This window comes from Azospirillum picis (assembly GCF_017876115.1).
Classification (GTDB): domain Bacteria; phylum Pseudomonadota; class Alphaproteobacteria; order Azospirillales; family Azospirillaceae; genus Azospirillum; species Azospirillum picis.
Genome location: NZ_JAGINO010000006.1, coordinates 57,672 through 113,720, shown reverse-complemented (window position 1 = coordinate 113,720; position 56,049 = coordinate 57,672). Strand labels below are relative to the sequence as shown.

Annotated in this window: 51 protein-coding genes, 1 tRNA gene and 1 other RNA gene (2 of these 53 running past the window's edge); 6 read left to right on the top strand and 47 right to left on the bottom strand. The window is 70.3% G+C overall.

Features of this window, described 5'->3' with window-relative positions; genetic code table 11:
• On the top strand, positions 1-287 hold the 3' portion of the coding sequence (locus J2850_RS10860) for a bacteriohemerythrin (protein ID WP_209981472.1). It extends 133 nt beyond the left edge of the window; the window shows 287 of its 420 coding nt (coding positions 134-420); its start codon lies beyond the left edge, outside the window; the stop codon is at positions 285-287.
• A 265-nt stretch (positions 288-552) separates the two neighbouring features.
• On the opposite strand, the gene lpxC is transcribed toward J2850_RS10860, so the two are convergent.
• The 25 genes from lpxC to J2850_RS10735 all read right to left on the bottom strand — a co-directional run bounded on the left by lpxC (position 553) and on the right by J2850_RS10735 (position 28,987).
• A complete protein-coding gene (lpxC, locus tag J2850_RS10855; protein ID WP_209981469.1) occupies positions 553-1,488 on the bottom strand; it encodes a UDP-3-O-acyl-N-acetylglucosamine deacetylase in 936 nt (311 codons plus the stop codon).
• A gap of 390 nt (positions 1,489-1,878) precedes the next feature.
• Complete coding sequence (gene ftsZ / locus J2850_RS10850; protein WP_209981467.1) at positions 1,879-3,738, bottom strand: cell division protein FtsZ; 1,860 nt, start codon at positions 3,736-3,738, stop codon at positions 1,879-1,881.
• A 123-nt stretch (positions 3,739-3,861) separates the two neighbouring features.
• Positions 3,862-5,136 carry a cell division protein FtsA gene (gene ftsA, locus J2850_RS10845; RefSeq protein ID WP_209981767.1) on the bottom strand — a complete coding sequence of 425 codons (1,275 nt, stop codon included), beginning with the start codon at positions 5,134-5,136 and terminating at the stop codon, positions 3,862-3,864.
• 97 nt (positions 5,137-5,233) lie between these two features.
• Entirely contained in the window at positions 5,234-6,196 is a 963-nt protein-coding gene (locus J2850_RS10840; protein WP_209981464.1) for a cell division protein FtsQ/DivIB, read from the bottom strand.
• Positions 6,181-7,128, bottom strand: a complete 948-nt coding sequence (locus tag J2850_RS10835) for a D-alanine--D-alanine ligase (protein ID WP_209981462.1) — start codon at positions 7,126-7,128, stop codon at positions 6,181-6,183. The genes J2850_RS10840 and J2850_RS10835 overlap by 16 nt, the downstream gene beginning before the upstream one ends.
• Positions 7,125-8,075 carry a UDP-N-acetylmuramate dehydrogenase gene (gene murB, locus J2850_RS10830; protein WP_209981460.1) on the bottom strand — a complete coding sequence of 317 codons (951 nt, stop codon included), beginning with the start codon at positions 8,073-8,075 and terminating at the stop codon, positions 7,125-7,127. The genes J2850_RS10835 and murB overlap by 4 nt, the downstream gene beginning before the upstream one ends.
• A 26-nt stretch (positions 8,076-8,101) precedes the next feature.
• Entirely contained in the window at positions 8,102-9,520 is a 1,419-nt protein-coding gene (gene murC, locus J2850_RS10825) for a UDP-N-acetylmuramate--L-alanine ligase (protein ID WP_209981458.1), read from the bottom strand.
• A gap of 7 nt (positions 9,521-9,527) precedes the next feature.
• On the bottom strand, positions 9,528-9,779 hold the full coding sequence (locus tag J2850_RS10820; RefSeq protein ID WP_209981457.1) for a hypothetical protein: 252 nt from the start codon (positions 9,777-9,779) through the stop codon (positions 9,528-9,530).
• Entirely contained in the window at positions 9,776-11,041 is a 1,266-nt protein-coding gene (murG, locus tag J2850_RS10815) for an undecaprenyldiphospho-muramoylpentapeptide beta-N-acetylglucosaminyltransferase (protein ID WP_209981455.1), read from the bottom strand. Before murG ends, J2850_RS10820 begins: the two co-directional genes overlap by 4 nt.
• Positions 11,038-12,159 carry an FtsW/RodA/SpoVE family cell cycle protein gene (locus tag J2850_RS10810; RefSeq protein ID WP_209981453.1) on the bottom strand — a complete coding sequence of 374 codons (1,122 nt, stop codon included), beginning with the start codon at positions 12,157-12,159 and terminating at the stop codon, positions 11,038-11,040. The genes murG and J2850_RS10810 overlap by 4 nt, the downstream gene beginning before the upstream one ends.
• A complete protein-coding gene (gene murD, locus J2850_RS10805) occupies positions 12,156-13,565 on the bottom strand; it encodes a UDP-N-acetylmuramoyl-L-alanine--D-glutamate ligase (RefSeq protein ID WP_209981450.1) in 1,410 nt (469 codons plus the stop codon). Before murD ends, J2850_RS10810 begins: the two co-directional genes overlap by 4 nt.
• Positions 13,566-13,576: 11 nt before the next feature.
• On the bottom strand, positions 13,577-14,662 hold the full coding sequence (mraY, locus tag J2850_RS10800) for a phospho-N-acetylmuramoyl-pentapeptide-transferase (RefSeq protein ID WP_209981448.1): 1,086 nt from the start codon (positions 14,660-14,662) through the stop codon (positions 13,577-13,579).
• 9 nt (positions 14,663-14,671) lie between these two features.
• Entirely contained in the window at positions 14,672-16,186 is a 1,515-nt protein-coding gene (locus tag J2850_RS10795; protein WP_246512979.1) for a UDP-N-acetylmuramoylalanyl-D-glutamyl-2,6-diaminopimelate--D-alanyl-D-alanine ligase, read from the bottom strand.
• Positions 16,183-17,628 (bottom strand): UDP-N-acetylmuramoyl-L-alanyl-D-glutamate--2,6-diaminopimelate ligase, encoded by a 1,446-nt coding sequence (locus tag J2850_RS10790; protein ID WP_246512978.1) that lies wholly within the window; start codon positions 17,626-17,628, stop codon positions 16,183-16,185. The genes J2850_RS10795 and J2850_RS10790 overlap by 4 nt, the downstream gene beginning before the upstream one ends.
• Positions 17,629-17,635: 7 nt before the next feature.
• On the bottom strand, positions 17,636-19,495 hold the full coding sequence (locus tag J2850_RS10785) for a peptidoglycan D,D-transpeptidase FtsI family protein (protein WP_209981443.1): 1,860 nt from the start codon (positions 19,493-19,495) through the stop codon (positions 17,636-17,638).
• Entirely contained in the window at positions 19,492-20,274 is a 783-nt protein-coding gene (gene ftsL, locus J2850_RS10780; protein ID WP_209981442.1) for a cell division protein FtsL, read from the bottom strand. The genes J2850_RS10785 and ftsL overlap by 4 nt, the downstream gene beginning before the upstream one ends.
• Entirely contained in the window at positions 20,271-21,248 is a 978-nt protein-coding gene (gene rsmH, locus J2850_RS10775; RefSeq protein ID WP_209981439.1) for a 16S rRNA (cytosine(1402)-N(4))-methyltransferase RsmH, read from the bottom strand. The genes ftsL and rsmH overlap by 4 nt, the downstream gene beginning before the upstream one ends.
• Positions 21,245-21,691 (bottom strand): division/cell wall cluster transcriptional repressor MraZ, encoded by a 447-nt coding sequence (locus tag J2850_RS10770; RefSeq protein WP_307354388.1) that lies wholly within the window; start codon positions 21,689-21,691, stop codon positions 21,245-21,247. Before J2850_RS10770 ends, rsmH begins: the two co-directional genes overlap by 4 nt.
• Positions 21,692-22,457: 766 nt before the next feature.
• Positions 22,458-22,858: RNase P RNA component class A (gene rnpB, locus J2850_RS10765), an RNA gene on the bottom strand.
• Positions 22,859-22,931: 73 nt separating this feature from the next.
• The gene (locus tag J2850_RS10760; RefSeq protein ID WP_209981436.1) at positions 22,932-23,624 is read right to left on the bottom strand and encodes an N-acetylmuramoyl-L-alanine amidase; all 693 of its coding nucleotides are present in this window, start codon (positions 23,622-23,624) and stop codon (positions 22,932-22,934) included.
• Between the two features lie 10 nt (positions 23,625-23,634).
• A complete protein-coding gene (locus J2850_RS10755) occupies positions 23,635-24,513 on the bottom strand; it encodes a DMT family transporter (RefSeq protein WP_209981434.1) in 879 nt (292 codons plus the stop codon).
• Positions 24,510-26,339: an ATP-binding cassette domain-containing protein gene (locus tag J2850_RS10750; RefSeq protein WP_209981431.1), complete on the bottom strand. Its 1,830-nt coding sequence runs from the start codon at positions 26,337-26,339 to the stop codon at positions 24,510-24,512. Before J2850_RS10750 ends, J2850_RS10755 begins: the two co-directional genes overlap by 4 nt.
• Before the next feature lie 104 nt (positions 26,340-26,443).
• A complete protein-coding gene (locus tag J2850_RS10745) occupies positions 26,444-27,607 on the bottom strand; it encodes a hypothetical protein (RefSeq protein WP_246512977.1) in 1,164 nt (387 codons plus the stop codon).
• A 182-nt stretch (positions 27,608-27,789) separates the two neighbouring features.
• Positions 27,790-28,572: a TerB family tellurite resistance protein gene (locus J2850_RS10740; RefSeq protein ID WP_209981428.1), complete on the bottom strand. Its 783-nt coding sequence runs from the start codon at positions 28,570-28,572 to the stop codon at positions 27,790-27,792.
• A 232-nt stretch (positions 28,573-28,804) separates the two neighbouring features.
• Positions 28,805-28,987: a hypothetical protein gene (locus tag J2850_RS10735; RefSeq protein ID WP_209981426.1), complete on the bottom strand. Its 183-nt coding sequence runs from the start codon at positions 28,985-28,987 to the stop codon at positions 28,805-28,807.
• Here J2850_RS10735 and J2850_RS10730 point away from each other — a divergent pair.
• Together J2850_RS10730 and J2850_RS10725 are read left to right on the top strand one after the other, a co-directional pair.
• Entirely contained in the window at positions 28,986-29,558 is a 573-nt protein-coding gene (locus J2850_RS10730) for a GNAT family N-acetyltransferase (RefSeq protein WP_209981424.1), read from the top strand. The two genes, J2850_RS10735 and J2850_RS10730, sit on opposite strands and share 2 nt — an antisense overlap.
• A 165-nt stretch (positions 29,559-29,723) precedes the next feature.
• Positions 29,724-33,413, top strand: a complete 3,690-nt coding sequence (locus J2850_RS10725) for a hydantoinase B/oxoprolinase family protein (protein ID WP_211113861.1) — start codon at positions 29,724-29,726, stop codon at positions 33,411-33,413.
• Between the two features lie 137 nt (positions 33,414-33,550).
• Here J2850_RS10725 and J2850_RS10720 read toward each other — a convergent pair whose 3' ends face one another.
• A complete protein-coding gene (locus tag J2850_RS10720) occupies positions 33,551-35,491 on the bottom strand; it encodes a sigma-54-dependent Fis family transcriptional regulator (protein WP_209981420.1) in 1,941 nt (646 codons plus the stop codon).
• A gap of 271 nt (positions 35,492-35,762) precedes the next feature.
• Here J2850_RS10720 and J2850_RS10715 point away from each other — a divergent pair, with 271 nt between their 5' ends.
• Entirely contained in the window at positions 35,763-36,677 is a 915-nt protein-coding gene (locus tag J2850_RS10715; RefSeq protein WP_209981418.1) for a GGDEF domain-containing protein, read from the top strand.
• A 120-nt stretch (positions 36,678-36,797) separates the two neighbouring features.
• Here the strand turns inward: J2850_RS10715 and J2850_RS10710 are convergent.
• The 7 genes from J2850_RS10710 to cysE form a co-directional block, all read right to left on the bottom strand.
• Positions 36,798-36,872, bottom strand: a tRNA-Met gene (locus tag J2850_RS10710).
• A 134-nt stretch (positions 36,873-37,006) separates the two neighbouring features.
• A complete protein-coding gene (gene mnmA, locus J2850_RS10705) occupies positions 37,007-38,137 on the bottom strand; it encodes a tRNA 2-thiouridine(34) synthase MnmA (protein WP_209981415.1) in 1,131 nt (376 codons plus the stop codon).
• Positions 38,138-38,262: 125 nt separating this feature from the next.
• On the bottom strand, positions 38,263-38,595 hold the full coding sequence (locus tag J2850_RS10700) for a ferredoxin family 2Fe-2S iron-sulfur cluster binding protein (protein ID WP_209981414.1): 333 nt from the start codon (positions 38,593-38,595) through the stop codon (positions 38,263-38,265).
• Between the two features lie 60 nt (positions 38,596-38,655).
• Positions 38,656-39,348, bottom strand: coding sequence for a molecular chaperone DnaJ (locus J2850_RS10695; protein WP_209981412.1), 693 nt, complete (start codon positions 39,346-39,348; stop codon positions 38,656-38,658).
• 298 nt (positions 39,349-39,646) lie between these two features.
• Positions 39,647-40,783 carry a cysteine desulfurase family protein gene (locus J2850_RS10690; RefSeq protein ID WP_209981410.1) on the bottom strand — a complete coding sequence of 379 codons (1,137 nt, stop codon included), beginning with the start codon at positions 40,781-40,783 and terminating at the stop codon, positions 39,647-39,649.
• A 25-nt stretch (positions 40,784-40,808) separates the two neighbouring features.
• Positions 40,809-41,294 (bottom strand): Rrf2 family transcriptional regulator, encoded by a 486-nt coding sequence (locus J2850_RS10685; RefSeq protein WP_209981408.1) that lies wholly within the window; start codon positions 41,292-41,294, stop codon positions 40,809-40,811.
• The gene (gene cysE / locus J2850_RS10680) at positions 41,291-42,064 is read right to left on the bottom strand and encodes a serine O-acetyltransferase (RefSeq protein ID WP_209981406.1); all 774 of its coding nucleotides are present in this window, start codon (positions 42,062-42,064) and stop codon (positions 41,291-41,293) included. Before cysE ends, J2850_RS10685 begins: the two co-directional genes overlap by 4 nt.
• A gap of 326 nt (positions 42,065-42,390) precedes the next feature.
• Here cysE and J2850_RS10675 point away from each other — a divergent pair, with 326 nt between their 5' ends.
• Positions 42,391-43,053, top strand: coding sequence for an alpha/beta hydrolase (locus tag J2850_RS10675; RefSeq protein ID WP_209981404.1), 663 nt, complete (start codon positions 42,391-42,393; stop codon positions 43,051-43,053).
• A gap of 70 nt (positions 43,054-43,123) precedes the next feature.
• Here the strand turns inward: J2850_RS10675 and J2850_RS10670 are convergent, their stop codons facing one another.
• From J2850_RS10670 to J2850_RS10640, 7 genes are all read right to left on the bottom strand, one after another.
• Positions 43,124-43,522 (bottom strand): DUF2155 domain-containing protein, encoded by a 399-nt coding sequence (locus J2850_RS10670; protein ID WP_209981402.1) that lies wholly within the window; start codon positions 43,520-43,522, stop codon positions 43,124-43,126.
• Positions 43,523-43,721: 199 nt separating this feature from the next.
• On the bottom strand, positions 43,722-43,976 hold the full coding sequence (locus J2850_RS10665; protein WP_209981401.1) for a hypothetical protein: 255 nt from the start codon (positions 43,974-43,976) through the stop codon (positions 43,722-43,724).
• 110 nt (positions 43,977-44,086) lie between these two features.
• Positions 44,087-44,611 (bottom strand): outer membrane lipid asymmetry maintenance protein MlaD, encoded by a 525-nt coding sequence (gene mlaD, locus J2850_RS10660; RefSeq protein ID WP_209981399.1) that lies wholly within the window; start codon positions 44,609-44,611, stop codon positions 44,087-44,089.
• 94 nt (positions 44,612-44,705) lie between these two features.
• Complete coding sequence (locus J2850_RS10655) at positions 44,706-45,098, bottom strand: NADH:ubiquinone oxidoreductase subunit NDUFA12 (RefSeq protein ID WP_209981397.1); 393 nt, start codon at positions 45,096-45,098, stop codon at positions 44,706-44,708.
• A gap of 152 nt (positions 45,099-45,250) precedes the next feature.
• Entirely contained in the window at positions 45,251-45,652 is a 402-nt protein-coding gene (locus tag J2850_RS10650; RefSeq protein WP_209981395.1) for a hypothetical protein, read from the bottom strand.
• 10 nt (positions 45,653-45,662) lie between these two features.
• Positions 45,663-46,916, bottom strand: coding sequence for an MFS transporter (locus J2850_RS10645; protein ID WP_209981393.1), 1,254 nt, complete (start codon positions 46,914-46,916; stop codon positions 45,663-45,665).
• Between the two features lie 121 nt (positions 46,917-47,037).
• Positions 47,038-47,952, bottom strand: a complete 915-nt coding sequence (locus J2850_RS10640) for a LysR family transcriptional regulator (RefSeq protein WP_209981392.1) — start codon at positions 47,950-47,952, stop codon at positions 47,038-47,040.
• Between the two features lie 112 nt (positions 47,953-48,064).
• On the opposite strand from J2850_RS10640, the gene J2850_RS10635 reads away from it, so the two are divergent.
• The gene (locus J2850_RS10635; protein ID WP_209981391.1) at positions 48,065-48,559 is read left to right on the top strand and encodes an NUDIX hydrolase; all 495 of its coding nucleotides are present in this window, start codon (positions 48,065-48,067) and stop codon (positions 48,557-48,559) included.
• On the opposite strand, the gene J2850_RS10630 is transcribed toward J2850_RS10635, so the two are convergent.
• From J2850_RS10630 to J2850_RS10600, 7 genes are all read right to left on the bottom strand, one after another.
• Positions 48,486-49,367 (bottom strand): EAL domain-containing protein, encoded by an 882-nt coding sequence (locus J2850_RS10630; protein ID WP_209981389.1) that lies wholly within the window; start codon positions 49,365-49,367, stop codon positions 48,486-48,488. The genes J2850_RS10635 and J2850_RS10630 overlap by 74 nt on opposite strands.
• Positions 49,368-49,690: 323 nt before the next feature.
• Positions 49,691-51,361, bottom strand: coding sequence for a Na/Pi cotransporter family protein (locus J2850_RS10625; protein WP_209981387.1), 1,671 nt, complete (start codon positions 51,359-51,361; stop codon positions 49,691-49,693).
• Between the two features lie 228 nt (positions 51,362-51,589).
• Positions 51,590-52,690: a redox-regulated ATPase YchF gene (ychF, locus tag J2850_RS10620; protein ID WP_209981385.1), complete on the bottom strand. Its 1,101-nt coding sequence runs from the start codon at positions 52,688-52,690 to the stop codon at positions 51,590-51,592.
• 130 nt (positions 52,691-52,820) lie between these two features.
• Entirely contained in the window at positions 52,821-53,375 is a 555-nt protein-coding gene (locus J2850_RS10615) for a cysteine hydrolase family protein (protein ID WP_209981384.1), read from the bottom strand.
• 7 nt (positions 53,376-53,382) lie between these two features.
• Complete coding sequence (pth, locus tag J2850_RS10610) at positions 53,383-53,955, bottom strand: aminoacyl-tRNA hydrolase (protein ID WP_209981382.1); 573 nt, start codon at positions 53,953-53,955, stop codon at positions 53,383-53,385.
• 102 nt (positions 53,956-54,057) lie between these two features.
• Positions 54,058-54,654, bottom strand: coding sequence for a 50S ribosomal protein L25/general stress protein Ctc (locus J2850_RS10605; RefSeq protein WP_209981380.1), 597 nt, complete (start codon positions 54,652-54,654; stop codon positions 54,058-54,060).
• Positions 54,655-54,796: 142 nt separating this feature from the next.
• Positions 54,797-56,049, bottom strand: the final stretch of a protein-coding gene (locus tag J2850_RS10600) for a transglycosylase domain-containing protein (RefSeq protein WP_246512976.1). It continues 1,777 nt past the right edge of the window; the window shows 1,253 of its 3,030 coding nt (coding positions 1,778-3,030); its start codon lies off the right edge, out of view; the stop codon is at positions 54,797-54,799.

Sequence of the window (56,049 nt, the reverse complement as noted above, 5' to 3'; positions counted from 1 at the left end):
TCATCCTGGACGAACTGATCGCCTACACCCGCGATCATTTCGCCAAGGAGGAGGCACAGATGCAGCGGCTGAACTATCCCACCTTCGCCGCGCACAAACAGCTTCACGACAGCCTGACCCGCCAGGTCGAGGATTATCGCCGCACGGTCCGCGCCAACCGGCAGCGCATTTCGGGCGAGGAGGTCTTCCTGTTCTGCTCCGACTGGCTCGGCAAGCACATCCTCAAGGAGGACATCCGGTTCGGCGAATATGCCGACGGCGAAGCCGAACTCGCGACCACCGGGTAGGGCAGGCTCCCCTCCCGGCAAAAAGTGGATCCGCCCATTGAAAAAAATTATCTAAAATACCGATATAATTCAGAAATACCTCACTTGCACATCGAGATATCGCTGAACGGCCATCACGCCCTGCCCGAAGAGGGGAGGGCGTTTTTTTGTCGCCGGACTTGCGGATAGGGGCAGGGGAGGGTGGCGGTGGACGTGGCGCAAAGAAAATGCCCTCCCCGGGGAGGGGAGGGCAGGGGCAACATCGTTCCGGCAAGGAGGATGCGGATCAGGCCACCGCAAGCTGCTCCAGGCCGCGACGGGCGATCGGCAGGGCCACCGCCGTCTCGTAGCGCCAGGCGCTGCGGTCGGCGAACAGCGCCCGCAGCAACTGGTTGTTCAGCGCATGGCCGGAGCGGACGCCGTGGAAATGACCGACGATCGGGGCACCGGCCAGATACAGGTCGCCGACGGCGTCCAGGATCTTGTGGCGCACGAACTCGTCGGAGAAGCGCAGGCCGTCCGCGTTCATCACCCGGTCGCCGGCGATCACCACCGCGTTGTCCAGCGAGCCGCCGCGGGCCAGACCCATCTTGCGCAGGCCCTCCACCTCGTGGAGGAAGCCGAAGGTCCGGGCGCGGCTGATCTCGTCCTTGAAGCTGTCGGTGTCGATCTCCAGGGCGCGCGACTGGCGGGAAATCGCAGCGCTTTCGAAGTCGATCTCGAAGCTGAAGGTCGTCGCGTCGTCGGGCGTGAAGGATGCGCTCTTCACGCCGTCGCCGATCGCCACGCGTTTCAGGACGCGGATGATCCGGCGCGGCGCGCGCTGCACGGCGATGCCGGCCTGCTCGATCGCCGCGACGAACGGGGCGGCGCTGCCATCCATGATGGGAACTTCGATCCCGTCCAGCGACACCACGGCATTGTCGATGCCGCAGCCGGCCAGGGCCGACATCAGGTGCTCGATCGTGCCCACGGTGGTGCCGTGATCGTTTCCGATCACCGTGCACAGCCGCGTGTCGACGACCGCATCCCAGTGGGCCGGAATGACGGCTGCGGCACCGCGCATGTCGGTACGGATGAAGGTGATCCCGGAGTTCGCAGCGGCCGGCGAAATCGTCAGCGTGACGATGACGCCCGAATGCAGCCCGACGCCGGCAATGGTCGCCGGCTTCTTCAGGGTCTGCTGGAACAGTCCGTCCGCATTGCTACGATTGTTGGCCACGATGTCTTGTCCATCTTGGTCTGAAACGGGCTGGTGTCCGGCAATGCCGCGCCAATGATCTTCGTGCGATCATCGCGCCTGCGGCCTTCGCCTTTGACCATGCTGTTAGGTAACACCGGCGGCGCGAAATCGGCAAATCACTCATTGTTACCGTTTGTTGCAGGGCAAAAGAGGCAGTAATCGCAAATAATCGGGTCGGTAAACCATTGATCCGGCCTGTATCGCCGAAGCCAAAAAAAGCCCCGGAAACGCACGGGGCGTTCCGGGGTCCGAGAAGGTTCGGTCAGGTTGTGGAGCCGTCGGCGTCGCGGTTAGGAGGCTGCGGCGCCGGCGGTTATCTCCGGCTTTCGCCGGGATCCGATTGCCGCCGGCCGGGGCCGGCGGTCGGAATCAGTTCGCCTGGCGGCGGAGGAAGGCCGGAATGTCCAACTCCTCCTGCTCACCGGGCTTGCTCTCCGCGCGCGGGGCCGGGGCCATCGCCTGCGGGGCGGCCGGGTAGCCCACCGGTGCCGGCTGCTGCTGCGGCTGGGCGGCCTGCGGCGCCGGCTGGTAGGCGGCCGGCGCCTGCATCGGCGCCTGGGGGGCCGTCGGGTAGGCCGGGTAGCCCTGGGGCGCCGGCTGCTGCGGGTAGGTCGCCTGCTGCTGCGGTGCCGGATAGGCCTGCGGGGCCGGCGGGTGCGCCGGCTCCGACTTGCGGCCGAGGCCGGTCACCAGGCCGAACAGGAAGTTGCCCTTGCGGGCCGGTGCCGGCTCCGGAGCCGGCACCGGGGCCGGACCGACGGACAGGCCGGCCGGATGGGCCTGGTGGGGCTGCTGGACGGGATGCTGGTGCTGCGGCATCGGGGCGGCCTGCGGCTGCGGTGCCGGCTGAACGGCGACCGGCTGCATCGGAGCCTGCTGCTGCGGGTGCGCCTGCGGATGGACCGGCTGCGGCGCCGAGAGCGGCGCGGCGCCGACGGTGACCGGCTGGCGCGGGCCGGCGTCGGCCGGACGCGGCGCGAAGAAGTGGCCGCCCTGGTTCTCGCCATGCAGCGGGCCGGCGGACGGCTTCGGCGCCTCGCCCTGGGCCGCCGGCTGGGCCGGGTCGTGCTGGATCGCCGCGGCGCCGGCGGTCACCGGCTGCGGATGACGCAGGCCGGCGGCGGCGCTCGGGATGGCGGGGGTGGCGGGAGAGCCGGCGGCGGGGGCGCCGGTCAGGTTGCCGGGGGTGGCCGGCTTCTTGGCGCGGTCGGCCGGGTTCAGCGACAGGCTGACCGGGTGCAGGGTGCGCGGGTTGCTCATCGCCGCGGCGTCGATGCCGGTGGCGACGACCGACACGCGCATCACGCCGTCCAGCGAGCTGTCGAAGGTCGAGCCGAAGATGATGTTCGCGTCGGGATCGACCTCGTCGCGGACGCGGTTCGCCGCCTCGTCGACCTCGAACAGCGTCATGTCGTAGCCGCCGGTGATGTTGATCAGGACGCCGCGGGCACCCTTCATCGACACGTCGTCCAGCAGCGGGTTGGAGATGGCGGCCTCGGCGGCCTCGATGGCGCGGCGCTCGCCGCTGGCCTCGCCGGTGCCCATCATCGCCTTGCCCATCTCGGTCATGACGGACCGGATGTCGGCGAAGTCCAGGTTGATCAGGCCGGGCATCACCATCAGGTCGGTGACGCCGCGCACGCCCGAATGCAGAACGTCGTCGGCCATCTTGAAGGCGTCCGCGAAGGTCGTCTTCTCGTTGGCGATGCGGAACAGGTTCTGGTTCGGGATGATGATCAGGGTGTCGACATACTGCTGCAGCTCGGCGATGCCGCCCTCCGCCAGCCGCATGCGGTGGCCGCCCTCGAAGTGGAAGGGCTTGGTCACGACGCCGACGGTCAGGATGCCGCGCTCGCGGGCCGCGCGCGCGATGACCGGGGCGGCGCCGGTGCCGGTGCCGCCGCCCATGCCGGCGGTGATGAACACCATGTTGGAGCCTTCGAGATACTGGACGATCTCGTCGATCTGCTCCTCGGCCGAGGCGCGGCCGACATCCGGCTTGGAGCCGGCGCCGAGCCCGCGGGTGGTGCCGGTGCCGAGCTGGATGCGCTTCTCGCACAGGCTGCCCTTCAGCGCCTGGGCGTCGGTGTTGCCCACGACGAAGTCGACGCCTTCAAGGTTCGACTTGATCATGTTGTTGACGGCGTTGCCGCCGGCGCCGCCGACGCCGAAGACGGTGATGCGCGGCTTCAGCTCGGGCTCGATCTGGGGAATGGTCACGTTGATCATGGTGTTTTCAGGCCTCCACAACCTGTTTTCGTTGGGTTTGATGTTCGATCGACTGCGGCCGGCGCCCGGTTGTGTCCGGTGGCTGTCCGGCCGGAAATCGGGTGGATGCGGCGGGGGGAATCATCAGAGATTCTCCCGCAGCCACAGGCCGACGCGACCCAGGAGCCCGGTGGACGCGACCGCCTCTTGGCCGGTCACCATCAGTTCCGTCGGGTTGCGCACGGCGTGTAGGAGAAGGCCCGCCACCGTCGCGAAGGCCGGTCCGCCATGGGCCTCGTTGAGGCCGGCGATCCGGGTCGGGCGGGCGATGCGGACCTGCTTGTCCAGGATTTGCGCGGCGAGGTCGCGCGTGTTGGGCAACTGGCTGGCGCCGCCGGTCAGCACGACGCGGCGGCCGACCAGCCGGGCATGGCCGGACTGCTCGATGGCGGCGCGCACCTCCTCGAACAGCTCCTCCATCCGCGCCTGGATGATGCTGACCAGGAAGGAGCGCGGGTGGCTGGCACTGCCGCTACCGCTGCGCTCGTCCTCGCCGATCTGCGGCACCTCGATCATCTCGCGCTCGTCGGCCGGGTTCGACCGGGCGCTGCCGTAGAGCACCTTCAGCCGTTCGGCGTGGGCCAGCGGTGTCGCCAGCCCGTGGGCGATGTCGTTGGTGACGTGCCGTCCGCCCAGCGGGACGAAGCCGGTCCACACCAGGTTGCCCTCGGCGAAGATGGAGATGGTGGTGCCGCCGCCGCCGATGTCGACGCAGGCAGCCCCCATTTCCATCTCGTCCTCGACCAGGCAGGCCAGACCGGAGGCGAACGGGCTGACCACGATCGATTCAATGTTCAGGTGGCAGCGGGCGATGCAGGCGTGCAGCGTGCGGATGGCGCCGGCGGCGGCGGTGACCACATGGAGCTGGGCGCCCAGCGCATGGCCGCTCATGCCCTTGGGGTCGCGGATACCGCGGCTTCCGTCCAGCGTGAAGCCCAGCGGAATGGTGTGGATCAGCGCCTGGTCCGGGCCGGCCTGGAGGGTGCGGGCATGGGCCATCGCCCGGCGGACGTCGCCGTCGGTGACCTCCTGGCCGGAGACCGGGACGGTGGCGGTGAAGGCGTGCGACCGCGGCTGGCCCATCGACAGGTTGACCACCAGGTCGTGCACCGTCTCGCCGGCCATCTGTTCCGCCGCGTGGACGGCGGCGCCGACCGAGGTCTCGGCCGCCTCCATGTCGATGATGGTGCCGGCGCGGATTCCCGTGGCGATCTGGTGGCCGACGCCGATCACGCGGAGGGAGCCGGGCTCCTCCATGCGCGCGATGACGCAGCACACCTTCGTCGAGCCGACGTCCAGCGCCGTGACGATTCCGCCACGGGCCGGCCGCTTCGGCTTCTTCGCGCCGTTCAATCCCATCCCGAACATGCCCCCCAAACCTGCACCCGGTCCTTTCCGCCGCTGTCGTCTGCCGGTGACCGGGGCTTCCCCTCAAGCCCCCGTCACGGATGGTGCCTTATGACTTCTTCCCGGACTTCTTCTTGGCGTCGTCGTCCCAGCCGGGAAGCTGGGCGGTCGCGGACGTCTGGATCGCCGCGCGGTCCGGCTGGCGCAGGTCGATGGCGACGATGTCGCGGTCGAGCACGCGGTTGGCCGTGTGCATCTGCTCGAGCTGGCGCAGCGCGTTGCGCATCTCGCCGGTGCCTTCGGGAAGCCTGACGGTCACGCCGTTGCTGAGCTGCAGGTTCCAGCGGCGGTCGCTGATCCAGCTCGCCGAGGACAGCATCGGCGCGATGGTCGGGGCGTTGTCGAGCGCCGACAGCAGGGTGTGGACCTGCTGGGGCGCGTTGGCGCCGACCACCTGCGGCAGCGTGTCGATCCGCTGGTTGCCGCGGCGGGCGAGTTCCATGGCGTCGGCCAGCGGCCGGCCGGCGCGGTCGATCACGGTGAACTGGCGGTCGTGCTGCCAGATCGCCATCGGCTGGCGCTCCGACAGGCGGATGTAGAGGAAGCCGGGGAGGCGCCGCTCGATCGAGGCGGAGGACACCCAGGGCAGCTCTTCCAGCCGCTGCTTGGCGTCGGCAAGGTCGATGGACAGGATGGGCTCGCCGCGCCGCACGCCGAGCGCGTCGAGCACGGCGTCGCGCTCGGTCTCGCTGCGGCCGACCACCAGGATTTCCTGGAGACGGAAGCCCAGCGAGCCGGTCGCCCGGATCAGCCCGTCCTCGGCGGCCTGCAGGTTGTCGGCGAGGTTGCCGTGCTTCCAGGCCGACCCGGCCGTCGCGGCCAGACCCAGGACCGGGACCAGCATCAGCGCCGACTTGACGGCCGAGCGGGTCCAGCGCGGCCAGGCACGGCGCCGCTTGCCCTTCTCCGCCGACGCGGTCATCGCGCGCGGCGGGGTCGGCATCTCGTCGTCCCGCAGCCGCGGACGGGCGGCGGCGCGGAACTCCGGATTGGCCATCAGGCGAGCTGACATGCGGCATTCTCCACGAGCCAGCCGACCAGCGCGCCGTAGGAGATCCCCACATGCGCGGCCTGTTCGGGCACCAGCGACAGGGGCGTCATACCCGGCTGGTTGTTGATCTCCAGGAAATACAGACCGTCGGTTCCCGGCCGGCTGTCGTCCCAACGAAAGTCGCTGCGCGAGACTCCCCGGCAGCCGAGCGTGCGATGCGCCAGCACCGCCAGCCGCTTCGCCTCTTCCGCCACCGCCTCGGGAACCGCGGCGGGGATGGTGTGGACGGCATGGCCGGCGCTGTATTTGGCGGTGTAGTCGTAGACTTGCGCCTGGAAGGCGATCTCGGTCACCGCCAGCGCGCGGTCACCCATGACGCCCACGGTCAGCTCGCGGCCGGGGATGAACTCCTCGACCAGTGCACGCTCCCCGAAGGTCCAGGCATCGCCAACGGGGCTGTTCTGCCCCTCGCGGACCAGGGTTACGCCAACGGTCGATCCTTCGTCCACAGGCTTGACGATATAGGGCGCCGGCATGGGGTGTGCCCCTCCGGTGATCTCCCCACGGGTCAGCACCACCCCCTTCGGCGAGGGGATGCCGACGGTGCCGAGGACCCGCTTGGTCATCGCCTTGTCCATGGCGATGGCCGACGCCTGCACGCCGGAATGGGTGTAGGGCAGGCCGAGGAATTCCAGGATGCCCTGGATCGTGCCGTCCTCGCCGCCGCGGCCGTGAAGGGCGTTGAACACCACGTCGGGGCGCGGGCTGGTCAGCGCCTGCATCAGCCCGCCCAGGTCGCGCTGCACGTCGATGGCGGTGACGCGGTAGCCTTCCTCCTCCAGCGCCCTGGCGGCGCCGGCCCCGCTGACCAGCGACACCTCGCGCTCGGCCGACCAGCCGCCCATCAGGACGGCGACATGCTTCTTGTGGGGGTGCAGCAGGGCTTCGGTCATTGGGCGGTGCTTCCTTCGGCGGCGGGGATGCCGATGCGCTTGATCTCCCACTCCAGCGTCACGCCGCTGGTCTCGAAGACGCGGCGGCGGACCTCCTCGCCCAGCCCCTCGATGTCGGCGGCGGTGGCGGAGCCGGTGTTGATCAGGAAGTTGCAGTGCTTCTCCGACACCTGGGCGCCGCCGACGGCGAGGCCGCGGCAGCCGGCACGGTCGATCAGCTCCCACGCCTTGCACCCGCCGGAAAGGTCGGGGGGCGGGTTCTTGAAGGTCGAGCCGCCGGTGCGCGAGCGGACCGGCTGGCTGTCGGCGCGCTTGGAGGAGATGTCGGCCATCCGCCGCGCGATCTCCAGCGGGCTGCCGGGCTCGCCGCGCAGCACGGCGCCGGTGAAGATGCAGCCGTCCGGGGCGGCGCTGTGGCGGTAGGTGAAGCCCATGCCGGCGTGGCTGAACTCCAGCCGCCGGCCGTCGCGGCCGACCGCGCTGGCCGAGACCAGCACATCGGCGAGTTCGCGGCCATAGGCGCCGCCGTTCATGCGCAGGGCGCCGCCGATGGTGCCGGGGATGCCCGACAGGAACTCCAGTCCCTCGATGCCGGCGTCGCGGGCGACCGTGGCGACGTTGAGGTCGAGGGCGGCGGCCCCGGCCGCCAGTGTGGTCCCGTCCGCCGCGATGTCGGCGAAGCCGCGGCCGAGGCGGATGGTGACGCCGGGAACGCCGCCGTCCCGCACCAGCAGGTTGGAGGCGACGCCGATCACCGTCACCGGCACGTCGTCCGGCAACGCCGCCAGGAAGCCGGCGAGGTCGTCGGCGTCGGCCGGGCGGAACATCACCTCCGCCGGGCCGCCGACGCGGAACCAAGTCACCGGCGCCAGCGGCGCATCGGCGCTCAGCCGGCCGCGCACGGCCGGCATCCGCTCGATCAGGTGGCCGTGGGGCATGCCGGTCATCGGAGTTACTGTCATCGGGGCCGCCGTCAACGCGCCGCGCCGTAGAGGGCGGACAGCTCGCCCGGCAGGGCGTTCGCCCACTGGGTGATGTTGCCCGCACCCAGGCAGACGACGAAGTCGCCGGGCCGTGCCATCTCGCGAACGACCTGCGCCAGTTCGCGCTGGTCGTGCAGGGCCACGACATGGCGATGGCCGTGCATGCGCAGGCCCTCCACCAGGCTGTCGCGGCTGACGCCCTCGATCGGCGCTTCCCCGGCGGCATAGACGTCGGCGACGATCACGGCGTCGGCGTCGTTGAAGCAGGTGCAGAACTCCTCGAACAGGTTGGCGAGGCGCGAGTAGCGGTGCGGCTGGACCACCGCGATGGTGCGGCCGGTGCCGGCGGTCCGCGCCGCCTTCAGCACCGCGGCGATCTCCACCGGGTGATGGCCGTAGTCGTCGATGACGGTGATGCCGTTGGCGACGCCGGTGCGGGTGAAGCGGCGCTTCACGCCCTGGAACTTGGCCATGCTGTCGCGCATCACCACGTCGGGCAGCCCCATCTCGTTGCCCACCGCGAAGCAGGCCAGCGAGTTCTGGACGTTGTGCGGGCCGTACATCGGCAGGCGGACGCCGGCGATGGCGCGGCTCTCTCCGGTGTGGCGGTCGTAGATCAGGACGTCGTACTTGGCGCCCTCGGTCCCCAGCTCCACGTTCACCGCGCGGATGTCGGCCTGCGGCGAGAAGCCGTAGGTGACGATGCGGCGGTCGGACACGCGGGGGATCATCGCCTGCACCTCGGGGTGGTCGATGCACAGCGCGGCGAAGCCGTAGAAGGGGATGTTCTGGACGAAGCTGTCGAAGGCGGCCCGCGCGTTGTCGAAGGTGCCGTAGAAGTCGAGATGCTCGGGATCCATGTTGGTGACGACCGCGATGCAGGCCGGCAGCTTCACGAAGGTGCCGTCGCTCTCGTCGGCCTCGACCACCATCCAGTCGCCGGTGCCGAGCCGCGTGTTGGAGCCGTAGGCGTTGATGATGCCGCCGTTGATCACGGTCGGGTCGAGGTTGGCATGCTCCAGCATGTGCCCGACCATCGAGGTGGTCGTGGTCTTGCCGTGGGTGCCGCCGATGGCGATGGCCCATTTCAGGCGCATCAGCTCGCCCAGCATCTCGGCGCGGCGGACCACCGGCACCAGGGCGGCGCGGGCGGCCACCACCTCCGGGTTGTCGCGCTTGACGGCCGAGGAGATGACGACCACGGCGGCGCCGGCGATGTTCTCGGCCCGGTGGCCGACGAACACCTTGATGCCCAGCTCGCGCAGGCGCAGCACGTTGGCGTTCTCGGCGAGGTCGGAGCCCTGGACGGTATAGCCCAGGTTCCGCAGAACCTCGGCGATGCCGCTCATGCCGATGCCGCCGATGCCGACGAAGTGGATGGTGCCGATCGAGAGGGGGAGGGCGCGCATGTCAGGCTTACTTTCCGCGGCGAAGCATCAGGCGAAGGGTGGCGTCGACCGCCCGGTCGGACAGGTCGGGGGGAAGGGGTTGGGAACCATGGACGATCGACAGCCGGTCGCGCAGGAAGCCGCCTTCGGCCACGAAGCGCGGGATCAGCGGACAGCCGGGACGGTTGTACCAGCCTCCCTCGGTCCGCGTCATGTCCGCCGGCCAGTCCTGGAGCCGGCGAGGTGTCGGACGGGTCAGGTTCCGGATGCCTTTGATCATTCCGCGGCCCCCTTGGCAATCAGCCCGGCCTTGGGTCGGGCATGGTGGGATTGGGATTGGTCGGCTCGGTTGGGGGCGGCCCGATCGGACTCGGTCCCGGCGGCGGGGATGCCGGTCGCATTGGCGGCGCCGTTGCCGGCGGCGCCGAGCATCGCCAGGACGGCGTCCGCCAGCGCGGCGGCGGCGGCATCGGTGCCCCAGCCGCGGGCGGCGGCGGCGGCGGCGGCCAGGGCGCCGGGATCGGCCAGCAGCGACGACAGCCGGCCGGCCAGCGCCTCGGGCGTCAGCGCCGGCTGCGGGATCAGCCAGGCGGCCCCGGCGTCGGCGAGATGGCGGGCGTTGGCGGTCTGGTGGTCGTCGGTGGCGTGGGGGTAGGGCACCAGGATCGCCGGGCGGCCGACGCAGGTCAGCTCGGCGATGGTGGAGGCGCCGGCGCGGGTGACGGCGAGGTGGCAGGCGGCCAGCCGCTCCGGCACGTCGCGGAAGAAGGTCTGCAGCTCCAGCCGGGCGAGGCCCAGCGGCTCCAGTGCCTCGCGGGCGGCTTCCAGATCCTCCGGCCGGCATTGCTGCGCCAGATGGATGCGGGCCCGCAGTGCTTCGGGGAGCCGGGCGAGGGCGGCGGGAACCACCTCTGAGAAGACGCGCGCGCCCTGGCTGCCGCCCATCACCAGCAGGCGGAGCGGCCCGGCGGCTTCCGGCGCGGCGTAGGGGGCCGGGCGGTGGGCGGCGATCGCCGGGCGGACCGGGTTGCCGGTGCGCACGATCTTGGCCCGCTGCCCCTGGTCCAGCTTCTCGATGCCGGGAAAGGCGACGGCGAGCCGGCGGGCGCCGTTGATCAGCATGCGGTTGGCCCGGCCGAGCACGGCGTTCTGCTCGTGCAGCAGCGCCGGCACGCGCGACTGGACCGCGGCATAGACGGTGGGAACCGACGGATAGCCGCCGAAGCCGACCACCGCGGCCGGGTCGAGCTGCCGCATCAGCGCCCGCGCCTCCAGCAGGCCGAGGCCCATCTGCAGGGCGGCCTTCAGCTTGCCGGCCAGGCCGGAGCCCGGGGAGGCGGCGCGGATGCGATGGACCGGCACCTCGGGCAGCGCGTCGCCGAAGGCGTGGCCGCGCCGGTCGGTGACCAGCGTCACGGCGCGGCCGCGGGCCAGCAGCTCGCGGGCCAGCGCCTCGGCCGGGAACATGTGCCCGCCGGTGCCGCCGGCGGCCAGCACGATCACCTTGTGCGTGGTGGGGTCCAAGTCGGTCGGCCTCCTCATTCCAGGGGACCGAAGCGTTTGCGTGTCAGAGCCAGTACCATGCCCATGCCGAAGCCGAGAGCCAGCAGCGAGGAGCCGCCGTAGGAAATGAACGGCAGGGTCATGCCCTTCGTCGGCATCAGATGCAAGGAAGATCCCATGTTGATCGCCGCCTGGAGCCCGAACTGGATCAGAAGGCCGGCGGCGGCCAGCAGGACGAAGTAGTTGTTGTCGTTGAAAACGCGCGCGAATCCGCGCAGGACGACGAAGGCGAACAGGATCACCAACCCCAGGCAGAAGATCAGCCCCAGCTCCTCGCCCGCGACCGCGAAGATGAAGTCGGCGTGGCTGTCCGGCAGGTAGAACTTCACCGTACCCTGGCCGGGGCCGGTGCCGAACATCCCGCCGTTGGCGAAGGCTTCCAGCGACCGGTTGACCTGGTAGTTGTCGCCGGCGCGGGGGTCGAGGAAGCGGTCGATGCGGCTGGTGACGTGCGGCAGGGTGTAATAGGCCCCGACCAGCCCGACCACGCCCAGCCCGCCCAGCCCCATCACCAGCACGAGGTTCAGGCCGGCCAGGAAGAACTGGGTGAACCACACCGCCGACACGACGAAGGTCATGCCGAGGTCGGGCTGCAGGATCAGGCCGACCATGGTGAGGCCGTAGAGGGCGATCGACACCAGGGCGCCGGGAAAGCCCGGATTGGTGCGAGACAGCGAGAACAGCCAGGCGGCGACCACCGCGAAGGCGGGCTTCACGAACTCCGACGGCTGGATCGACAGGCCGGGCACATGGATCCAGCGCCGGGCGCCCTTGATCTCGACGCCGACCACCAGGGTCGCGTAGACCAGCAGCACCGAGATCAGGAAGACACCCAGCGCCACCCGCCGAACGCCGCGCGGGCTGAGCAGCGAGACGCCGATCATGATGGCGACCGCCGGGATCAGCATCATGACGTGGCGTTCGACGAAGTAGAAGGTGTCCTGGATGCCGATGCGCTCGGCAACCGGCGGGCTCGCGGCGGTGATCAGCACGGTGCCGAGGAACATCAGCAGCGCCACCGCGCCGAGCTGCCAGCGGTCGACCGTCCACCACCAGCGGCCGAAGATCGATTGGTCGGTGCGGTCGAAGGTGATCATCCGGCGCTCCCATTGGTCGCGTCATGCGCACCGATGATGCCCGCGACATAGGCCGCGAACGCGTCACCGCGCTTCTCGAAATTGGCGAACTGGTCCCAGGAGGCGCAGGCCGGCGACAGCAGGACGCAGACGCCCTCCAGCCCTTCCGCCAGCGCAAGGCCGGCGGCCTTCGCGGTGGCGACGTCCAGCGTCCCGCACCTTGTATAGGCAACGCCGCGGGCATCGAGCCATGCGGCGAATTGCTCTTCCGCCTCGCCGATCAGGAAGGCGTGGCGGATCCGCCCCATATAGCCCTCCAGCCCGTCGAGGCCGGTGTCCTTGGCCTGTCCCCCGAGGATCCAGTAGATCGGGTCGAAGGTCGCCAGCGCCTTCTCGGTCGCGTCGGCGTTGGTCGCCTTGCTGTCGTTGACGAAGCGCACGCCCTTCAGCGTGCCGACAAGCTGCTGGCGATGGGCGAGGCCGGGGAAGCTCTCCATCGCCGCGACGATCGCCGGCGTCGGGACGCCGGCGGCCTTGCAGGCGGCGAAGGCGGCGGCGGCGTTCTGCCAGTTGTGGGCGCCCAGCAGGCTGGGGAAGCGCGACAGCTCGGCCACCCGCTCGGCGGCGCCCTCGGTATCGTCGACCAGCCAGCCGTCGGCGGCGTAGACGCCGCCCGCCACCGGGCCGCGGGCCGAGATCGGCCAGCTCCGTTGGTCGGCGGCGGCGGCCAGGTCGGCGAAGATCCTGCGGCAGGGCTCGTCGTCGACGCCGATCACCGCGGTGCGCGGCCAGGTCTGGCGGTGGAAGACCAGCCGCTTGGCGGCGATGTAGCCCTCCATCCCACCATGGCGGGCGAGATGGTCGGGGGTGATGTTCAGCAGAACCGCCACGTCGAAGGTGATGGAGTGGGTCAGCTCGAGCTGATAGCTCGACATCTCCAGGATGCAGGTGCCGTCGCTGCCGATCGGGTCGAAGGTCAGGACGGGCGTGCCCAGGTTGCCTCCCACCGCGATCCGGCGGCCGGCGGATGCCATGATGTGGCCGACCAGCGTCGTGGTGGTCGACTTGCCGTTGGTGCCGGTGATGCCGATGAAGGCGCACTCGCGCTCCGCCCGGCCCAGCAGCTCGACGTCGCAGACCAGCTCGATGCCGAGCGCGCGGGCGCGCTCGGCCACCGGGTGCGGCCGGGGGTGGGTGTGGGGGATGCCCGGCGACCAGACGATGGTGGTCAGGTCCGACAGGTCGGCGGTGGCGAGATCGACCACGGCGAAGCCCTCGGCCTCCGCCGTGGCGCGCGAGGCGGGATTGTCGTCCCACACCCGCACCTCGGCGCCGCTGTCCCGCAGCGCCCTGGCGGTGGCGAGCCCGGACTTGCCCAGCCCCATCACCGCCACCGGCAGCTCCTGCATGTAGAACAGGTCGATCATCGCCGGTCCCCTCAGCGCAGCTTCAGCGTGGACAGGCCGGCGAGCGCCAGGATCGAGGCGATGATCCAGAAGCGGATCACCACCGTCGGTTCGGCCCAGCCCTTCTTCTCGAAATGATGGTGCAGCGGCGCCATGCGGAAGACGCGCTTGCCGGTCAGCTTGAAGGAGGCGACCTGCACGATGACCGACACCGTCTCCAGCACGAACAGGCCGCCGATGATGGCGAGCACGATCTCGTGCTTGGTCACCACGCTGACGGCGCCCAGCGCGCCGCCCAGCGACAGCGACCCGGTGTCGCCCATGAACACCATGGCCGGCGGCGCGTTGTACCAGAGGAAGCCGATGCCGGCGCCGACCAGCGCCCCGCAGAAAACGGTCAGCTCGCCAGCGCCGGGAACATGATGGATCTGCAGGTAGTTCGCGAAGATGGCATTGCCGGACAGGTACGAGATCAGGGCGAAGCAGCCGGCCGCGATCATCGTCGGCACGATGGCCAGCCCGTCCAGCCCGTCGGTCAGGTTCACCGAGTTGGAGGCGCCGACCATGATGAAGGCGCCGAACGGCACGAAGAACCAGGAGATCTGGACCAGGAAGTCCTTGACGAAGGGCACGGCGACGCCGCCCGACAGCGGCGGGGCCGACACCCACATGATCAGCGCAGAGGCGACCAGCCCGATGGTGATCTCCCAGCCCAGGCGGAAGCGGCCGGACAGGCCCTTGGTGTTGCGCTTGGTCAGCTTCAGGTAGTCGTCGCCGAAACCGATCAGCCCGTAGCCGATGGTCACCAGCAGGACGATCCAGATGTAGGCGTTGGTGATGTCCGCCCACAGCAGCGTGCTGACCGTCATGGCGATCAGGATCATCAGGCCGCCCATGGTGGGCGTGCCCTTCTTCTTGAAGTGGGACTCGGGGCCGTCGGCGCGGATCGGCTGGCCTTCGCCCTGCTTGCGCTTCAGCCAGGCGATCAGGCGCGGAAAGAACACGAAGCTGATGACCAGCGACGTCAGCACGGCGCCGCCGGTCCGGAAGGTCAGGTAGCGGAACAGGTTGAACGGCGTGAAGACGTCGGCCAGACCGAAGAGGAGGTTGTAGAGCATGGGGGTCCGTCAGCCTCGCGGCGCGGTCGCGGACTGCGCGGCCGCCTGCGGCTGGTTGTTGGTTCGGGAGGCAGCTTTGTCTTCGCTTTCGCGGCCGCTGTCGAGTGCGGCGAGCGCATCGGCGATCAGACCTGTCCGACTGCCCAGCGACCCCTTGACCATGATAACGTCGCCGCCCTTCACGGCCGCGGCCACGATGGGCGCCAGGTCCACGCTGGTCTCGGTCCAGGCGCCGCGCATCGCGTCCGGCAGGCGGTCGAACAGCGCGCGCATGTGCGGGCCGCAGGCGAAGACGGCGTCGACCTGCGCGGCGCGCAGCGGCTCGGCCAGGGCGGCATGCAGCGCGTCGGCGCGGTCGCCCAGCTCGCGCATGTCGCCGAGCACGGCGATGCGCCGGCCGCCGGCGCCGGGGTCGATCTTGCCCAGCACCTCCAGCGTCGCCGTCATCGCCGCCGGGCTGGCGTTGTAGCTCTCGTCGATCAGGGTGAAGGCGCCCTGGGGCAGGTTGATGCGCTTGCGGGTGCCGCGGCCCTTGACCGGCTGCAGGCTGGACAGGGCGCGGGCTGCGGTGGCGACGTCGGCGCCCAGCGCCTTCACCGCCAGCAGCACCGCCAGGCTGTTCATCACCCAGTGCCGTCCGGGCAGCGACAGGCAGTATTGCAGGCGCTCGCCGCGGATGGCCGCGGTCACCGCGCTGCAGGTGGCGTGCAGCGAGCAGTCGAGCAGGCGGGCGTCGGCCCCGGCATGGGCACCGAAGCTCCAGAGGCGGGTCAGGCCGTGGCGGCGCGCGGCGGCGGCCAGCCGGGCGAACTGCCCGTTGTCGTGGTTCAGCACGGCGATGCCGTCGGGGCCGAGACCCTCGAAGATCTCGGCCTTGGCGTCGGCGATCGCCTCGACGCCGGAGAAGAACTCCAGGTGGGCCGCCTCGACCGTGGTGATGACGGCGACGTCCGGCCTGACCTGCCGCGACAGGGGGCCGAGCTCGCCGGCATGGTTCATCCCCAGCTCGAACACGCCGTAGGCGCTGGACGCCGGCAGGCGGGCGAGCGACAGCGGCACGCCCCAGTGGTTGTTCAGGCTGCCCTCGGTGGCGTAGGTCGGACCCTGCGCCGACAGCACGTGGCGCAGCGTCTCCTTGGTGCCGGTCTTGCCGACCGACCCGGTCACGCCGACGAAGCGCGCGCCGCAGCGCGCCCGCGCGGCGGCGCCCAGCGCCGCCATGGCGTCCAGCGTGTCGGGGGTGACCTGCAGCAGCGGGGCATCGGCCGGCAGCCCGTCCGGAACATGGTCGACCATCGCCGCGGCCGCCCCGGCCGCCAGCGCGGTGCCGACGAAGGCATGCCCGTCGAAGTTCGGGCCGCGGATGGCGACGAACAGGTCGCCCGGCGACACCTTGCGGCTGTCGATGGTCACGCCGGCGGCGCTCCAGCCGGCCGCGCCGGTCAGCCGCCCACCGGTGGCGGCGGCGGCGTCCGCCGCGGTCCACAGGACCGGCATGCCGGGGGCGGTACTGACCTCGCTCATGCTCCAACCTCCGCTACGGCCTTCCGGGCTTCGTCCGCGTCGTCGAACGGACGCACCTCGGTGCCGATCGTCTGTCCCTGTTCGTGGCCCTTGCCGGCGATGACCAGCAGGTCGCCGGGCTGAAGCTGCCGCACCGCAGTGCGGATCGCCTCGGCCCGGTCGCCGATCTCCTCCAGCCTGCCGGCCAGGTTTCCGGTGGCACCGGCCAGCACCTGGCCCCGCACGAAGGCGGGATCCTCGGTGCGCGGGTTGTCGTCGGTGACGATGGCGCGGTCGGCCAGCCTGGCCGCCAGCGCCCCCATCAGCGGCCGCTTGCTGCGGTCGCGGTCGCCGCCGCAGCCGAACACCGTCACCAGATGGCGAGAGGCGTGCGACCGCAGCGCCAGCAGCACCGTTTCCAGCGCGTCCGGCGTGTGGGCGAAATCGACGTAGACCGTCGCCCCGTTGGGGTGGGTCGCGACGTGCTGGAGCCGGCCCGGCACCCCCTCCAGCGAGGGAAGGGTGGCCAGCGCCCGCTCGACGTCGCCGCCGGAGCCGATGACCAGGCCCAGCGCGCAGAGCACGTTCCAGGCCTGGAAGCGGCCCGCCAGCGGCAGGTCCACCGTCACGTCGCGGCCGAGAACGGACAGGGCGAGGCGTTGGCCATGGGCCAGCGGCTCCACCCCGGTCACCCGCAGCTCGGTGCCGGCGAGACCATAGGACAGGATGCGGTGGCGGTGGTGGTCACAAATGGTGGCAAAATGCCGGAAGTCGGCACTGTCGGCGTTCAGGACGGCGGTGGAGCCCGGCGGCAGGACGCGGTCGAACAGCATCGCCTTGGCGTCGCGGTACGCCTCCATCGTGCCGTGGTAATCCAGGTGGTCGAGCGTCAGGTTGGTGAAGCCGGCGGCCCGGACCGCGACGCCGTCCAGCCGGAACTGCTCCAGCCCATGGCTCGACGCCTCCATCGCCAGATGCTCGATCCCGGCGTCCTTGGCGGCGGCGAGGTCGCGATGCAGCGACACCGGGTCGGGCGTCGTCATCCCGCCATAGCCCTTGAGGCCGGGGCCGAGCAGCCCGAGCGTGCCCAGGCTGGCGGCCGGCAGGCCCATGCGCGTCCAGATCTGCGCGGCGAACTGCACGGTGGAGGTCTTGCCGTTGGTGCCGGTCACCGCCACCACCGTCCCGGGCTGGCGCCCGCCGTGGAAGGCGGCGGCCATGCGCGCGAAGGCGAGGCGGGGCTGCGGATCGGCCAGCAGGACGGCGGGGGAGCCGGCGGGCAGTTCGGTGCCCTCGGGCGCCAGCACGGCGGCGGCGCCCCTGGCCAGCGCATCGGCGATGAAGGCGCGGCCGTCGGCCTTCGCGCCCGGCAGGGCGGCAAAGAGGAAACCGGGCGTGACCGCCCGGCTGTCGGCGGTCAGCCCGGTGATGTCGGGGTCGGCGACGGCGGAACCGGCGCCCAATCCGGCGTCAGCGCGGCTTGGTCTGAGTTGGGAAAGACGCAACGGTGCTTCCCTTCGACGGGGGTGGAGCAGTGACGGGGGGCAGCGACTGCTGCCAGTTGGTCGAGCCGGCGGCGTTCAGGTAGGTGGCGCTCAGGATCTCCGGCGCGTTCTCGTCGACCGTCGGGACGTTCAGCAACGGGCCGATCTGCTTGACGATGCGGCCCACCGCCGGGGCGGCGACCCAGCCGCCGGTGGCATAGCCGTAGGTCTTGGCCGTGCCCTTGGGTTCGTCGATCAGCACATAGACGATGTAGCGCGGGTCCTGCATCGGGAAGGCCCCGAGGAAGGACGACATGCGCGAGTTCTTCTGGTAGTGCCGCCCCTTCTGCTTGTCGGCGGTGCCGGTCTTGCCGCCGACGACGTAACCCTTCACTTCCGCCGACTTGCCGGTGCCCTCGGTGACCACGAAGCGGAACATGCGCCGCATCATGTCGGAGGTCTGGCGCGACACCACCTGCTCGGTCGGGATCTCCTCGCCGGGCTTGCGCTTCAGCAGGGTGGGCGTGTGGAGGAACCCGCCATTGACGATGGCGGCGGCGGCCGTCACGGTGTGCATCGGGCTGACCGAGATGCCGTGGCCGAAGGAGATCGTGTAGCTGTTGATCTCGCGCCATGGGTTGGGCACCAGCGGCCAGCCGTCCTCCGGCAACTCCAGTCCAGTGCGCTTGGTGAAGCCCATCTTGGTCATGAACGCCTTCTGCGCCGCCACGCCGACCTGCTGCACCATGCGCACGGAGCCGAGGTTGGAGGAGTGCTGGAACACCTCCGCCACCGTCAGCGCGCGATGCATGTTGTGAAGGTCATTGATGGTGAAGCGGCCGACCTTGATCGGATGGGCGGCGTCGAAGCTGTCCGACACCCGGATCTTGCCGCTGTCGAAGGCCAACGCGGAGTTGAAGATCTTGAAGGTCGAACCCATCTCGTAGACGCCCAGCGACGCGCGGTTGAAGAGCGTGTCGGGGTCCAGCCCGGTCGGGTCCTGAGGGTCGAAGTCGGGCAGCGACACCATGGACAGCACTTCGCCGTTGCGCACGTCGAAGATAATGCCGGCGGCGCCGATGGCGCTGAACTCCTGCACCGTCGCCGCCAGTTCCTTGCGCAGGACGTGCTGCAGCCGCAGGTCGATGGAGAGCTGCACCGGCTCGGCCGGATCCTCGGTCAGGCGCTTGTTGAAGCCCTGCTCCATGCCGGCGAGGCCATTGTTGTCGATGCCGGTGAAGCCGACCACGTGCGAGGTCAGGTTGCCGGCCGGGTAGAAGCGGCGTTCCTCCTGCTCGAAGGCGACGCCGGGGATGCCCAGGCGGTGGACCGACGCCTGCTGCTTCGGGGTCAGGCTGCGCTTCAGCCAGACGAAGCGTCGCTCGCTGGTCAGTTTGGCGAGAACGTCCTTGTAGTCGAGCTCGGGCAGGGCGCCGACCAGCTTCTCCGCGGCCTCTTCCGGGCGCGACACCAGTTTGGGATCGGCATAGAGCGACTGGGTGACCAGCGAGGTCGCCAGCAGGTTGCCGTTGCGATCAAGGATGTCGCCGCGGTTGGTGGTGGTGTTGTCCAGCTCCAGCGCCACATGCTGGCGCGGTTCGCCGCCGCCGGCGAACATCGTCGCGAAGGCCAGTTTGACGCCGATCGCCGCGAACACGGTGGTGACCACCGCGGCCGTCACCATCAGGCGATAGCGGCTCTGGTCGAGCGCGACGCTGAGCGACGTCCGCGGCTTTGCCGTGGCCGCCGCGGCCTGCGCCGCGCCGCCGGGCTGGCCGGGGACCGTCTGGCCGCCATAGCCGCCCGCACCACCGCCTGCGGCGCCCTGCTGGTCATGGAATGTCATCGGTTGGCCCCCAGCCGCGCGACGAGGAGGCCGAGGCTGTCGGTCGGCGCCGGCTGGTGGGGTTGCTGGGCGTTGCCGGCCTTGGCGGGAGCCGGGGCCGGAGCCGCCACCGGGGTGGGACGCGACGCGAGCTCGGTCGGCCGGTTGGGGGAGGTCGGGGCGTTCGCCGGCAGTTTGCCGGCGGCGCGGTCCGGCGCCGCCTTATCCGCCGTGGCCTTCTCCGACGGCGCGCGGGCGGCGCCTGGAACCAGGGCGGACGGCTTGATGCGGGCGGCCACCGGCAGGGAGGCCGGAACGACCACCGGTGCGCGTTCCATCGCCTTGTCCATCGGCAGGGCCTTCGGCATCGGCGCGTTGACCGGCACGATGCCGGACGCCGGGATCGGAGCGGCCGGGGCGGGCATGCGGGCGGCGGCGAGCTGGGGGCCGGCGCCGGGGGCACGGACCATCGGCGGCAGCGGGACGGGACCGGGCAGGGCGGGCGGCGGCACCGCGTCGCTCGGGCGCATCGGGATCATCTCAAGCGCAAGGTTGAACTGGCGGGCCTCGGTCGGCTGCAGGTCCAGGTAGGCGTGCGCCATCTGCTCCAGCTTGGAGGGATCGTTCAGATAGCTCCACTCCGCCTTCAGGATCTGGATCGTCTCCTGCTCCTGAATGATCTTGCGGTTCAGCCCGGCGAGCTTCTCCTCAAGATCCTGGACGTCGTAGCTGGTCTGGAACAGCACGCCACCGGCGGCCGCGATCAGGCCGCCCCAGAACAGCCAGGTCTTGCCTTTCATGCTGCCTCCTTGCCGGACGCCGGGAAGGCGGGCGCCTCGGTACGTTCTGCCGCGCGCAGCCGGGCTGACCGGGCGCGGGGATTGTTACGGGATTCGGCCTCGCTCGGGTCCACGGGCTTCCGGGAGAGCAGGCGGAAGGATGACGGACGCTCCGCGACCGCGGTCACGGGCGTATGACGGGACGGGGAGGGCGGCGGCGAGGACCGTTCCTTGAGGAACGCCTTCACTTCCCGATCCTCCAGCGAATGGAAGGAGACGACGGCGAGGCGCCCGCCGGGCGCCAGCAGCGACTCGGCGGCGGACAGGCCGCGCCGCAACTCGCCCAGCTCGTCGTTCACATGGATGCGGAGTGCCTGGAAGGTGCGGGTGGCCGGGTCGATGCCGTCCCCCTTCCCCTTCGGCACCACCGACCGGACGATATCGGCCAGCCTGGAGGTACGCTCGATCGGCGCATCGCGGCGGGCGGCGACGATGGCGCGCGCCACGCGGCGGGCCATCCGCTCCTCGCCCAGGTGGAAGATGATGTCGGCCAGCTCCGCCTCGTCGGCGTGGTTCACCACATCGGCGGCGGTCGGGCCGCTCCGCCCCATCCGCATGTCGAGCGGGCCGTCGAAGCGGAAGGAGAAACCGCGCTCGGGCTCGTCGATCTGGGGGGAGGAGACGCCGACGTCGAGCGCCACGCCATCCACCGCCTGCACGCCATGGTCGGCCAGCAGGCGGTCCATGTCGCCGAAGCGGCCTTCGATGACCTCCAGCCGGCCGGGATAGGCCTGGGACAGGGCCTGGCCGCGTTCGATCGCCGCGGGATCGCGGTCGATCCCGATCACCCGGCAGTCGGCCGAGTCGAGGAGCGCGCGGCTGTAGCCGCCGGCCCCGAAGGTGCCGTCGACGTAGAGGCCGCCGTCGCGCGGTGCGAGCGCCGCGACCACCTCCGCCAGCAGGACGGGGATGTGGATGGGGGCGGCCGGGGTCATGCGCCCTCACCGTTGCGGGCGGCGGCGCCGCGGGACGCCTTGGCGACGATCTGGCTGAGCGAGATGTCCTTGCGCACCACCTGCTCGCGCAGTGCTGCCTCGTGGGCCTTCAGTGCGTCGGGCTCCCAGATCTGGAAGGTCTTGCGGCGGCCGATGAAGGCGGCCTCCTCGCCGATGCCGGCGAACTCCGCCAGCTCCTTGGGCAGGACGATGCGGCCTTCGGCGTCGGAGGAGACGGGGATCAGCTTTCCGAAGATGAAGGTCTCGATCATGTCGCGCTCGTCGGCGTCAAGGTCGGGGGACTCGAGGCTTTCGGAGAGGACGTCGAGGTAGTCCTGGTCGGCGCCTTCCAGCGCCTGGTGGTTCAGCGAGGGCCAGAGATAGACGGTGCCGGGAGCCGACGTCTTGGCAAGCGACTGCCGGAACTGTGCCGGGATGGACACACGCCCTTTCCTGTCAACCTTGTTGACGTATGTGGACAGGAAAACGGCCATAGGCCCGGCGATCCCCCCTGCTATTCCCCGTGCGCGGTCGGGTGCTCCGCGCTAGCCCCGCTTGGCCCATTCAGCCCTTGCCCAGGTATTAACCAAAATGGGTAAGAGCCCCCCTTAAATGGGCATTCTTGGGATAGCATGGGACGGCATGGGCGTCAACGGCCCCCCGAGTATTCAGACTGGGGTGTCAAGACTTTTGGGTCATGCTGTGGCATCTGCGCAAGTTGGGATACGAAAAATCCGAATCTTCGCAGTAATCCAACCGAACCGGCCGATGTGGATAAAGTTATCCACATAAGTTCTTTGAACGTTCCAGATTTTTAAGAAAATCCGGTCCGCGCATAGTGTGTCGGCCATTCGAATCGACCCCTACGGAGGGCATAATCCATCGGGTGGGAAATGCCGGTCCGGCATGGGATAGCATGGGAATTCGCCCCACAGTTATCCACCGGCTGTGGATTAGTCTGGGGAAAATGTGGAGCGAAGCGCGGGCATCCCGGGGATGGCCATAGGAGCCGCGGGTTTCAGGGCCTTGCAGGCCGCCGGCTTGGCTGTGGATGAGTGGGGAAATCCCCAGGCCGCTGCCCCGCACGGCCAAGGCCGGCCCACGGCAGCCCGCCGCGCGCACCCGTTCGCGTCCGGCATGGGGCCGCGTGGGACGGCATCGTCCGGACCGGTCCCGATCCTGGGACGGGATGGGCAAAAAAGAGTGGAAAGCGCCAGATGGCCTGTAAGCCGGGTTCTGTGTCCCGCCCCGGAGGGCAGGCGATGGCCATTCGTCTGGGACGCCGGTTGCCCGGACGCCTCGCGCGACCAACCCGAGCGGCGGCGCGGAAACGCGCTTGGCCCCGTCCGCCCCGTCACCGGGACGGCGGCCGGGCCGCTCCTATTCGGTCTTGCTCCCGGTGGGGTTTACCATGCCGTTCCCGTTGCCGGGACCGCGGTGCGCTCTTACCGCACCCTTTCACCCTTACCTGCGTCGAAACGCCGGCGGTCTGCTCTCTGTGGCACTGTCCCTAGGGTCGCCCCCGCCGGCCGTTAGCCGGCACCGTGTTTCCGTGGAGCCCGGACTTTCCTCCCCCGGCCGAAACCGAAGGCGGCCATCCGGCCATCTGGCGGGGATGTTCATATAGGGAAGCGCCGGTGGGGGCAAATCCCAAATCGGGGTCCGGTTGCGATCCTGTGCCGTTCATCGTCCGGTCATGCGCAGCAGGGCGCGCAGGCGGCGCACGGTCTCCGCCTCGGACTTGCCGGTCAGCCCCGACGGATGGAAATGCCGCTGGAAGGCCGGGAGCGCCAGCGGTTCGGCCGGGTCGTAGCCATAGCGGCCCAGCAGCGCCGCCACCTCCGCATCGCTGAACGGCCCCTCGTCCGCCTGGGACGGCGTGGGCCAGAGGCCGATCCCCTGCGCCGCCAGCCCGGGCCAGTCGAACAGCTCGCCCGGATCCTCCTTGCGGGCCGGGGCGACGTCGCTGTGGCCGAGCACGTCGGCCGCGGCGATGCCGTGGCGGAGGATGACATCCCGGCAAAGCTCCGCCACCGCCGCCATCTGCACGGCCGGGAAGGGACGGTACCCGAACTCGTGTCCGGGATTGACGATCTCGATGCCGACCGACCGGCTGTTGACGTCGTCCGACCCGCGCCAGCTCGACCGCCCGGCATGCCAGGCGCGGCGCTCCTCCGGCACATGGGCGTAGATCGTCCCGTCCTCGTCCACCGTGTAGTGGGCGCTGACCTGCGCCGCCGGGTCGCACAGCCGCGCAAGCGCCTCGGCGGCGCCCGGCATGCCGGTATAGTGAAGGACCAGCAGCTCGACGCGGGTGCCCGCGGCCCGCGGGCCGTGGTTGGGCGAGGGAAGGTCGATCCGTCGGAAGCCGCTCATCCTGCCGCCGTCATGTCGGGTTGGTCACCGTCTCGCTGACGGTGCGCGGCCGCCGCTTGACGATCACCGCGACGCCGCCGACGGTCAGCAGCCCGCCGATGGCGAGCGCCAGCGTCAGCGGGTCGTCCATCAGCAGGACGCCGCTGGCGACGCCGAACACCGGCACCGTCAGCAGGTACGGCATGGTCTGGTTGACGTCGTAGCGGCCGAGCAGGGGGTACCACATCCCGTAGGCGACGATGGTGACGCCGACGGCCATGTAGGCGATCGAGGCCCAGCCGACCCAGGTCGAATTGGCCAGCGCCGCCATCTGCCCCTGCTCCAGCAGCAGCGACAGCAGGAGGAGCTGCGGCATGGCGAACAGCGCCATCCAGCCATTGACGACGAAGCCGTTCACCGCCCCGATCAGCTTCATCTGCACACTCGCCACCGCGAAGGCGAAGCTTGCCGCCAGGATCAGCGACAGCGAGGGCAAGGCGTTGCCCAGCCGCGGCTCGCCGGCGATGACCGCCACGCCGACGAAGGCGGCGGCCATGCCGATGCCGCGGCGCCATCCCAGCTTGTCCTTGAACACCAGCGCCGCCAGCAGCGACGAGAAGGGCACCTGCGCCTGGGCCGCCAGCGAGGCGGTGGCGGCATCGATGCCCTGCAGCCCGGTGAACATCATCGGGAAATGCACGCTGCCCAGGGTGACCGACAGCAGGGCGATCTTCGCCAGCTTATCCCGCGGCACGCGGAAGAAGGGGACGATCAGCGCCGCCACCAAGGCAAAGCGGATGAACATCAGGAACAGCGGGGGAAACTCGATCAGCGCCCATTTGGCGATCACGAAGTTCAGCCCCCACAGCGCCATCACCAGCAGCGCCTGGAGCGTGTGGGCGAGCGTCATGCCCGGCCGCCCTCCAGCTCCTCGCGCAGCGCCTCCAGTTCCAGCCAGCGCTCCTCCGCTGCCGCCAGCTCGGCCTGCCGGGCATGGAGCTGCTCGCTGGTCTTCTGGAACCTGGCGGCGTCACGGGTGAACAGGTCGGGATCGGCCAGCGCCGTCTCCAGCTTGGCGATCTCGGTGCCCAGCCTGTCCATGCGGGCCGGCAGCTCGTCCAGCTCGCGCTGGTCCTTGTAGCTCAGCTTGCCCCGCGGCTTCGCAGCCGCGGCCGGGGCGGCGGCCGGCTTCGGCTTGGCGGGGGCCGGGGCCGCCGGGGCCCGTGCCGGCCGCTGGACCAGATAGTCGGAATAGCCGCCGGCATATTCGGTGGCGGTGCCGTCGCCCTCCAGGGCGATGGTCGCGGTCACCAGCCGGTCGAGGAAATCGCGGTCGTGGCTGACCAGCAGCAGCGTGCCCTGGTAGTCGCCCAGCACGTCCTCCAGCAGGTCCAGCGTGTCCATGTCGAGGTCGTTGGTCGGCTCGTCGAGGATCATCAGGTTGCTGGGCTTGGCGAACAGGCGGGCCAGCAGCAGCCGGTTGCGCTCGCCGCCCGACAGCGCCTTCACCGGGCTGTCGAGCTGGCGGGTGTCGAACAGGAAGTCCTTCATGTAGCCGGCGACGTGCCGCGACTGGCCGTTCACCACCACCGCGTCGCCGCCGAACGGGCACAGCACCCTGCGGATGGTGTCCTCCGGGTTCAGCCCTTCGCGCCGCTGGTCGAAATAGGCGGCGTCGAGGTTGGTGCCGAGCTTCACCGTCCCCTCGTCGGGCTGCAACTGGCCGGTCAGCATCTTCAGCAATGTCGACTTGCCGGCGCCGTTCGGCCCGATCAGTCCCACCCGGTCGCCACGCAGGATGCGGGTGGAGAAGTTCCGCACGATGGTCTTGCGACCGTCCGGCGTGTCGAAGCCCTTGGAGATGCCGGTCGCCTCGATCACCAGCCGGCCGCCGCGCTCGGCCTCGGCGATGGCGAGCTTGGCCTGCTGGCCGCCCTTGATCTGCTCGGCGCGTTCGCCGCGCAGGTCGAGCAGGTTGCGCACGCGCCCCATGTTGCGGGTGCGCCGGGCCGAGATGCCCTCGCGCAGCCACTTCATCTCGCTTTCGATCTTGCGGTCCAGCTTGTGGGCCGCCGCCTCCTCGGTCTCGAACACCTCGGCCTGCCACGCCTCGAACTCGGCGAAGGGGCGGTCGGTGGAGCGGATGGCACCGCGGTCGAGCCACAGCGTCCGCCTGGCCAGCCGGTTCAGGAAGGCGCGGTCATGGCTGATCAGCAGCAGGCCGCCGCGGTAGGACAGCAGTTCCTCCTCCAGCCACTCGATGGTGGGGAGGTCGAGGTGGTTGGTCGGCTCGTCCAGCAGCATCACGTCGGGGTTGCCGACCAGCGTGCGGGCCAGCGCCGCCCGGCGCGACTCGCCGCCCGACAGCGTGTTGGGGTCGAGGCTGCCGTCGACCTGCAACTTGTCCAGCACGGCGTCCACCCGGTGCGATTCGTCGATCTCGTCGGCCGGCAGGCCCTGGACGACATAGTCGTGGACGGTGGCGCAGCCGGTGAAGTCGGGCTCCTGCGGCAGGTAGGCGATGCGGGCGCCGGGCTGGACGAAGACCGTGCCGCCGTCGGGCTGGATCATCCCGGCCAGCACCTTCATCAGCGTCGACTTGCCCGAGCCGTTGCGTCCGACAAGGCAGGCGCGTTCGCCGCGCACGATCGACAGGTCGAGGCCGTCGAACAGCGGGCGGCCGCCGAAGGTGACGGAGACGCCCTGGAGCGCCGTGATGGGTGCGGGAGGAGCCATGGACCGTTCGTGTGCCGGAAATACAGGGAAGGGGAAGCGTTATAGCCCGCCGCCCCCCTTCGCCGCGACCCGGAAAAACGGCTGGGCGGGTTGCGCCCGGCGGGTCAGCCCCCCTGCGGCGCCTCTATCGCGGCGGGGACGGGGGGCGGGGACGCGGGCTGGACGGCGGCGCCCGTCGGCGTCGGCACCTGCTGTTCCTGCATCTTGAAGCCGAAATAGGTGCCGTTGCTGATGCCGGTCAGGGCCAGCAGGTTGGGCGACAGTTCCGGCATGCCCAGCGTGCGGGTGACCTCGTAGAGGAAGGTGACGCCCAGCACGCCGGTCCAGGCCAGCAATTGCAGCCGGTGGACGTTGTAGCCGGCGGCATCGCTCAGCAGGTCGGGAAGCACCCCCTGCGAGGGCGGATAGATCGCCTCCAGCGCCGCCGCCATCGCCGCCCGGTCGGGTGGGGTCGCGGCCGCGGCGGCGGCATAGGCGGCGGCGTGCTGCAGGCGGCGGGCGTCGTCGTCGTCCGGCCGTCTGTCCTGGAAGGCCGCCAGCACCGAGGTGCCGCCGACGATTCCCATCAGCGCCATGGTACCGATGGTGATGGTGTCCATCGACCCGGTGATGGTCAGGATGGCGACATAGGAGGCGGTGACGATCCCGCTCCACCACAGGAGCTGGAAGCGCGCGAGGCTGTAGGGCGGCGCGTAGCCGGCCGGCATCGGGACGCCCGCGACGGGGGTGATGTCGTCGGACCGGCCGAACTGGCGGAAGAAGGCGAAGACGAACAGCGACGCCACCAGCAGGAACCACACCGCGGCCAGCCCGAGGTCGCGGTCGCTGGCGCCCCGGATGGTCACGAATTGCGGTACGGTGGCGATGCCGCCGGTTGCCGGTCCGAAGGCGACCGGCAGGGTCTTCGCCCCGGCCGGGCTGAAGAAGCCGTCGAAGGCGGCTTGCCAGGCTGCGCGCCTCCGGGCGGCGTCGTCGCCGTTGCCGGCGATCGAGGTCGAGGCCGTTCCCAGGATTTCCCCCTTGCCGTCGCAGGCGAAGCTCGCCGCCGTTCCGGGGATCGTGCGGCCGTTGACGACGAGGGCCAGCCCCTGGGCGTTCAGCGCCGCCGCCCGCGTGGCGCAGTCGGCTCCGGCCGGGGGCGCGCCGAGGGACATCGTCAGGGGCGTGCCCAGCACGACCACGTCATTGGCCATCCCGCCCGCAGCACCGGCGGCCGCGCTGCCGGCCATTCCCGTCTGGGCGCCGGCGCCGGAGAGTGTCGCCGCCATCACCCCGGTTCCCAGAAACGCTCCGGATAGCGCCCGGATGATCCATCGCCGCATCGTCGTTCCATCTCCCGGCCGCTTTGGGCATCGGCCCGCTCCGTCAGGACAGGATACGTCATTTTGCGGGTGAGATTATAAAGAAAATCAACCTGGAGAGGGAGGGGGCGCCGCGCCTGCGCGCCATGTCAGGAAAAAGCGGGAAAGCCTTCGCGTTCGCGACGGATCTGATCGTGGGCGGCATTCACCAGTGCCAGCTTGTGGGTCGCCAGTTCGATGAATTCCTGCGGCATGCCCTGGGCGACCAGCCGGTCCGGATGGTGTTCGCGCACCAGCGCGCGGTGGGCGGCCTTGATCGTCGCGTCGTCGGCGTCGTGCGGCACCCCCAGCACCTCGTACGGATCCTTGCCGTCCGGCTCGCCGGCCAGATGATGGCCGGCGAGGATGCGGCGGAAGGCGGCCTCGTCGAAGCCGAAGATGCGGGAGACGCTGCGCAGGTAGGCGACTTCGGTCTCGTGCAGTTCGTCGTCGGCCTCGGCGATCATCAGCAGGCTGTCGAGCAGTTCCTCCAGCACGGCATGCCGGTCCTCGAACAGGTTAGCGATCTGCCGGGCATATTCCTCGAATCCGCGGGTGTCTCGGCGGGCGAGGTCGAAGACGCGGCCGACATTCTCCAGCTCTTCCGGCGGGACGCGGAACAGGCGCTTGAAGGTATCGACCTCCACCCGCTTCACCACCCCGTCGGCCCGCGCCATCTTGGCGGCGAGTGCGATGACGCCGATGGTGAAGGCGATCGTCTGCTTCGCGTCCTCGGCCTCGGTGTCGGTCATCGTCCTGGCCGCCCCGTCCGATGGTCCGGCAGGCGACCAGCGGTCGACGGCGTAGCCGGCGAGACCGCCGAGCAGGGCGCCGAGCGGTCCTCCGCTGAAGAGGCCGGCCGCGCTGCCCAATATCCTGCCCCAGATGCTCATCGCCCGCTTCCATCCCCGACTAGGCAGGCTTCTCCGGAACGGGCCATGGGCCCGGCCGGGAGAAGCCTGCGGACTCTCTGGCTTCAGCAGGGTTTCCGCGCCCGCCCGTCCGTGGGCGGGGTTCGGAAACCCTGTTCAGGTGCCAATGATCGCCGGCAGCATAACGGCCGGCCGAAGGCCGGCCAACTGTGGCCTCGACGCAACAGACCAGCATTGTTCGCATTGCAAATTTCTAATAAGCGCTTGCGAAAATCGCGACCTGCGCCATGTTGCAATGCAACAAAAGCGGTGCGGCCGTCACGCGCCCTTGGCCGCCGGGCCGATCCTCGGGATCGCCGGGACGGTCTTTGAAGTCTGGGGAAAGACGTTCTGTGCGAATGCGTTTTCGGAATTCGGGAACCATGAGCAGAGCCATGCCTGTCATCCGCAAGATCATGCCCACCGAGCTGCGGCTCTACCGCGAGCATCTTCTGCGCCTCGACCGTGTCGACCGCTACGCCCGCTTCACCGGCACCCTGTCGGATGATGCGGTGAAGCGCCATTGCGCCGCCATCGACTGGGGGCGCACGGTCCTGCTCGGCGTCTTCGCGGACGGCACGCTGCGGGGGGCCGTCGAGCTGTGCGGCGACCGCATCCTGTGGCCCAACCAGGCCGAGATCGGCGTCAGCATCGAGAAGGCGATGCAGGGGCAGGGGGTCGGCAGCACGCTGGTCCGCCGCATCCTGACCGTCGCCCGCAACCGCGGCATCCGTCAGGTGCACATGATGTGCCTTGCCGACAACGTCCGCATGCGGGCGCTGGCCCGGCGATTCGGCGGTCGGCTGGCCCTGGATGGCGGGGAAATCACCGCGCAGTTCGAGCTCCCTCCGCCCAACCAGTTCTCCATCGCCCTGGAGACGCTGGAGGACGGCAACGGCGCGTTCAACAGCATCCTCTCCGGCGTGTCCGGGCTGGCCATGGCACGGCACCAGCCGCTGGCGGCCTGAGGATCCCCGTGCCCTTTCCGCCGCAGCGCCCGCCTCTTCCGGCCCACCGCCACGCAGGCTGTTGAATTTCGTCGCCGGATCGCGAAACTCCGCCCCACGCGCGGCGCGGTTGCCGCGCGGGGACTTCGGCGGCCGTATCGGTGGCCGCGACGGGCGGGTGCGACGATGGCTGAGAACGGAAAAGCGGTGGCTGGCGGAACCTCGGGCGAGGGCGGCGGCGAGTCGGGCGCGGGACGGCCGGCACGCTGGCAGTTCTGGATCGACCGGGGCGGCACCTTCACCGACATCGTCGGCCGCCGCCCGGACGGGGCGGTGGTCACCCACAAGCTGCTTTCCGACAACCCGGAACGCTACGCCGACGCCGCCGTCCAGGGCATCCGCGACCTGCTGGGGCTGAGCCCCGGCCAGCCGATCCCGGCCGACACGGTGGAGGTGGTGAAGATGGGCACCACCGTCGCCACCAACGCGCTGCTCGAACGTAAGGGCGAGCCGACCGTCCTGCTGGTGACCGAGGGGCTTGGCGACCAGCTCCGCATCGGCCATCAGGCGCGGCCGAAGATCTTCGCCCGCCGCATCCAGCTTCCCCACCAGCTCTATTCCCATGTGGTCGAGGTGCCCGAGCGGGTGATGGCCGACGGTCACATCGTGAAGGCGGTCGACCTGCACGCCGTCCGCCGCGGGCTTGAGGACGCCTACCGCCGCGGCTACCGTGCCGCCGCCGTCGTGCTGATGCACGGCTACCGCTATCCCGAGCACGAGCGCCAGGTCGCCTCGCTCGCCCGCGCCGTCGGCTTCACCCAGGTCTCGGTCAGCCATCTGGTCAGCCCGCTGATGAAGCTGGTCGGCCGCGGCGACACCACGGTCGCCGACGCCTATCTCTCGCCGGTGCTGCGCCGCTATGTCGACCGGGTGGCGACCGACCTCAGCGTCGACGGCACCCCGGTGCCGCTGATGTTCATGCAGTCGAACGGCGGCCTGACCGACGCCCACCGCTTCCAGGGCAAGGACGCCATCCTGTCGGGTCCGGCCGGCGGCGTGGTCGGTGCGGTGCGCACCGCGACGATGGCCGGCTTCGACAGGGTGATCGGTTTCGACATGGGCGGCACCTCGACCGACGTGTCGCATTATGCCGGCGAGTACGAGCGCGCCTTCGACGCGGTGGTGGCCGGCGTGCGGGTGCGGGCGCCGATGATGCACATCCACACCGTGGCCGCCGGCGGCGGGTCGCTCTGCGTCTTCGACGGCGCCCGCTTCCGGGTCGGGCCCGACAGCGCCGGCGCCAACCCGGGGCCGGCCTGCTACCGCCGCGGCGGCCCGCTGACCGTCACCGACTGCAACGTGATGGTCGGCAAGATCCAGCCGCGCTTCTTCCCCCGCGTCTTCGGGCCGGGCGGCGACGAGCCGCTGGACGCCGACGCGGTGAAGGCCCGCTTCACCGAACTGGCCGACACCGTCAACGCCGCCCTCGGCACCGCCATGACGCCGCAGGAGGTGGCGGAAGGCTTCCTGCGCGTCGCCGTCGACAACATGGCCAACGCCATCAAGAAGATCTCGGTGGAGCGCGGCTACGACGTCACCGGCTACACGCTGAACGGCTTCGGCGGGGCGGCGGGCCAGCATGTCTGCGCCGTCGCCGACGCGCTCGGCATGACGCGCGTGTTCCTGCACCCGCAGGCCGGCGTGCTGTCGGCCTACGGCATCGGGCTGGCCGACACCGTGGCGATCCGCGAGCGTGCCGTCGAGGGGCCGCTGAGCGACGCCGTCGTCGACCGGCTGACCATGCTGTTCACCGACCTGGAAAGCGAGGGACGGGCCGAGTTGGTCCGCCAGGGCGTCGCCGAAGGGCGGCAGGCGATCCATCGCCGCGTCCAGATAAAGGCTGCCGGGTCGGACACCACGCTGACCGTCGCCTTCGGGTCCAGGGTCGCGATGACCAAGGCGTTCGAGGAGGCGCACCGCCGCCGCTACGGCTTCCTCAGCCCCGGCACCGCGCTGGAGGTGGAATCGGTGACGCTGGAGGCGGTCGGCCTGACCGACGTGCTGGAGGATCCCGAGCATCCCACCAACTCCGTGCTGCCGCGCCGGATGGCGACCGTCGCAGTCCACACCGGCGGCCAGCGCCGCGAGGCGCCGCTCTATGACCGCAGCCAACTCCGGCCCGGCAACCGCGTCGTCGGCCCGGCCATCCTGGCCGAGGCGGTTTCGACCACGGTGATCGAGCCCGGCTGGATGGCCGAGGTGACGCGGCGGAACCACCTCGTGCTCACCCGGCTGGAGCCGGCGCCGCAGCGCACCGCCATCGGCATCAAGGGCGCCGCCAAGGTCGACCCGGTCATGCTGGAGGTCTTCAACAACCTGTTCATGTCGATCGCCGAGCGGATGGGCGTGACGCTGGAGAAGACCGCGCGCTCGGTGAACATCAAGGAGCGGCTGGACTTCTCCTGCGCCCTGTTCGACCGCGAGGGCGGCCTGATCGCCAACGCCCCCCACATGCCGGTGCATCTCGGCTCGATGGGGGAGAGCGTGCGGGCGGTGATCGGGCGCCGCGGCGGCGCCTTCGTGCCGGGTGAGAGCTTCGCGCTGAACGACCCCTACCATGGCGGGACCCACCTGCCCGACATCACCGTGGTCTCCCCGGTGTTCGACGAGGCGGGCGGCGAGCTGCTGTTCTTCGTCGCCTCGCGCGGGCACCATGCCGACGTCGGCGGCATCACCCCCGGCTCGATGCCGCCGGACAGCACCACCATCGCCGACGAGGGCGTGCTGTTCGACTGCGTGCCGCTGATCGAGGAGGGGCGGTTCCGCGAAGAGGGGCTGCTGGACCTCCTGCGCTCCGGCCCGCACCCGGCCCGCAATCCGGCGCAGAACATCGGCGACCTCAAGGCCCAGGTCGCGGCGAACGAGCAGGGCACCCGCGACCTGCATCGCGCCGTCCGCCTGCACGGCCTGCCGACCGTCACCGCCTACATGCGCCACGTCCAGGACAATGCCGAGGAGCAGGTGCGCCGCGCCATCGGCGTGCTGAAGGACGGTGATTTCGCGGTGACGCTGGACAATGGCGCGGAGATCAGGCTGCGGGTGTCGATCGACCGCGATGCCCGTTCCGCCCGTGTGGATTTCACCGGCACCAGCGCGCAGCTCGCCAACAACTTCAACGCCCCGTCGGCGGTCTGCCGGGCAGCGGTGCTCTACGTCTTCCGCTGCCTGGTCGATGACGAGATCCCGATGAACGAGGGCTGCCTGCGCCCGATCGAGATCGTGATCCCTCCGGCCTCGATGCTGGCGCCCGAGCCGCCGGCCGCCGTGGTCGCCGGCAATGTCGAGACCAGCCAGTGCATCGTCGACGCGCTGTTCGGGGCGCTGGGGGTGATGGCGTCGGCCCAGGGCACGATGAACAACACCACCTTCGGCAACGAGCGGCACCAGTATTACGAGACGGTCTGCGGCGGCTCCGGCGCCGGTGACGGCTTCGACGGCACCGACGCGGTGCAGACGCACATGACGAACTCCCGGCTGACTGACCCGGAGGTGCTGGAGTGGCGCTTCCCGGTGCTGGTGGAGAGCTTCCGCATCCGCCGCGGTTCCGGCGGCATGGGGCGCTGGCGTGGCGGCGACGGCGTGATCCGCCGTCTGCGCTTCCTGGAGCCGATGACGGCGGCCATCCTCGCCAACCACCGCAAGGTGCCCCCCTTCGGCCTGGACGGCGGCGGCGACGGCGCGGTCGGCCGGACCTGGGTCCAGCGCGGCGACGGCAGCGTGCAGGAGCTTGCATCGCAGGACCGCACCACCGTCCAGCCGGGCGATGCGCTGGTGGTCGAAACGCCGGGCGGCGGCGGCTTCGGGTCGGTGGGCTAGGGTCGGGGTGTGCTTGCCCCCACCCCAGACCTCCTCCGCTGGGCAGGGGTGGACGTTGGCTGAAGGCGGCGGAGTTCCCTCCCCCGCCCAGCGGAGGAGGGGCAGGGTGGGGTATATGGTGGGCGAAGATCGGCGCCTTACTCCGCCCGGTGCGGCGCCACGATGCCGAAGCGGTGCATCTGGCGATGGACGGTCGAGCGGTCGACCCCCATCGCCCTGGCCGTCGCCGAGACATTCCAGTGGTGGCGGCGCAGCGTCTCGCGCAGGCGGACGGCGGGGTCTTGTTCCGCCTCCTGTATCGCCTCTTCCGGCGGCTCCGGCCAGGCTTGGAATAGGCCGCTGCGCTGGACCGGCTCGGGGATGTCGGCGAGGTCGATCAGGCCGCCGTCGCTGACCGCGCAGGCGTAGTCCAACGCATTCACCAGCTCGCGCACGTTGCCCGGCCAGCGATGGGCCCGCAGGGCCGCCAGCGCTGCCGGCGTCAGCCGGTAACCGATCCCGTCGCGCTCGGCCCGGTCGGCGACCAGCCGTTCGATCAGCCAGTCGAGGTCGCCGCGCTGGCGCAGCGGCGGCACCGTGAATACGGCGCCATTGAGACGGAAGTACAAGTCGTCACGGAATTTCCCGGCCTTGACCAGCTCGATCAGGTCGCGGTGGGTGGCGCCGATGACCCGGACGTCGACCGAGACGGCACGCGTCCGGCCGATCGGCGTCACCTCGCGCTCCGCCAGGACGCGCAGCAGCCGGGTCTGCGATGGGAGCGGCATGTCGCCGATCTCGTCGAGGAACAGGGTGCCGCCGTCGGCCTCCAGGATCAGGCCCTTCTTGCCGCGCGAGGTCGCGCCGGTGAAGGCGCCGGGCTCGTAGCCGAACAGCTCGCTTTCGATCAGGTTCTCCGGCAGGGCGGCGCAGTTCACCGCCACGAAGGGTTTGCCGCGGCGGATGCTGGCGCGGTGCAGGGCCTTGGCAAGATGTTCCTTGCCGGTCCCGGTCTCGCCGTGGATCAGCAGGCTGACGCGGGTATTGACCAGCTTGGCGGCACGGGCCAGTACCGCCTTCAGCGCCGGGTCGCCACCGGAGACCGCGCGGAGCGGTTCCGGCAACGGTGGCGCCGTGTCGGCAGGTTCGGTGCCGTGGCTGCGCGGCAGGGCGACCGCCGGCGGCGGCATCGCCTGGGCGAACAGCGGCCGGCCGTTGCGGCGCAGGTGCAGCGTGCGCTGGTCGGTCGGCAGCGAGCGCACGAAATGGACGAGGTCGGCGACCTCGCAGTCGAACAGCTCCGCAAAGGACCGTCCGAGCGGCGACACCCCGTCCTCGGCCAGCAGCTCATGGGCGCGGTGATTGAAGCCGATGATCCGGCCGCCGCCGTCGAGCGCCAGGACGAAGTCGGGGTCGACCTCCGCGAACTCCTGCGAGGCGGCCAGCTTCACCACCCATTCCCGGCGGAAATTGTTGTAGAGGTTGGCCGTCTCGATCTTGTGGACGTAGGCCTTCACCATCTGCAGCGCCAGATACTGGCTGATCTTCGGTTCGGGCGAATGCAGCGCCGAGATGTCCAGCACCGCCGCCAGTTCGCCGCCGCTGTCGAAGACCGGCGCGGCCGTGCAGGTCAGCGGGATGTGGGTGGAGTCGAAATGGTCGGTCTGGTGGACGGTGAGGGACTGGCCGGTGGCGATGCAGGTACCGACCGCGCAGGTGCCGGCATGCTCCTCGTTCCAGTCCGATCCCAGATAGAGCCCGGCCCGGCGCAGGTGGTTGTCGAAGGTCGGGTCGCCGATGAAGTCGACTGTGACGCCGTTGCTGTCGGTCAACAGCATCACGTAGCCCATGCCGGCGACCTGCCGGTAGAGCGCCTCCAGCCCGAAGCGGGCCATCCGCAGGAACTCGTCCATCGCGTCGCGGTGAACGCGCAGCCGTTCCTGGGGCAGGATGTGCGGCTCGCGCCCGATGGTGGGGTCGAGCTTGTGGTCGGCGACGCAGCGCCGCCAGGAGGATTCGATGATGGAGTCGCGGCGCGACGGGACTCCGGCCGAAACCCGGACGAGTTCATCGATGTGGGCCGCGCGTGCGCTGTCCATGGTCGTGCCTCCCGGTCTTGCTGCTCACCCGATCCTGCTGTTTGCTTGTCAAGCAAATCAAACCGAGGCACACTAGCAATCGCGCGCCCCTGCTGGCAACGTGTGCTAAAGCATCAGGCGCACAATCGCTTGCCGACGCGCAGGCGGGTTGTGTGACCCTGCCGTCCGTGCGCCGCTTTCCGTCGGGGTCCGGCTTCCGGCGTTAAGGACATTTGCATGCATCCCGCCTCATGCTCCATAAAGCGGAGCAGGTTCGGCGGGAGCATTGGTCTTGCGGATTCTGATCGTCGACGATTCTCCTCGTCATCTAACGATGATGATGTACGAGCTGGGCAAGCTCGGATACGCCACCAGCGTCGCCGAAACCGGCACCGCCGCCATGGAGGCGGTCGCCCAGGAGCGGTTCGACGTGGTGATGGCGGACATCCGGCTGGCGGACATGTCCGGGCTGGAACTGTGCTGGCATCTGCGCACCGCCCAGGGGCTGCGACATCTCTACCTGATCCTGATGATCCCCGGCAGCATGACCGAGCAGTTCCACGAACTTGTGGAGGCCGGGGCGGACGAATTCCTGCGCAAGCCGCTGGATTGGAAATGGACGGCGGCGCGCCTGCTGGCGGCGTCCCGCGTGGTGGCGATGCAGCGCGACCTGGAGCGGCTGGCGACCACCGATGCGCTGACCGGGGCGCTGAACCGGCGCCGTTTCCTGGAGCGGGCGGCGGAGGAATACACGCGGTCCCGGCGGTACGACCGGCCGCTGTCGGTCGTGATGCTGGACATCGACCATTTCAAGCGGGTCAACGACAGCCACGGCCATGCCGCCGGCGACGACGCCATCCGCGCCACCGTCCGCGCCTGCAGGGAGAGCCTGCGCTCCAGCGACCTGATCGGCCGGCTGGGCGGCGAGGAGTTCGCCATCGTGATGCCGGAAACCCCGCCGATCAACGCCTACGGCGTCGCCCAGCGCGTCCGCGAGCGGATCGCCGCCACCGCGGTCCGCCTGGAGGCGGGCGGCGAGCTTCGCGTGACCGTCAGCCTGGGGCTGAGTTGGCTGAACGCCACCGACCGCAGCTTCGATCCACTGCTGGCCCGCGCCGACGCCGCGCTCTACCGCGCCAAGAACACCGGCCGCAACCGGGTTGAGGTCGAACCGCAGGTCACGCTGTCGCGTTCGCTGGCCGGGTAGGGACCCGGAGCGCTCCGATAGGAAAGATCATGGGTTCCATTGGCCGTGCCACAGTCGGGAGCCAATGGAGCCCAAAAGCGAAAAGCCCACCAAGTTATCAACTTGGTGGGCTTTTCTTGATGGTAGCAGCGGAGGGATTTGAACCCCCGACCAAGGGATTATGATTCCCCTGCTCTACCACTGAGCTACGCTGCCATCGTGTCTACCATCTGGCCCGTCGTTGCCGCCGGGAGCCGCTATATAGGATAGGGCGGCTTACCCTGTCAACGCGGATTTTTCGGGGCATCGCATTTTTTGCGCAGCCCCCGCCGACCCCCGCGAAAACCGCCTCAGGCGGCTGCCGCGGTGCCCGAAATCCAGCCGCCGCCCAGCACGCGATCCTCCTGGTAGACGACGCAGGCTTGGCCGGGCGCGATGCCGTGCTGGGGCTCGTGCAGCTCGACGCGCGCGGTCCCGTCGGGGCCGGCCCGCCAGGTCGCCGGCGCCGCCGGCTGGGCGGAACGCAGCTTCACCGAGACCTCGACGGACTGGCCCTCCGCCATGTCGGCGGCCAGCCAGTTGACGTCGCGCACCGTCACCAGTGCGCGGGCGAGGTCGCGGCGCGGGCCGACGACGACGCGCCGGCGCGCCGGCTCCAGGCGGACGACGTAGAGCGCCTCCTCCTCCTGGCCGCGGATGCCGCCGATGCCCAGGCCCTTGCGCTGGCCGACCGTGTAGTGGACCACGCCCTTGTGGCGGCCCAGCACGCGGCCGTCGACATGGACGATGTCGCCCGGCTCGACCGAGCCGGGGCGCAGCTTCGCCACCACCTCGGCATAGTTGCCGTTGGGGACGAAGCAGATGTCCTGGCTGTCGGGCTTTGCCGCCACCTCCAGCTCGTAGCGCTCGGCCAGCGCCCGCGTCTCGGGCTTGGTCAGGCCGCCCAGCGGGAAGCGGAGGAAGTCGAGCTGCTCGCGCGTGGTGGCGAACAGGAAGTAGCTCTGGTCCTTGGCCGGATCGATGGCGCGGTGGAGTTCCGCGCCCTGCCGGCCGGTGACGCGGCGCACGTAGTGGCCGGTGGCCAGCGCCTCGGCGCCGAGGTCGCGGGCGGTGTTCAGCAGGTCGCGGAACTTGACCCGCTGGTTGCAGCGCACGCAGGGGATCGGCGTCTCGCCGCGCAGGTAGCTGTCGGCGAAATCGTCCATCACGTCCTGGCTGAAGCGACCCTCGTAATCCAGGACATAATGCGGAATGCCGATGCGGTCGGACACCTGGCGGGCATCGTAGATGTCCTGCCCGGCGCAGCAGGCGCCCGGCTTCTGCAGCGCCAGTCCATGGTCGTAGAGCTGCAGCGTGATGCCGACCACGTCATAGCCCTCCTCCCGCAGCATGGCGGCGGTGACGGAGGAATCCACCCCGCCGGACATCGCCACGACGACGCGGGTGTCCTGGGGGCGCTTGGGGAGGCCGAGGGAGTTCATGGCGCCCTATATGGGGCTGACGGGCTGGCGGGGAAGGGGAAAGGGCCGCCGGGACCCGGCCCGGCGCGCGATGGCGCCATGCACGGACCCCGGTGGCGGAGACAGGGTTCCCCTCGTCCCGGGCGTCAGCCCCTCATCGCGTTGTTGCTGCCGCCGGGCAGGCGGACGACCAGGCCGTCCAGCTCTTCGGTCATGATGATCTGGCAGCCGAGACGCGAGGTCTTGGTCAGGCCGAAGGCGAGGTCCAGCATGTCCTCCTCGTCCTCCTGGGCCTCGGGCAGCACGTCGTACCATTCCGGCTCGATCACGACATGGCAGGTGGAGCAGGCGAGCGACCCTTCGCAGGCGCCTTCCAGGTCCAGGCTGTTCTTGTGGGCGATCTCCAGCACGGACAGGCCGAGCGGGGCATCGACCTCGCGGCGGGTGCCGTCGGGCTCGATGAAGGTCATCTTGGGCATGGGAACCTCGTCTTTCCTTGGGTTTGCCTAGCGGACAATGATCTTGGGTGGGGGGGTGGTTCAGCGCGGCGCCAGGCCGGTGCGGCGGGTGCGGGCCTCGGCGGCCATCGCCTCCAGCCGTTCCAGCCGGGCCAGGATGCGGGCGGCGCCATCGGTGCCGTGGCCGTCGGGTCCGCCGTCGCTCTGCGCCTTGCGGAAGGCCGGTGCCAGATACTTGATGCAGGCCTCGACCCGCTGGCCGAGGTCCAGCCCGATGCGGTCGAGTTCGCCGGCGTCCTGTGCGCGCTCCAGGCGCGCCTGGAGGTCGGCGATCTCCTCGTCCTCCTCGTTGCCGGCCGGCACGCCGCCGAGCAGCGAGAGCAGGGCATGCGCGCGGCGGATCGGGTCGCGCAGGACCTCGTAGGCTTCGTTCAGCGCCTCGGCCTGTGCCTTCGCGTTGGCCTGCTGGCGCGGGCCGCGGGCGGTGAAGCGCTGCGGATCCATGGCGCGGGTGAAGCCGGCATGCTGGCGGGCGAGCTGCTCCGGGTCGATGTCGAACCGGCGCTCCATTCCCAGGCGGGTGAAGGGATCGAGCGGGCGCGGCGGCTGGGCGGCGCCGCAGGCATGGCAGAACAGGGCGCGCGGCGCCACCGGACGGCCACAGGTGCCGCAACCCTCCAGGTCGCCGGGGATGGTGCCGGAAATCCCGCCGGAGCCGGAGGAACCGGCTTTGGGTGGGCCGGATTTGGGCGGACCGGATTTGGAACGGGTCATGCGCGCAGTCCGTCAGACGCCAGAAGGGTCGGTTGCAGGGGCCGGCCGCCGGGATCGGCATCCCGGCGGGGCGCCGCCATCGCGGCGGGCGCTCCATCCGCGGGGTCATACCCAGAAGCCGCAGCGGGCGCAATGCGCGAATGCGGTCGGGCCATGCGGGGGACAGAAGGTCGCGTGGACGGCCGGCGCGGCCGGGCGGCGCCATGGGCCTCGATGCGGCCGTCGCCACGGCCGTCGCCACGGCCATTGCCGCCGCCATCGCCGTCGATGGGGATGCCGCCGGGAGCACCCATGGCCGTCAACCGCCCATGCGCAGGGCGCGCCGAGCCATGGTCGCCCATGCGGTCAGGAAACGGTCGACGGTCTCGTCGTCGCTGGTCCAGCCCAGGCTTACGCGGATCGCGCAGGCGGCGGACCGGTCGTTCTCGCCCATCGCCGCCAGCACATGCGACGGCTTCACCTTGCCGCTGGAGCAGGCCGATCCGGCGCTGACCGCCACCCCGGAAAGGTCGAGCGTCATCACCTGCGTCTCGCCCGGCAGGCCCGGCAGCAGCAGGCAGCTCGTGTTCGCCACCCGCGCCGCGCCGGCGCCCATCACCCGCGCCTGCGGAAAGGCGGCCAGCGCCTCCGCCTCCATCCGGTCGCGCAGGGCGGCAAGGTCGGCCACCGCCGGCAGCCCCTCCAGCGCCAGGCGCGCCGCGGCGCCGAAGCCGACGATGCCCAGGAGATTCTCGGTGCCGGCCCGCTTACGCCGCTCCTGCCCGCCGCCGCGGATCAGCGCCTCCGGCTCCAGGCCCTCGCCCAGCACCAGCGCGCCGACACCGGCCGGGCCGCCCAGCTTGTGCGCCGACAGCGTCATCAGGTCGGCGCCGAGATCCGGCATGGACAGGGGCAGGCGCCCGGCCGCCTGGACCGCGTCGCAATGGAGAAGGGCGCCGCGGGCATGCGCGAGGCGCGCCGCCTCCGGGACCGGCTGGACCACCCCGGTCTCGTTGTTCACCAGCATCAGCGAGACCAGGGCCGCGTCGCCGTCGGCCAGGCCGCGGTCGAGTTGGCCGAGGTCGGCGCGGCCGTCGCCGGTCACGCCGAAGCGGCCGGCGTCCGGGCGGGCCGCCAGCACGGACTCGTGCTCGATGGCCGAGGTGAGGACGCGGCGGCCGGCGAATCCGCGCAGCGCGAAGTTGTTCGCCTCCGTCCCGCTGCCGGTGAACAGGACCTGCCCCGGCCTCACCCCGGCAAGCGCCGCCACGGCGGCGCGCGCCTCCTCGACCGCGCGGCGGGCGCTGCGGCCGAAGGCGTGCACGGACGACGGGTTGCCGACCAGATCCATGGCCTGGGTCATCGCCGCCTTCACCTCCGGCTTCAGCGGCGTGGTGGCGTTGTGGTCGAGATAGGCGCCGGTCCGCCGGGGCGGGGCGCCGGGAAGGGAGGTCACGGTTCGATGCCGTCGGCTGGGCTGGTCATTCAGCGGCGACCGCCGCCTCCTCGCCGTCGGCCGGCGCCGGGCGCAGCAGGTTCAGGCCGCTGGTGCCGATGATCCGGCGATCCACCACGTCGGCGACGGTCACGGAGCTCAGATACATATGGATCTGGTTGCCCAATTCCTCCCACAGGTCGTGGGTCAGGCAGCGCGAGCGGTTGGTGCGGCAGCCCTGCGGCGTGCCGTTGGCGCAGCGGGTGGTGCGGATCGGCTCGTCCACCGCGAGGATGATGTCGGAAACCCGGGTCGCGTCGGCCGGGTGAGCCAGCAGGTAGCCGCCGCCGGGGCCGCGCACGCTCTTGACGAGACCGCCCTTGCGCAGCTTGGCAAAGAGCTGCTCCAGGTAGGAGAGCGAGATCTCCTGCCGCTCCGCGATGTCGGCCAGAGCCACCGGGCTGCCCTTGCTGGTGGCGGCCAGATCGACCATCGCCATCACGGCATAGCGTCCCTTGGTGCTGAGTCTCATCGCGTTTCTCCTTGCGCTTCGTGCAACCCGCCGTTGCGGGCCGGCATCGTCTCGGTCTCGATATGGGGAAGGTGGGGCGGGCGGTCCGGCGTCGGGGCGGCGCCCCGGCGGCCGGACGGTTCGCCCTCCAGCTCGCCGACGCGGGCCTGCAGGGCCGTCACCTGGTCGAGCAGGCCGGACAGCGCGCGGGCCACCGGGTCGGGAATGTCGCCGCAGGGTGTGCCGTAGGGGAGGAACTTCCGCGTCTCCGCGCGGTCGCGCGGCACCACCGGCTTGGCGGGAATGCCGACGACCGCGGTGTCGGCCGCCACGTCGGCCACCACCACCGCGTTGGCGCCGATGCGCGCCCCGCGTCCGATGGTGATGGCGCCCAGGATCTTGGCGCCGGCCCCGACGATGACGCCGTCACCCAACGTCGGATGGCGCTTGCCGGGATTGAGCGAGGTGCCGCCCAGCGTCACCCCGTGATAGAGCATGACGTCGTCGCCGATTTCCGCCGTCTCGCCGATGACGACGCCCATACCGTGATCGATGAAGAAGCGCCTGCCGATGGTGGCGCCGGGATGGATCTCGATGCCGGTCAGCGAGCGGGCGACCTGCGAGACGAGACGGGCGGCCAGGTGCCAGCCGGCGTCGCGTGCCCGCCGGGCGACGCGGTGCAGCACGATCGCGTGCAGGCCGGGGTAGCACAGCGCGACCTCCAGCCGGGACCGCGCGGCGGGGTCGCGCGCCATGATCCCGTCGATCTCTTCGCGAAGATGCTTGAACACGCCATCACCCGCCGTGGTATAGTCCGCCGCTCTCGTCGGCCGCCCGCGTCCGGCTTCGGCCGGCGGCTTCGTCCGCCGCGGCGGACCTGGTCGCGCACGGCCGGATCGGGGGCGCGGGTCAGGCGGGTTGCCCCGGAGGACGTCAGGACGCATATATGATGACCAAGCAAAACGGTCAAGAATTGTGTGTCGAAGACCCCACTGGAAAAGCGGGAAACCCGTGACGGGCCGGTCGGCCCGGACGTCGGGGCGGAAGGGCCGGCTCGTCCGGCCCGGCGCTGCGGCGGTCTCAATAACCCTTTGTCCGCGTCAGGAACATCGTTCCCATGCCTGAAGTGCTCTTCAACGGTCCCGCCGGTCGCCTGGAAGGCCGTTACACCCACGGGAAGCAGCCGAACGCCCCGGTCGCGCTGCTGCTGCATCCGCACCCGCAGCACAATGGGACGATGAACAACAAGGTGGTCTTCGCCCTATTCCAGTCCTTCACCAAGCGCGGCTATTCGGCCCTGCGCTTCAATTTCCGGGGCGTCGGGCGCAGCCAGGGCACCTACGACAAGGGCGAGGGGGAGCTGGCCGACGCCGCCGCCGCGCTGGACTGGCTGCAGACCTACAACCCCAACGCGCCGCTCTGCTGGATCGGCGGCGTGTCGTTCGGCGCCTGGATCGGCATGCAACTGCTGATGCGCCGGCCGGAGATCGACGGCTTCGTCTCGGTCTCGCCGCCGGCCAACCTCTTCGACTTCTCGTTCCTGGCGCCCTGTCCGTCGTCCGGCCTGATCATCCATGGCGACCGGGACGAGGTGGTGCCCCAGGCCGCGGTAACCAAGCTGGTCACCAAGCTGTCGCACCAGAAGGACATCCGCATCGACCATCGCGTCGTCCCGGGCGCCAGCCATTTCTTCGTCAACCGCACCGACGAGCTGGCGCTGCAGGTGGACGATTACCTGGACAAGGCGCTCGGCAACCCGATCGCCGCCGTGGCGGAGTAGGCCGCGGCCGCTCCTCCGGTCCTCTCCCGCCACAGGCGGGACGGGCCGGAGAGCGTCGGCGGCACCGGCCTCACTCCTCGCAGTCGAGCACCCACACATCGTAGATCGCGTTTTCCATCGCCGACAAAGCGGGGCTGGACGCGAACATCCAGCCGCTGAACACCGCCTCGGCCTGTTCGCCCGGCTTGACCTCGGTCACCTCCAGGAAGGCGGCGGATTCCGGGGTCTCGATCGGCGGATTCTCCCGGCAGGCGCGCAAGGTGATGCGCAGGCTGCCCATCGTCTTGGTCTCTCCCACCTTGATGGTGAAGGTGGAGGTCCGGGCGGTCACCTTGTCCAGCCATTGCAGCTTGGCGCCGGGGCGCTCGATCATCTGCTCCGGCACCGGCGCGGCCTGGGCGGCGAGGGGAAGGAACGTGCTGCCGGCCAGCGCAGCCGCGAGCGCCGCGCGCTTCAGACGGAAAGACATCGGCCGGGAAGAGAGCGGCCGGGAAGAGAGCGGGGACTTCGTCACGTCGGATCGCTTGCGTAATTGCGGACGGCGCCCGGTGGGATGGCGGGAACGTGTCCCGCCATCCCACCGGGACGCTCCGCCTTCTAGCCCGGAAGCGTGGGCAGCGTCCAGTGGCGGACGACGCCGGAGCCTCCCGCGTCCGGACGGGCAGGCGTCAGCGCGTGGTGCGGGAGGCCGGGGCGCTGTAGGTGGCGCCGGAGCCGTCCTGGTTGCGCTCCTCGACCTTGTCGGTCACCGCACCCGCGCTGGCGCCGGCCGCGGCGCCGACCACCGCCCCGACCGGGCCGCCGACCACCGCGCCGGCCGCGGCACCGCCCAGTCCGCCGCTGGCCGATTTCTCCTCCATCGTGTTGCCGCAGGCCGCGGTCGCAAGGGCCAGCCCCAGCACGGCCAGAACAGACAAACGCATGGCAGTTCCTCCTCGGTCTCGTTCGGATGCCGTAGCCCAACGCAAAGGCGCGGCCGGAGGTTCCGGCCGCGCCTCAGCTCGCGGGATGCCGTTCGGTGACCGGAGGAGCGCTACAGCTTCGGCGGCTGGGCCGGGGGCTGGGTGCCGGCCTGGCCATTGGCCTGGCCATCCGGCGAGTCGCCGGGCTTGCTCATGTTCTGCAGCGAGAAGATGACCTGGCCCAGGAGCTGCTCAAGGCCGGGGGTGCTCTGCGTGAACTCGATCTTGCCGTTCGGCTTGATCATGTCGGGGTCGCCACCGGGTTCGAGCGACAGGAACTTGCCGCCCAGCAGGCTTTCCGAGGCGATGACCGCGGCGGTGTCCTTGGGCAGCTTCACCGAATTGTCGACCGACAGATGGACGACCGCCTGGTAGGAGGCCGGGTCGAGGCTGAGGCCGGTGACCGTGCCGACCTTCACGCCGCTGATGCGGACGTCGGCGCCGCTCTGCAGCCCGGTGATGCTGCTGAAGTTGGCGGTGACGTCATAGCCCTGCACCTTGCGCAGGTCGGCGCTCTTGTAGGCGAAGGCCAGGAAAACGGCGGCCACGGCGAGCACGACGCCGCCCAGCACGGTTTCGATCACATTGCGGCGCATGAAACTATCCTGCAGCGGGTTCCCGAATCGAAACCCGGCCCGAAAGGGCCGGGTCGTCCGCTCTGACGTGACGGATCAGGTCGGCGGTGACGGATCAGCTCGGAGTCCAGGGCTCGTAGTCGCCGGTGGCCGGGACGCGCTTTCCGCCGGCCAGGACATGGCCGGGCGGCCGGTAGGCCTGGACCGTGCCCGACAGGTTCGGCAGATGCTCCTTCTGCCACGGCTTGTGGAAGGCGCTGGAGCCTTCCGGCAGCGGATCCTTGGTGGTGTGGTGCAGCCAGGAGTGCCATTCCGGCGGGATCTTCGACGCGTCGGGCTCGCCGGCATACAGGACCCACCGGCGCTCGCGCGTGCCGGCCTTGGTGTCCTTGGAACGGTAGTAGACGTTGCCGAAGCGGTCGCTGCCGACCTTGGCGCCCCGACGCCACGTGACGTAACGGATGTGGATGTTCGCCAGTTTGGTGAACAGGGAGATCGGCTCGCTCATCGTCGCTCACGAATTCCGGGGTCTGACCTCCGCCTGCGCGGGGCCGGTCGAATGCGGGCCGCACTATGACACCCCGGGCGCCGCGCGTCCACCGTTGGTGACGCCCGCGCCCATCCGCCAGGCGGAAAGGGGGTAGTGGCGGGAAGATCCGCCTACTGCAGGCGGGTGGCGGCGATCGCCGCCCTGTCCACCGGCGTCGCGGTGCAGCCGCCCAGGGTGGGGCCGACCGGAAGCTCGCCGAAGGCGGCCAGCGCGCCCTCGGCCTTCAGGCGGCCGACGAAGCCGGGCTCCTGCCCCCGGGCGACCCAGGCGAAGCCCAGCCAGGTGGAGCGGACCGGCTCGCCACCGGCGCGCACCATGGCGGCCAGCGCATCGGCGTCGCTGGTGCCGGGGCGGAACACCGCCAGCATCAGCCCGCCGGTCGAATCCGGCAGCGCCGCCCGCTGCAGCGACAGCCCCATCAGCGCCGCCCACACCAGCAGCACGCCGGCGAACAGGCCGGCGGCCAGGCCGTGGCTGATCGGCGGTGCGGAGGGGGCGGGGCGGTCGCTCATCGCCGTCATCCTACGCCTTCGCCTCCGCCGCCGCCAGCGCCGGCGCCGGCTTCTCGTCGATCGGCCAGTGGACGATGGTGGCGAACATGGCCAGGGCGACGCCCAGCCACCAGACGACGTCGTAGGACCCGGTGCGCTCGTACAGCACGCCGCCCAGCCAGACGCCGAGGAAGCCGCCGACCTGATGGCTGAAGAAGGCGAAGCCGTAGAGGGTGCCCATGTAACGGGTGCCGAACATCAGCGCGACGAGGCCCGAGGTCGGCGGCACGGTCGACAGCCACAGCAGCCCCATCACCGCGGCATAGGCGACGACCGTGACCGGCGAGATCGGCAGCAGCACGAAGGCGGCGGTGGCGATGCCGCGCGAGAAATAGTTGGCGCACAGCAGGTAGCGCTTGCTGACCTTGCCCGCCAGCACGCCCGACGCGTAGGAGCCGACGACGTTGAACAGGCCGATCAGCGCCAGCGCCCAGGCGGCGAGCGAGGGGCTGATGCCGGCGGCGGTCAGGTAGGGCGGCAGGTGGGTGGTGATGAAGGCGAGCTGGAAGCCGCAGACGAAGAAGCCGGCGACCAGCAGCACGTAGCTGCGGTGCTGGAACGCCTGGCGCACCGCGGCGACGAAGCCGATGTTCGCCCCGGTGACCGCCGGGCCGGCATGGGCCGCCATTCCCCTGGGGCCGGGAAAGACCAGCGCCAGCAGCGGTATCGCAAACATCGACGCCGCCATCAGCAGCAGGGCGGTCTGCCAGCCGAAGCCGGCGATGAAGGCCTGGCCCATCGGCGCGAACAGGAACTGGCCCAGCGACCCGGCGGCGGTGGCGATGCCGATCGACCAGGTCCGCTGTTCCGCCGGCAGCAGGCGGGTGAAGCCGGCGATGATGATGCCGAAGGATGCCCCCGACAGCCCGAGCCCGATCAGCACGCCCGCCGTCAGGTGCAACTCCAGGCTGGTCCCGGCATAGGGCATCAGCGCCAGGCCGGCCGCATACAGCAGCCCGCCGCCGGCCAGGACCGGCGCCGGCCCGTAGCGGTCGGTCAGCGCACCGGCGAAGGGCCCGCCGGCCCCCCACAGGATGTTCTGGATCGCCATCGCCAGCGCGAAGACGTCGCGGCCCCAGCCGCGGGTGTCGGACAGCGGCCCGATGAACAGCCCCATGCTGGAGCGCGGTCCGAAGGCCAGCATCGAGATCAGGCAGCCGCAGACGATGACGACGGCCGGCGTCCTCCAGGAGGAGCGGGCCGGTGCGGGGGGGACGGTGGACAAGGGTTCTCTCCCGGAAGCCGGCGGCCGGTCCTGCCGGCCGGTCTGGCCCGATTGCGGACCATAGGAGCCCTGACGATAGGCCGGGCTCAACAGTTCGGCAAATTCATAATCGGCAATCGGGTCATTCCGCGGCGGAATGCAGGACAGGGGCGCAGGCGTCGAGCTGCCGGTGCAGCACGGCTTCCAGCCGGTCGAACACCGGCCCGATGCGGCCGGCCGTACGGGCCTGCACCAGCCAGACCGTCACCCTCAGCCGGAAGCCCGGTACGTCGACCGGGCGCAGCGAGGACGCGGCGGGGATGGGCGCGATCAGGCGCAGCGGCGCCAGCCCGTAACCGACCCCCCGCGCCACCAGCGCCACCAGCAGGCTCTGGTCGAAGGCCTCCACCGTTACATTCGGCTGCTGGCCGAGGGGCGCCAGCGCGAGGTGCAGCGCGTTGCGGTAGCGGCAGCCGCTGGGCTGAAGCACCCAGCCGCGGCTGTTCATCGCGGCGAGGCCGGGGTTGGGAGTGCCGTCGGGGCCGGCGACGATGCTGACCGGTTCGCTGCTCAGGCGCCGGACCGGCAGATCCTCCGGCGGCTCCTCGTCCTCGCACAGCAGGACCAGGGCGCCATCGAGGCTGCCGGCCCGGACCTGCTCGATCAGCGGCGTGCTCCAGTCCGACTGCAGCCGGAAGGTCAGGCCGGGGAAGCCGGCGCGCAGCTCGTCCAGCGGCCGCCCGGCCGCCAGCGCGGTCAGCACATGCGCAACACCCAGCTTCAGCAGTCCGCGCGGCTCCGCCGCTCCGGCGAAGGCGTCGGCGAAGTCGCCGGCGGCGGCCAGGACGCGCCGTGCATGGGCCAGCGCCAGCTCGCCGTCGCGCGTCAGCGCCAGGGGTTTGGTCTGGCGGTCGAACAGGACGACGCCCAGCTCCGCCTCCAGCCTCTGGATCAGGCGCGACACCGCCGACTGCGTCAGGCCGAGACGGTTGCCGGCCTCCTGCACCGACTGGGCGTCGGCGACGGCGATGAAGGTTCGGATCTCGTTGAGCTTCATGGCCCGCCATGGTGGACAGCGATGGGGGCGGCGCTGCGATGCGCCGTCCCGTCTGGCGCACAAGTGTCGGGTCGCGCTACCGTCGGGTCAAGCCATCGATAGGGAGCTTCCCATGACCACTCCGCCTGCCGACCGCTCCAGCCGCGAATATCCCGACCGCCCCTGGGTCGGGGTGGGGGTCGTCGTCTGGCGGGGCGACCGGGTGCTGCTGATCAGGCGGGGCAAGGCGCCGCGGCTGGGCCAATGGAGCCTGCCGGGCGGCGCCCAGTCGGTGGGCGAGACGGTGTTCGAGACCGCGGTGCGCGAGGTCCGCGAGGAAACCGGGCTGGAGGTGGTGCCGACCGGCATCGTCACGGTGGTGGACGCCATCACCCCCGACGCCGAGGGGCGGGTGCACTTCCATTACACGCTGGTCGAGGTGGCCGCGGAAAGCGCCGACGGTGACGCGGTCTGCGCCGACGACGCCCTGGAAGCCTGCTGGGCCACCGCCGACGAGGCGGCGGAGCTGACCGAATGGGACGAGACCCGGCGGGTCATCCTGCTTTCGGCGTCGCAGCGCCCTTCACCTCCGCCCCCGGCGCCCGGGACCCCGGCACCGTCGCGGTGAGTCCCAGGCGGGAGAGGAAGTCCGGCACCCCGTCGGTGGGCAGCGGCCGCGACAGCCAGAAGCCCTGCAGCGTGTCGCAGCGGTAGGCCTGCAGGAACAGGCGCTGCTCCGGCGTCTCCACGCCCTCGGCGACGGCCGTCAGGTCGAGCGCGTGGGCCATCGCCACCACGGCCTGGACGATGGCGGCGGCATCACGGTCCTCCACCATCGCCTGGACGAACTGCTTGTCGATCTTCAGCGATTCGACGGGAACCCGCCTCAGGGTCGCCAGGGAGGACCAGCCGGTGCCGAAATCGTCGAGCACCAGCCGCACGCCCGCTCCGCGCAGTTGCACAAGCGCCTCGCGGGCGTTCTGCGTCTGCCCGAACAGGGCGGTTTCGGTCAGCTCCAGCTTGAGGTTCGCAGCCGGCAGGCCGCTGTCGGCCAGCACGCCCAGCACCATACGGACGAGGCCGGGATCATCGAGCTGGCGTGCCGACAGGTTCACCGAGACCGGAACGTCGGCCATGCCGGTGCGCTGCCATTCGGCCGCAGCGGCGCAGGCGGTCCGCAGCGACCATTCACCGAGAAGGTGGATCGCCTTGCCCTGCTCGGCCATCGGCACGAAGACGTCGGGCGGAAGCATGGTGCCGTCCGACAGCCGCCAGCGCGACAGCGCCTCGAAACCGGTGAGGCGGTTGGTGAAGACGTCCGCCTGCGGCTGGTAGACCAGGAACAGCTCCTGGCGGTCGATGGCATCCCGCACCCGCTCGGCGAAGCCGTCCCCGGCGCCGTCCGGGTCGGGCGGGAAGAGACCGGAGGCGGACATGTCGGACCCGGCCGCGTCCGAAGCCGCTTTGTCGGACCCGCCCAGCACTGGTCTGTTCGCTTCCGATCCCGGCCTGCCGGCCCCGGCGTTCCCAGGTCCGTTGGACGTCGCGCGCCTGTTCGCCACCGCTTGCTCCCTTGCGACCGCCGTTGCCCGAAGGCGTCCGGCCTCCTCGGAATAACAAACATATTAACGGTTTGTTAACCATGTCGCGAAAGAGCTTGGCGAATTTTAAATGGTTACGAAAGAGTTAAGATCGCTGCGGCGGTGACAAGAAATGGGCGGTCCGGCGGCCCATCGGCAGCCTGCCGGAGGGATAGGAGTCACGCCCAAGTGGTTCCATGTTTGAGCCTGCTCGGCAACAGCTCCCCCGATTGATCGAGCACCGGGTAGGCGGCGGCGACGAGGTGGGCGTTGATCCGGCGCAGGTCACGCAGGATATCGAGGTGAAGGGCGCTGGTCTCCACGCTCTCGGTGCGGCCGGCGCGCAGCCGGGCGAAATGCGCCTCGGTCGCCAGCGTCTCCATGTCGCGGATCACCTCCTTCTCGCGCATCAGCGCGCGGGCGGACCGCAGGTCGCCGGAGACGAACACCGCCGCCGCCAGCCGCTGGGTTTCGCTCAGCCGTTCCAGCATGCCGGCGATCTCGGCCGCCCCCTCGGACGAGAAGCTCAGCTTGCGCCGGATCTTCTTGGACGCCGCCTCCATCAGGTTGCGGTCGACGATGTCGCCGACATGCTCCAGGTTGATCGTGAAGGTCAGCACGTCCGAAACCCGCCGGGAATCCCGTTCGTCCAGATCCTCGACGTTGATCTGGGTGAGGTAGCGCTTGATCGCGTCGTGCAGGCGGTCGAGCACATCGTCCATCCGGCGGATTTCCTGGACGCGCTTGCGGTCATCGCTGTGCAGCACGTCGAGCGCGCCGCGCAGCATGGCATCCACCGTGTCGGCCATCCGCAACGCCTCGCGCACGGCGTTGGCGATGGCGAGGTGCGGTACCCGTAGGGCGCTGCGGTCCAGGTAGAGTGCCGCCGCCGGGTCCGACACGGCGATCCGCTCCGGGAACAGCCGCACCAGCAGACGGGCGAACCAGGGCAGGGGACCAATGAACAGGGCGGCCAGTGCCACATTGAAGAGCAGGTGGAAGTTGGCGGCCAGCCGGGTTGCGTCGGGCGACAGCATCTGCAGCCCGGCGGTGATCGGCTCCAGCAGCGGCACCACCAGGATGCAGCCGATCAGCCGGTTGACCAGATTGCCGACCGGCAGGCGCCGGGCGGCCGGGTTGCCGCCGTCGCCGCCGGGGCCTTCGATGATCGGGTTGACCGCGCTGCCCAGGTTGGCGCCGGCCACCATGGCGACCGCGGCCTGCGGCGAGATCACGCCGCCGCCGGCCAGCGAGGCGATCAGCAGGATGGCGGCGACGCTGGAATGGGCAGCCCAGGCCAGCAGCGCGGCCAGAAGCACCGCCACCAGCGGGTCGGACGTCAGCATCCCCATCATCCGCTGCAGCATCGGCGCATTCTCCGCCGGCGCGATGGTCGCCAGCAGCAGGTGCAGGGCCAGCAGCATCAAGCCCAGCCCGATCCCGACGCGGCCGAGGTCGCGGCTGCGCGTCTTGCCGCCGCGGCGGAAGGCAAGGAAGCCGCCCAGCAGCAGGACCGGCGCCACATGGGAGACGTCGAAGGCAAGGAGCTGGACGATCAGGGTCGAGCCGACATTGGCCCCCAGCATCACCGCCAGGGCAGGCATCAGCGACACGAGCCCGGTGGCGGTGAAGCCGGTGACCATCAGGCCGGTGGCGGTGCTGCTCTGCAACAGCATGGTGATGCCCATGCCCGACAGGAAAGCGGTCCAGCGGTTGCGCAGGCCGGCCCCCAGCACCCGGCGCAAATCGGCGCCCAGCGCGCGGGTCAGCCCGCTCTGCACCATGTGCAGCCCCCACAGGAGCAGCACGACGTTTCCGGCCAGTTCCAGCAGCACCCGTGTCGCCTGCATCGCTCCCCCTTCGTCATGCCAAGGGATGCGCACAGGGAGCACCCCTGACCGAAGGGTAGGGCGCACGGATTGTTACGACAATATGACAGTTGGATGACAGCGGAGGTGCAGGAGGGGCGAAGGCGCTGCCGCGGCAGCGCCTTCGGTCACCCCGAGCCGCGTCCCGCGGCTGTCAGACCCCGCGCCGCGTCCCGCGGCTGTCAGACCCCGCGCCGCGTCCCGCGGCTGTCAGACGTTGAAGCGGAAGTGGAAGATGTCGCCGTCCTGGACGACGTATTCCTTGCCTTCCTGGCGCATCTTGCCGGCGTCCTTCGCCCCCTGCTCGCCGCCCAGCGTGACGTAGCTGGTGAAGTCGATGGTCTCGGCACGGATGAAGCCGCGCTCGAAGTCGGTGTGGATGACGCCGGCGGCCTCGGGGGCCTTGGCGTTGCGCCGCACGGTCCAGGCGCGCGCCTCCTTCGGGCCGACGGTGAAGAAGGTGATCAGGTCGAGCAGCTTGAAGCCGGCCCGGATCAGCTTGTTCAGGCCGGTCTCCTCCAGCCCCATCGACTCCAGGAACTCGGCCTTCTCGGCGGGATCGGAGAGCTGGGCGACCTCGGATTCGATGGCGGCGGAGATCACCACGACCTCGGCGTTCTCGGCCTTGGCCTTCTCGGCGACCTTGGCGGAGAAGGCGTTGCCGGTGGCGGCCGACGCCTCCTCGACGTTGCAGACATAGAGCACCGGCTTGGAGGTGAGCAGCATGAACTGCTTGAACACCGGCACCTCGTCGTCCGACAGCTCGACGACACGGGCCGGCTTGCCGTCCTGCAGCACCTTCAGGGCGCGCTCCATCAGGTCGGCCTTGACCTTGCTGTCCTTGTCGCCGCCCTTGGCCTTCTTCTGCAGGCTGGTGATCTGGCGCTCCAGGCTCTCCATGTCGGCGAGCATCAGCTCGGTCTCGACCACCTCGGCATCGCGCAGCGGCTCGACGTTGCCCTCGACATGGGTGATGTCGTCGTCCTCGAAGCAGCGCAGCACATGGACGATGGCGTCGACCTCGCGGATGTTGGCGAGGAACTGGTTGCCGAGGCCCTCGCCCTTCGAGGCGCCGCGGATCAGGCCGGCGATGTCGACGAACTCAAGCTGCGTGGGGATGATCTTCTGCGACTTGGCGATCTCCGCCAGCTTCTCCAGCCGCGGGTCGGGCACGCCGACGCGGCCGACGTTCGGCTCCTTGGTGCAGAAGGGGAAGTTCGCCGCCTCGGCCGCCTGGGTGGCGGTCAGCGCGTTGAACAGGGTCGACTTGCCGACGTTCGGCAGGCCGACGATGCCGCAATTGAAGCCCATGTGGGTGCTCGCCGTCGGAATTTGCTGGAATTTGGTGCGCTTTATCCTACGGGAAGGGCCAAAGCGCAAACGCGAAGTGGGGGAGGACTGCCGTCGCCTCCCCGATGAACCGCCGGAGGTGGGCGGATGGTCAGAAGCGGATGGCCTCCGCCGGCCGCACGCCGACCAGGCGGCCGCCCGCACCGAACCCGTCCAGGGTCATGTTGTGGTGGGCGATGATCTGTTCCAGGCGCAGCCCGCCGCTGTCGGCGGTGGTATGGCCGTCGGCGACCAGCGTCACGTCGTAGCCGAGCGATACCGCCCGGCGGACCGTCGTGTCGATGCAGAACTGCGTCATGCAGCCGCCGACCACGATGTGATCCACGCCGAGTTCCTTCAGCCGCTCGTGCAGGTCCGTCGCGAAGAAGGCGTCGCACTCCGTCTTGTGGACGAGGGTGTCGCCGGCGGCGGGAGCGATTTCCTGGCGGACGGCCCAGCCGTCGGTGCCGACCGCCAGCCTGTGTCCGTCGCGGCCGTCGTGCTGGACGATGATGACCGGAATGCCGGCCGCCCGAGCCCTGTCCCTTACCGTTTGCAGGCGCCGGACGGTCTGGTCCAGCGCCCGGTCGGTCTGCGGCTGGCGATCCGGCGTGCCGCAGCCGGCGAGGATGGCGTTCTGGACGTCGATGATCACCAGCCCGAGCATCCGTGCCTCACTTCCCCTGCGTCGCCACCGTCACCTTGTTCATGAACAGCTCCGGCTGTCCATCGACGATCAGCGGCAGGTTGTCGGAGACGGCGTCGAGCAGCGGGTCGATCCAGGCCTGGTCGGCCTTGGCGAAGTCGTGCAGGACATAGCCGCTGACCAGATCCTTATTGCCGGGATGGCCGATGCCGAGCCGGATGCGCCAGTAGTCCTTGCCGATATGGGCGTCGATGGAGCGCAGGCCGTTGTGCCCGCCATGGCCGCCGCCCTTCTTCACGCGGATCTTGCCCGGCGGCAGATCGAGCTCGTCATGGATGACGACGACGTTCTCGGGCTTCAGCTTGTAGAACTGGAGGGCCGCCACCACCGACTGGCCGGACAGGTTCATGAAGGTGGCGGGCTCCAGCGCCAGCACCTTGTCGCCGGCGACGGCGCCCTCGGCGGTCTGGCCCTGGAAACGCTTCTTCCACGGGGTGAAGCGGTGGCGCTGGGCGATGGTCTCCACCGCCATGAAGCCGATGTTGTGGCGGTTGCGGGCATACTCGTTGCCGGGGTTGCCCAGTCCGACCAGAAGCAGCATGTCCTAAACTCCACGAACGGTTCGGCCCAAATGCAATGGGGGGCCGAAGCCCCCCATTGCAGCCATCCTCGAAGGATGGACCTCGAAGGACGGGCGCTCCGGTCAGGAAGCGGCGGCCTCTTCCGACTTCAGGCCCGACGGGGCCACGATGGTCGCGATGGTGAAATCGCGGTCGGTGATGGTCGAGGTCACACCCTCCGGCAGCTTGACCGCGGAGATGTGGATCGAGTCGCCGACGTCGAAGCCCTCGCACGAGATCGTGATGCGCTCGGGGATGCTGTCGGCCGGGCAGCTCAGCTCCAGCTCGTGGCGGACGATGTTCAGCACGCCGCCGCGCTTCAGGCCAGCGGACTTGTCCTGGTCGACGAACTCGACCGGAACCTGGACGCTGATGCGGGTGTCGGTCGACACGCGCAGGAAGTCGACATGCAGCGGGACGTCGGTCACCGGGTGGAACTGCACGTCGCGCGGCAGGACGCGATGGGCGGCGCCGTCGACGGTCACCTCGAACAGGTGCGTGAAGAAGCCCGGCTGATGCAGGACGCGGGTGAACTCGAACTTCTCGAGCGAAATGGTTACGGGAGCCTGCTTGCCACCATAGATGACGGCCGGAATGCGGCCGTCACGGCGGGTCTGGCGGGCGGTCCCCTTGCCGGCCCGTTCGCGCGTCTCAGCGCCGAGCGGAATGATCTTGGACATGGTGATACTCCAAAACGAAAAGGGCGCCGGCCTCCAGGGGTGCCGACGCGTGCGCGGGGTGCTTACGTCAATCGGTGGGGCGCGTCAAGGAAAAGCGGGGCGCAAAGAGGGGCGGAAGGAGCCGCCGGGCGGCGCTCCGGCCTCAGAGCCCCGCCGGAGCCACCCGGGTGTCGGCGGTGCGGGTGGCGCCCTGGTCGATCAGCGGCTGGAGCGCCGGGGCCAGGCTCTTCAGCAACTGGGCGGGCAGGGCGCTGGTGAAGCGGTAGTCGTCGGCCTCCGGGCCATGGACGAAGGCGGTCATGGTGCCGAAGAAGCGGTCGCCGATGAAGAAGACGAAGGTGGCCGTGCGGTTCACCGCCTTCGATTCCAGCAGCACGCCGCCCGGCCCCCAACGGTCCAGCCGGTGGTCGCCGGTTCCGGTCTTGCCACCCATCACGACCGGGTTGCCGGCCGCGTCCTTGAAGGCGCCCCATACCCGCTTGGCCGTGCCGTTCTGCGCCACGTCCGTCAGGGCGCGGCGGAGGGTGGCGCAGACCTCCGGATGCAGCACGCGCTCGCCCTTCAGCGGCCCCAGCCCCAGCTTCGCCTCGTAGGGGGTGCCGGCGGCGAAGTGCAGCGACCGGATCTTCACGATCGGCTGGCGCACGCCGTCGTTCAGGATCAGCCCGACCAGCTCGGCCAGCGCCGCGGGACGGTCCGCCGAGCTGCCGATGGCGGTGGCCAGCGACGGAACCAGCGTGTCGAACGGATAGCCGACGCGGTGCCACTGCTCGGTGATGCGCTGGAACGCCTCTTCCTCAAGCCCGATGCGGATGCGGGTGTTCTGGGCGGCCATGCCCTTCTTGAACAGCCAGCGGTAGCTTTCCTGGCGCTCGTTGGCGCTGGCGGCCAAGACCTCGCCCCGCTTGGCGTCGGGATGCTGCTGCAGGTAGCCGACCAGCCACAGCTCCAGCGGATGGACGCGGGCGAGGTATCCACGGTCGTTGAGCGGGAAGCGGTCCGCCCCGTACTTGGCGTAGAGCGCCGACAGCTCGCCCTCCGACAGGGATGCATCCGGCAGCCGGGCGCGGAGGAAGGCCGAGAATTCCGCCAGCCCGGCCTCCGGCCGGACGCTGCGGAAGATCACCGCCAGCCGGTGCGGCACCGGGCGGGACCGGGCGGCCAGCCGGGCCAGCGCCTCGTCCGGGCTCTTGCCGCGGTAGCCGTTGTAGAAGCGGTTCAGGAAGTCCGACCCTTCGCGGTCGGCGAAGCGGGCGAGATAGGCCTCGCGCGCGGGATGGTTGGGGTCCTTCAGGATGTCGGCGCCGTCGTCGGCCCCCTCGTCCATGTAGAACTGCACGATGTCGCGCATCAGCCGGATGAAGGGCAGGTTGACGCTGTTCCGCAACGCCTCCT

What these genes read in the sequence shown, in the direction of transcription:
- ftsZ (WP_209981467.1), bottom strand. Translation starts at nt 3,738, where the DNA reads ATGATCAACGTGACCATTCCCCAGATCGAGCCCGAGCTGAAGCCGCGC.
- ftsA (WP_209981767.1), bottom strand. Translation starts at nt 5,136, where the DNA reads ATGGGATTGAACGGCGCGAAGAAGCCGAAGCGGCCGGCCCGTGGCGGA.
- J2850_RS10840 (WP_209981464.1), bottom strand. Translation starts at nt 6,196, where the DNA reads ATGTCAGCTCGCCTGATGGCCAATCCGGAGTTCCGCGCCGCCGCCCGT.
- J2850_RS10835 (WP_209981462.1), bottom strand. Translation starts at nt 7,128, where the DNA reads ATGACCGAAGCCCTGCTGCACCCCCACAAGAAGCATGTCGCCGTCCTG.
- murB (WP_209981460.1), bottom strand. Translation starts at nt 8,075, where the DNA reads ATGACCGGCATGCCCCACGGCCACCTGATCGAGCGGATGCCGGCCGTG.
- murC (WP_209981458.1), bottom strand. Translation starts at nt 9,520, where the DNA reads ATGCGCGCCCTCCCCCTCTCGATCGGCACCATCCACTTCGTCGGCATC.
- J2850_RS10820 (WP_209981457.1), bottom strand. Translation starts at nt 9,779, where the DNA reads ATGATCAAAGGCATCCGGAACCTGACCCGTCCGACACCTCGCCGGCTC.
- murG (WP_209981455.1), bottom strand. Translation starts at nt 11,041, where the DNA reads ATGAGGAGGCCGACCGACTTGGACCCCACCACGCACAAGGTGATCGTG.
- J2850_RS10810 (WP_209981453.1), bottom strand. Translation starts at nt 12,159, where the DNA reads ATGATCACCTTCGACCGCACCGACCAATCGATCTTCGGCCGCTGGTGG.
- murD (WP_209981450.1), bottom strand. Translation starts at nt 13,565, where the DNA reads ATGATCGACCTGTTCTACATGCAGGAGCTGCCGGTGGCGGTGATGGGG.
- mraY (WP_209981448.1), bottom strand. Translation starts at nt 14,662, where the DNA reads ATGCTCTACAACCTCCTCTTCGGTCTGGCCGACGTCTTCACGCCGTTC.
- J2850_RS10795 (WP_246512979.1), bottom strand. Translation starts at nt 16,186, where the DNA reads ATGAGCGAGGTCAGTACCGCCCCCGGCATGCCGGTCCTGTGGACCGCG.
- J2850_RS10785 (WP_209981443.1), bottom strand. Translation starts at nt 19,495, where the DNA reads ATGACATTCCATGACCAGCAGGGCGCCGCAGGCGGTGGTGCGGGCGGC.
- ftsL (WP_209981442.1), bottom strand. Translation starts at nt 20,274, where the DNA reads ATGAAAGGCAAGACCTGGCTGTTCTGGGGCGGCCTGATCGCGGCCGCC.
- rsmH (WP_209981439.1), bottom strand. Translation starts at nt 21,248, where the DNA reads ATGACCCCGGCCGCCCCCATCCACATCCCCGTCCTGCTGGCGGAGGTG.
- J2850_RS10760 (WP_209981436.1), bottom strand. Translation starts at nt 23,624, where the DNA reads ATGAGCGGCTTCCGACGGATCGACCTTCCCTCGCCCAACCACGGCCCG.
- J2850_RS10755 (WP_209981434.1), bottom strand. Translation starts at nt 24,513, where the DNA reads ATGACGCTCGCCCACACGCTCCAGGCGCTGCTGGTGATGGCGCTGTGG.
- J2850_RS10750 (WP_209981431.1), bottom strand. Translation starts at nt 26,339, where the DNA reads ATGGCTCCTCCCGCACCCATCACGGCGCTCCAGGGCGTCTCCGTCACC.
- J2850_RS10745 (WP_246512977.1), bottom strand. Translation starts at nt 27,607, where the DNA reads ATGGCGGCGACACTCTCCGGCGCCGGCGCCCAGACGGGAATGGCCGGC.
- J2850_RS10740 (WP_209981428.1), bottom strand. Translation starts at nt 28,572, where the DNA reads ATGAGCATCTGGGGCAGGATATTGGGCAGCGCGGCCGGCCTCTTCAGC.
- J2850_RS10730 (WP_209981424.1), top strand. Translation starts at nt 28,986, where the DNA reads ATGCCTGTCATCCGCAAGATCATGCCCACCGAGCTGCGGCTCTACCGC.
- J2850_RS10735 (WP_209981426.1), bottom strand. Translation starts at nt 28,987, where the DNA reads ATGGCTCTGCTCATGGTTCCCGAATTCCGAAAACGCATTCGCACAGAA.
- J2850_RS10725 (WP_211113861.1), top strand. Translation starts at nt 29,724, where the DNA reads ATGGCTGAGAACGGAAAAGCGGTGGCTGGCGGAACCTCGGGCGAGGGC.
- J2850_RS10720 (WP_209981420.1), bottom strand. Translation starts at nt 35,491, where the DNA reads ATGGACAGCGCACGCGCGGCCCACATCGATGAACTCGTCCGGGTTTCG.
- mnmA (WP_209981415.1), bottom strand. Translation starts at nt 38,137, where the DNA reads ATGAACTCCCTCGGCCTCCCCAAGCGCCCCCAGGACACCCGCGTCGTC.
- J2850_RS10700 (WP_209981414.1), bottom strand. Translation starts at nt 38,595, where the DNA reads ATGCCCAAGATGACCTTCATCGAGCCCGACGGCACCCGCCGCGAGGTC.
- J2850_RS10695 (WP_209981412.1), bottom strand. Translation starts at nt 39,348, where the DNA reads ATGACCCGTTCCAAATCCGGTCCGCCCAAATCCGGCCCACCCAAAGCC.
- J2850_RS10685 (WP_209981408.1), bottom strand. Translation starts at nt 41,294, where the DNA reads ATGAGACTCAGCACCAAGGGACGCTATGCCGTGATGGCGATGGTCGAT.
- J2850_RS10675 (WP_209981404.1), top strand. Translation starts at nt 42,391, where the DNA reads ATGCCTGAAGTGCTCTTCAACGGTCCCGCCGGTCGCCTGGAAGGCCGT.
- J2850_RS10670 (WP_209981402.1), bottom strand. Translation starts at nt 43,522, where the DNA reads ATGTCTTTCCGTCTGAAGCGCGCGGCGCTCGCGGCTGCGCTGGCCGGC.
- J2850_RS10665 (WP_209981401.1), bottom strand. Translation starts at nt 43,976, where the DNA reads ATGCGTTTGTCTGTTCTGGCCGTGCTGGGGCTGGCCCTTGCGACCGCG.
- mlaD (WP_209981399.1), bottom strand. Translation starts at nt 44,611, where the DNA reads ATGCGCCGCAATGTGATCGAAACCGTGCTGGGCGGCGTCGTGCTCGCC.
- J2850_RS10655 (WP_209981397.1), bottom strand. Translation starts at nt 45,098, where the DNA reads ATGAGCGAGCCGATCTCCCTGTTCACCAAACTGGCGAACATCCACATC.
- J2850_RS10650 (WP_209981395.1), bottom strand. Translation starts at nt 45,652, where the DNA reads ATGAGCGACCGCCCCGCCCCCTCCGCACCGCCGATCAGCCACGGCCTG.
- J2850_RS10640 (WP_209981392.1), bottom strand. Translation starts at nt 47,952, where the DNA reads ATGAAGCTCAACGAGATCCGAACCTTCATCGCCGTCGCCGACGCCCAG.
- J2850_RS10635 (WP_209981391.1), top strand. Translation starts at nt 48,065, where the DNA reads ATGACCACTCCGCCTGCCGACCGCTCCAGCCGCGAATATCCCGACCGC.
- J2850_RS10630 (WP_209981389.1), bottom strand. Translation starts at nt 49,367, where the DNA reads ATGTCCGCCTCCGGTCTCTTCCCGCCCGACCCGGACGGCGCCGGGGAC.
- J2850_RS10625 (WP_209981387.1), bottom strand. Translation starts at nt 51,361, where the DNA reads ATGCAGGCGACACGGGTGCTGCTGGAACTGGCCGGAAACGTCGTGCTG.
- ychF (WP_209981385.1), bottom strand. Translation starts at nt 52,690, where the DNA reads ATGGGCTTCAATTGCGGCATCGTCGGCCTGCCGAACGTCGGCAAGTCG.
- J2850_RS10615 (WP_209981384.1), bottom strand. Translation starts at nt 53,375, where the DNA reads ATGCTCGGGCTGGTGATCATCGACGTCCAGAACGCCATCCTCGCCGGC.
- pth (WP_209981382.1), bottom strand. Translation starts at nt 53,955, where the DNA reads ATGCTGCTTCTGGTCGGACTGGGCAACCCCGGCAACGAGTATGCCCGC.
- J2850_RS10605 (WP_209981380.1), bottom strand. Translation starts at nt 54,654, where the DNA reads ATGTCCAAGATCATTCCGCTCGGCGCTGAGACGCGCGAACGGGCCGGC.